The sequence below is a fragment of the Tunturiibacter lichenicola genome (assembly GCF_051013355.1).
Classification (GTDB): domain Bacteria; phylum Acidobacteriota; class Terriglobia; order Terriglobales; family Acidobacteriaceae; genus Edaphobacter; species Edaphobacter lichenicola_F.
The window spans coordinates 230687-288357 of the sequence record NZ_CP132945.1 but is presented as its reverse complement, the minus strand read 5'-3'; the positions used below and the strand labels follow the sequence as shown (position 1 = coordinate 288357).

37 protein-coding genes and 3 pseudogenes (1 of these 40 cut by a window edge) are annotated in these 57671 nt (G+C 55.2%); 27 read left to right on the top strand and 13 right to left on the bottom strand.

The window, feature by feature from the left end; translation table 11 throughout:
* A protein-coding gene (locus RBB82_RS24105) for a sodium:solute symporter family protein (protein WP_433975645.1) crosses the window boundary here: on the bottom strand, nt 1-9 show its 5' end (the start). The gene continues 1734 nt to the left of window position 1, outside the view; only the first 9 of its 1743 coding nucleotides appear in the window; it begins with the start codon at nt 7-9; the stop codon falls past the left edge of the window.
* 40 nt (nt 10-49) lie between these two features.
* The gene (gene xylB / locus RBB82_RS24100) at nt 50-1543 is read right to left on the bottom strand and encodes a xylulokinase (RefSeq protein ID WP_433975644.1); all 1494 of its coding nucleotides are present in this window, start codon (nt 1541-1543) and stop codon (nt 50-52) included.
* 651 nt (nt 1544-2194) lie between these two features.
* On the opposite strand from xylB, the gene RBB82_RS24095 reads away from it, so the two are divergent.
* The 5 genes from RBB82_RS24095 (at nt 2195) to RBB82_RS24075 (ending at nt 9973) form a co-directional block, all read left to right on the top strand.
* Nucleotides 2195-4432, top strand: coding sequence for a carboxypeptidase regulatory-like domain-containing protein (locus tag RBB82_RS24095; protein ID WP_433975643.1), 2238 nt, complete (start codon nt 2195-2197; stop codon nt 4430-4432).
* A 2-nt stretch (nt 4433-4434) separates the two neighbouring features.
* Nucleotides 4435-5889: a hypothetical protein gene (locus RBB82_RS24090; RefSeq protein ID WP_433975642.1), complete on the top strand. Its 1455-nt coding sequence runs from the start codon at nt 4435-4437 to the stop codon at nt 5887-5889.
* A 392-nt stretch (nt 5890-6281) separates the two neighbouring features.
* A complete protein-coding gene (locus tag RBB82_RS24085) occupies nt 6282-7778 on the top strand; it encodes a glucuronyl esterase domain-containing protein (RefSeq protein ID WP_433975641.1) in 1497 nt (498 codons plus the stop codon).
* A gap of 17 nt (nt 7779-7795) precedes the next feature.
* Nucleotides 7796-9019, top strand: a complete 1224-nt coding sequence (locus tag RBB82_RS24080; RefSeq protein WP_433975640.1) for an SGNH/GDSL hydrolase family protein — start codon at nt 7796-7798, stop codon at nt 9017-9019.
* 24 nt (nt 9020-9043) lie between these two features.
* Complete coding sequence (locus RBB82_RS24075) at nt 9044-9973, top strand: polysaccharide deacetylase family protein (protein ID WP_433975639.1); 930 nt, start codon at nt 9044-9046, stop codon at nt 9971-9973.
* A gap of 347 nt (nt 9974-10320) precedes the next feature.
* Here RBB82_RS24075 and RBB82_RS24070 read toward each other — a convergent pair whose 3' ends face one another.
* Together RBB82_RS24070 and RBB82_RS24065 are read right to left on the bottom strand one after the other, a co-directional pair.
* Nucleotides 10321-11778: an alpha,alpha-trehalose-phosphate synthase (UDP-forming) gene (locus RBB82_RS24070; RefSeq protein ID WP_433975638.1), complete on the bottom strand. Its 1458-nt coding sequence runs from the start codon at nt 11776-11778 to the stop codon at nt 10321-10323.
* A 137-nt stretch (nt 11779-11915) separates the two neighbouring features.
* Complete coding sequence (locus RBB82_RS24065) at nt 11916-13100, bottom strand: IS91 family transposase (protein ID WP_433976009.1); 1185 nt, start codon at nt 13098-13100, stop codon at nt 11916-11918.
* A gap of 594 nt (nt 13101-13694) precedes the next feature.
* Here RBB82_RS24065 and RBB82_RS24060 point away from each other — a divergent pair.
* The 4 genes from RBB82_RS24060 (at nt 13695) to RBB82_RS24045 (ending at nt 19753) form a co-directional block, all read left to right on the top strand.
* On the top strand, nt 13695-15281 hold the full coding sequence (locus RBB82_RS24060) for a ligand-binding sensor domain-containing protein (protein ID WP_433975637.1): 1587 nt from the start codon (nt 13695-13697) through the stop codon (nt 15279-15281).
* Nucleotides 15212-16600, top strand: coding sequence for a triple tyrosine motif-containing protein (locus tag RBB82_RS24055; protein WP_433975636.1), 1389 nt, complete (start codon nt 15212-15214; stop codon nt 16598-16600). The genes RBB82_RS24060 and RBB82_RS24055 overlap by 70 nt, the downstream gene beginning before the upstream one ends.
* Entirely contained in the window at nt 16581-17222 is a 642-nt protein-coding gene (locus tag RBB82_RS24050) for a response regulator (RefSeq protein WP_433975635.1), read from the top strand. The genes RBB82_RS24055 and RBB82_RS24050 overlap by 20 nt, the downstream gene beginning before the upstream one ends.
* A 470-nt stretch (nt 17223-17692) precedes the next feature.
* Nucleotides 17693-19753 (top strand): S53 family peptidase, encoded by a 2061-nt coding sequence (locus RBB82_RS24045; RefSeq protein WP_433975634.1) that lies wholly within the window; start codon nt 17693-17695, stop codon nt 19751-19753.
* Between the two features lie 197 nt (nt 19754-19950).
* Here the strand turns inward: RBB82_RS24045 and RBB82_RS24040 are convergent, their stop codons facing one another.
* Entirely contained in the window at nt 19951-20670 is a 720-nt protein-coding gene (locus RBB82_RS24040; RefSeq protein WP_433975633.1) for a transposase, read from the bottom strand.
* A 335-nt stretch (nt 20671-21005) separates the two neighbouring features.
* On the opposite strand from RBB82_RS24040, the gene RBB82_RS24035 reads away from it, so the two are divergent.
* From RBB82_RS24035 to RBB82_RS24005, 7 genes and pseudogenes are all read left to right on the top strand, one after another.
* Nucleotides 21006-23876 (top strand): sensor histidine kinase, encoded by a 2871-nt coding sequence (locus tag RBB82_RS24035; RefSeq protein WP_433975632.1) that lies wholly within the window; start codon nt 21006-21008, stop codon nt 23874-23876.
* Nucleotides 23873-24499: a response regulator gene (locus RBB82_RS24030; protein ID WP_433975631.1), complete on the top strand. Its 627-nt coding sequence runs from the start codon at nt 23873-23875 to the stop codon at nt 24497-24499. Before RBB82_RS24035 ends, RBB82_RS24030 begins: the two co-directional genes overlap by 4 nt.
* Before the next feature lie 137 nt (nt 24500-24636).
* Entirely contained in the window at nt 24637-27819 is a 3183-nt protein-coding gene (locus RBB82_RS24025; RefSeq protein ID WP_433975630.1) for an efflux RND transporter permease subunit, read from the top strand.
* Nucleotides 27809-29032 (top strand): efflux RND transporter periplasmic adaptor subunit, encoded by a 1224-nt coding sequence (locus RBB82_RS24020; RefSeq protein WP_433975629.1) that lies wholly within the window; start codon nt 27809-27811, stop codon nt 29030-29032. The genes RBB82_RS24025 and RBB82_RS24020 overlap by 11 nt, the downstream gene beginning before the upstream one ends.
* Before the next feature lie 31 nt (nt 29033-29063).
* The gene (locus tag RBB82_RS24015) at nt 29064-30470 is read left to right on the top strand and encodes an efflux transporter outer membrane subunit (RefSeq protein WP_433975628.1); all 1407 of its coding nucleotides are present in this window, start codon (nt 29064-29066) and stop codon (nt 30468-30470) included.
* Between the two features lie 481 nt (nt 30471-30951).
* Nucleotides 30952-32682, top strand: coding sequence for a coagulation factor 5/8 type domain-containing protein (locus RBB82_RS24010; protein WP_433975627.1), 1731 nt, complete (start codon nt 30952-30954; stop codon nt 32680-32682).
* Between the two features lie 679 nt (nt 32683-33361).
* Nucleotides 33362-33502 (top strand): annotated as a pseudogene (locus RBB82_RS24005) (IS6 family transposase); the annotation flags it as partial.
* Between the two features lie 102 nt (nt 33503-33604).
* Here RBB82_RS24005 and RBB82_RS24000 read toward each other — a convergent pair.
* Entirely contained in the window at nt 33605-34162 is a 558-nt protein-coding gene (locus RBB82_RS24000; protein WP_433975626.1) for an FtsX-like permease family protein, read from the bottom strand.
* Nucleotides 34163-34211: 49 nt separating this feature from the next.
* Between RBB82_RS24000 and RBB82_RS23995 the strand changes: the two are divergent.
* From RBB82_RS23995 to RBB82_RS23980, 4 genes and pseudogenes are all read left to right on the top strand, one after another.
* Nucleotides 34212-34463 (top strand): annotated as a pseudogene (locus RBB82_RS23995) (IS6 family transposase); the annotation flags it as partial.
* Nucleotides 34426-35151, top strand: a complete 726-nt coding sequence (locus tag RBB82_RS23990) for a hypothetical protein (protein WP_433976024.1) — start codon at nt 34426-34428, stop codon at nt 35149-35151. The pseudogene RBB82_RS23995 and the gene RBB82_RS23990, both read left to right, overlap by 38 nt.
* Nucleotides 35152-36159: 1008 nt before the next feature.
* Nucleotides 36160-36528 (top strand): hypothetical protein, encoded by a 369-nt coding sequence (locus RBB82_RS23985; protein ID WP_433975625.1) that lies wholly within the window; start codon nt 36160-36162, stop codon nt 36526-36528.
* A gap of 97 nt (nt 36529-36625) precedes the next feature.
* Nucleotides 36626-36916, top strand: a pseudogene (locus RBB82_RS23980) (IS110 family transposase); the annotation flags it as partial.
* A 174-nt stretch (nt 36917-37090) separates the two neighbouring features.
* Here RBB82_RS23980 and RBB82_RS23975 read toward each other — a convergent pair.
* On the bottom strand, nt 37091-40066 hold the full coding sequence (locus RBB82_RS23975) for a Tn3 family transposase (protein ID WP_433975624.1): 2976 nt from the start codon (nt 40064-40066) through the stop codon (nt 37091-37093).
* 143 nt (nt 40067-40209) lie between these two features.
* Between RBB82_RS23975 and RBB82_RS23970 the strand changes: the two genes are divergently transcribed.
* Complete coding sequence (locus RBB82_RS23970) at nt 40210-40767, top strand: recombinase family protein (protein ID WP_433975623.1); 558 nt, start codon at nt 40210-40212, stop codon at nt 40765-40767.
* A 166-nt stretch (nt 40768-40933) separates the two neighbouring features.
* Here the strand turns inward: RBB82_RS23970 and RBB82_RS23965 are convergent, their stop codons facing one another.
* Nucleotides 40934-41593 (bottom strand): hypothetical protein, encoded by a 660-nt coding sequence (locus tag RBB82_RS23965; RefSeq protein ID WP_433975622.1) that lies wholly within the window; start codon nt 41591-41593, stop codon nt 40934-40936.
* A 1275-nt stretch (nt 41594-42868) separates the two neighbouring features.
* On the bottom strand, nt 42869-43474 hold the full coding sequence (locus RBB82_RS23960; protein ID WP_433975621.1) for a class I SAM-dependent methyltransferase: 606 nt from the start codon (nt 43472-43474) through the stop codon (nt 42869-42871).
* An 83-nt stretch (nt 43475-43557) separates the two neighbouring features.
* On the opposite strand from RBB82_RS23960, the gene RBB82_RS23955 reads away from it, so the two are divergent.
* A complete protein-coding gene (locus RBB82_RS23955; RefSeq protein ID WP_433975620.1) occupies nt 43558-43836 on the top strand; it encodes a metal/formaldehyde-sensitive transcriptional repressor in 279 nt (92 codons plus the stop codon).
* A 45-nt stretch (nt 43837-43881) separates the two neighbouring features.
* Here the strand turns inward: RBB82_RS23955 and RBB82_RS23950 are convergent, their stop codons facing one another.
* Complete coding sequence (locus RBB82_RS23950; RefSeq protein WP_433975619.1) at nt 43882-44820, bottom strand: retropepsin-like aspartic protease; 939 nt, start codon at nt 44818-44820, stop codon at nt 43882-43884.
* Nucleotides 44821-45023: 203 nt separating this feature from the next.
* On the opposite strand from RBB82_RS23950, the gene RBB82_RS23945 reads away from it, so the two are divergent.
* The 5 genes from RBB82_RS23945 to RBB82_RS23925 all read left to right on the top strand — a co-directional run bounded on the left by RBB82_RS23945 (nt 45024) and on the right by RBB82_RS23925 (nt 50230).
* A complete protein-coding gene (locus RBB82_RS23945) occupies nt 45024-47150 on the top strand; it encodes a winged helix-turn-helix domain-containing protein (protein ID WP_433975618.1) in 2127 nt (708 codons plus the stop codon).
* 473 nt (nt 47151-47623) lie between these two features.
* Entirely contained in the window at nt 47624-48376 is a 753-nt protein-coding gene (locus tag RBB82_RS23940) for an IS6 family transposase (protein WP_433975605.1), read from the top strand.
* A 167-nt stretch (nt 48377-48543) separates the two neighbouring features.
* Nucleotides 48544-48720 carry a hypothetical protein gene (locus tag RBB82_RS23935; RefSeq protein ID WP_433975617.1) on the top strand — a complete coding sequence of 59 codons (177 nt, stop codon included), beginning with the start codon at nt 48544-48546 and terminating at the stop codon, nt 48718-48720.
* Nucleotides 48721-49008: 288 nt separating this feature from the next.
* Nucleotides 49009-49284, top strand: a complete 276-nt coding sequence (locus RBB82_RS23930; RefSeq protein WP_433975616.1) for a hypothetical protein — start codon at nt 49009-49011, stop codon at nt 49282-49284.
* 4 nt (nt 49285-49288) lie between these two features.
* Nucleotides 49289-50230: a Bug family tripartite tricarboxylate transporter substrate binding protein gene (locus RBB82_RS23925; RefSeq protein WP_433975615.1), complete on the top strand. Its 942-nt coding sequence runs from the start codon at nt 49289-49291 to the stop codon at nt 50228-50230.
* 1515 nt (nt 50231-51745) lie between these two features.
* Here RBB82_RS23925 and RBB82_RS23920 read toward each other — a convergent pair.
* The 3 genes from RBB82_RS23920 to RBB82_RS23910 all read right to left on the bottom strand — a co-directional run bounded on the left by RBB82_RS23920 (nt 51746) and on the right by RBB82_RS23910 (nt 57478).
* Nucleotides 51746-51946, bottom strand: coding sequence for a hypothetical protein (locus tag RBB82_RS23920; RefSeq protein WP_433975614.1), 201 nt, complete (start codon nt 51944-51946; stop codon nt 51746-51748).
* A gap of 356 nt (nt 51947-52302) precedes the next feature.
* Complete coding sequence (locus RBB82_RS23915; RefSeq protein WP_433975613.1) at nt 52303-53013, bottom strand: hypothetical protein; 711 nt, start codon at nt 53011-53013, stop codon at nt 52303-52305.
* 718 nt (nt 53014-53731) lie between these two features.
* Nucleotides 53732-57478, bottom strand: a complete 3747-nt coding sequence (locus RBB82_RS23910; RefSeq protein ID WP_433975612.1) for a carboxypeptidase regulatory-like domain-containing protein — start codon at nt 57476-57478, stop codon at nt 53732-53734.
* Nucleotides 57479-57671: the final 193 nt, after the last annotated feature.

Sequence of the window (57671 nt, the reverse complement as noted above, 5' to 3'; positions counted from 1 at the left end):
TGTTTCCATGAAGTGTCCTGTCAAAATTGCTCGGAATGAAGAAGGTTCTTCAGTCCGAATTCGTGGGGTAAATTGCGTCAAGCTTCTCGCGATAAGACTGCCGTGCCGCGTTATAGGCCTGCCGAAGCTCAGCGCGCGGGCTGCAGGTGGTGGCGCTGTCGAAGTGGACCATTGCATCGACGACTTCAGAAAAGGTTCGTGGCTGCCCTTGGTCGGCGCTCCACGCCACCATTGCTTGAATGGCGGCTCCTAGGCATCCTGACTCCACTTCGGAAGGAACCTGGATTGTCGCACCTGTGGCATCCGACAGTAGTTGGCGCCAAGCATCTGAGCGGGAGCCTCCTCCAATCACCTGAATGAGCTTTGCGGCTTTGCCTTGAAGCACCAGGTCGAGGCCGCTAAGAATACCGAAGCTCACGCCCTCCACAGCCGCTCGAATCAGATGGGCAGGTGTGAAGTTTGTGGCCGAGATGCCGTGCAGTGACCCCCGGGCATTAGGAAGATCGGGCGTGCGCTCCCCATTAAGAAACGGAAGAAATAGAAGACCATTGGAGCCTGGGGGCGTGGCCTTAAGCGCAGACTCAATATCCTGAACGGTTTTTCCTAACAGTTCCACCGTTGCAGTCACCACATTGGTCGCGTTCATTGTGCATACCAACGGCAGCCAACCGCCGGAGGATGAGCAGAATGCAGCGACATTTCCAGTTGGATCATTGGCCGGCTGGTTGCTGTAGGAATATACGGTGGAAGAGGTTCCCAGACTCAACGTGACGAAACCTTCGTGAATGTTTCCCGTGCCGATTGCACCCATCATGTTGTCGCCGCCGCCGGAAGAGACGACACAATCCGCCGGCAGACCGAGTTCTGCTGCCACCTCGGGTCGCAGCATGCCGACGATCTGCGTCGAGCCTATCAACGAGGGAAGCGCAGAAAAGAGTTGGCCGCTGCCATCGTCGATTGCGTCCAAAACTTCTCGTGCCCACTGGCGCGAACGCACATCGAAGAACGCAGTGCCGGAGGCGTCGCCGAACTCGGCTCTTATCTGCCCGGTCAACCAAAAGTTGAGGTATTCGTGGGGCAGCAGAATGTGGCGTATGCGGGCGAAGTTTGCCGGTTCCTTCTCCGCTAGCCAGAGAAGTTTGGAGAGGGTATAACCAGGTAGCGGAACGATACCGAAGCGCCGGAAAAATTCAGCGCGCCCGCCTAATCGCCGCACTATTTCAGAATTCTCTAGCGATGTTTCCGTATCATTCCAAAGCTTAGCTGCCCTGATCACTTCGAACTGCTCGTCCAGCACAACTAGGCCGTGCTGTTGCCCACTTACGCCCAGCGCCAAAACAGGCTTCGTCCCGGGTTCAGCTGTCATTGCCTCTTTGATAGCCGTGCGCATTGCGTTGACCCACCACTGTGGCTCTTGTTCACGAGCACCGGACGATCGCTCGATGAGTGCATGTCTTGCATATCCACGACCGAGCACTTTTCCTTCATCATCGACCAACAACGCCTTGGTTCCCTGAGTTCCACAATCGATCCCGAGATACATTTTCTCCTTCGCGTCTTGCTATCCGAGCAAGCGATCTAGCGGAATGCTTTTGGCGACTGACGGCCCTCGCTAGAATGAATGACTGGGTCAGCCGCCTTCTACCAGAAGGGATGCATATTTCAATCATTTTGTTTTGAGTCGACTTTTTTTCACATAACAAATTTATATCGTAATTAGGGTATGGCTGAACGAGCCTAGATACTATCCAAGGATTGCAATAACAGTCAATAGTGTTAGCTGCTTTGTTTCTTATTTTCTCGCTTTGCTCATGCATCATGACGTTTTTACTGCCAATCATCGAGGAACGCGCGAATTTGTTCCGGCGAGTAATCCTCCCACGGCAAGCCGCCAACGTATCGGGCAAATAAACAGAAGACTATATTTCGGGATACAAATAAACTATTGACACTTGACCAGACAACCATGTAAAAGTTGTCTCGTCTTGACGGCGTGCATTTATGGCAGTAGAGCCGCGCAAGTGTTCCGGCGTTCGCGGATGAGCAGCTGCGAAGCACAGGAAAGTGGGTTGCATCACAGCAGCATCGAGGGAGTTCAAGGACCATGCGAAACGGATGTAGTTCGAAATCAAACCTTATCTTTTTATGCGCGATGTCGGCATGTTTGATCGCCCCGTTGCTAACGGGGAAACTGGTGTTACCCGCCTCAGCACAGGTGATCAGCGGCACGATCTCTGGAACCGTGCAGGACTCCACCGGCGCTATCATCCCGAATGCCTCAGTCGTTCTGACGAACCAAGCCACTGGGGACCATCGCACCAGTACGAGCAATAGCGCAGGACTGTTCTCCTTCCATGGCTTGCCTTCTGGAGACTTCTCCATCAGCGTTACCGAGCCAGGATTTCAGGCTTTTACCGAGAAGGGCATTCACCTCGACCCGGGCGATAGCCGTGACCTGACGAATCTCAAGCTGCAAACTGGCGAGGCAAAAGCGGTCGTCACTGTCCAGGCACAGACATATATCCCGCTCGATACGGGTGAGAACTCTCATCTGATTACCGCGGAGCAGATCCAGCATCTCTCCGTCGAAGGACGCGATGTCACCGAGCTTCTCAAGACCCTACCGGGCTTTGCGATCGGCAGCCAAAACAGCACGAACGTCAATAATGCAGCTCCCGATGCATCGCAAGTCAGTAGCGGGGGGTTGATCGGCAGCTATTCAGCCAATGGCAATCTTGGAACCGGAAACAGTCTCAAACTGGACGGCGCGAACATCACGGATCCGGGCAGCAACAATCTTGCCTTGCAGACGGTGAACTACGACGAGGTGGCCGAGGTCAAGGTCGAAACTTCCAACTTCGGTCCAGATATTTCCCAGGGCCCCGTGGTAGTCAGCGCGGTTACCAAGTCCGGCACTAATCAGTTTCACGGATCGCTCTACACCTATGCTCGAACCTATCAACTGGACTCATCGGATGCACTCAACGGGCCAACAGGACAAATGAAGGATCCCGACCGGGAAGTATATCCTGGCGGCACTCTCGGCGGCCCTGTTCTGATTCCCGGGACCAACTTCAATCACAATCGCGCGCTCACCTTCTTTGTTGGTGGAGAAGATTATGCGCAGCGAAACGTATATGCCTACGGCAGCGCCGGCACCGCTCTGGTGCATGCCTTGGTGCCTACACCGGCTATGCAGGGCGGCGACTTCAGCGCAGCTGCACTCCAAAATTACCTGGGACCAAGCCTTTATAACAACTCGGCATATGCCAATGTTGCGACCGTTCCTACCTACGCCAAAGGAGACACCGCCGGCATGCCGACGCTAGTCAACGGCCAGCTTCCATCGTCGCTTCAGGATCCAGGTTTCAAGTACATTATGAGCACGTACCCCATTCCGAACAACCTGCCCACGGCGACGAATCCGTACAACTGGCAGAGCGTCGATTACATCAACAATGACCTATATCAGGCGATCGCCCGGGTCGATCTGGCTATTTCGCAACGCAATCACTTCTTCGCGCGGTACAGTGTCCAGCGCGGCAGCTCAGGTGAGCCAGCGGCAATATTCTACAACCCGAACGGGGTCAATACGCCGGGCGGCGGCAACTCTTCTTTAAATTCAGAAGCGGCAGCTGCGAGCCTGACTACGATCATCACCCCGACCCTGACCAATCAAATATTTGCAAACCTCGTTTACCTGAACGAACAGTTCTCCAGCAACGACCCCAGCGCCTTGACAGCCTTTCCCTATCAGGGAGCCTTCGCGAACGGCCGTCATCCGCTGCCTGAGTTGGCGGCATACAATTCGCCTGCAGGATCCGGCGGCCTACCTCTTTCGATCGTTCCTGACTACACGCTGGGCCCGATCTTTACGCGCAAGTTTGACCCTGAGGTTGGGGATAATGTGACAAAGGTCTGGGGAAGACACACGGCCAGCTTCGGCGTCTATGGCCAACGTACAACGAATAATCAGACGAACGATAACGTGCCTACTAACGGACAGATAACGAATTACTTCCTGCCAGGTGCCGGCCAACCACTCGCGGACCTGCCTTCGCCGGGCCAGAGCGCGGGCACCTCTTACACCATGTCGGGAAACTATGTAACCGACGAGCTCGAAGGTTTCGTCGGCGGATATAGCCAACAAAACATCCTTCCAGATGTCAACCTTTACTTTTGGAATATAGCGTTCTTCGCCAACGATTCGTGGAAGGTGACGCCGCGGGTAACCGTGAATGTGGATCCCGCTTCGAGCATCTGGGGCTCTGGAACGATGCTTATGGCAACGGCGTCGTCGTTTTCAACCCTGCCCTTATCGCCAGTGGGGCTTCCAATTCGCCTTACCCTGGCTTCCTCTGGCACTCCATTGATTCCTCTATCCCGAAGTCTGGCAATAGCTCTTATCCTCTCTTCGTCGAACCTCGTCTAGGGGTGGCATGGGACATTCGCGGAACTGGTCGAACCATCCTTCGAGGTGGATGGGGCGAATATCGCGGCCATGATTCTTGGAACGATACCTCTCCCGCGGTCGGACTTACTCAGCATGCAACCACGGTATCCTACGCAGCTTCTTCTCTGAGTGCTATCAGTCAGCAGAACATTAGCCCGGCGAGCGGTACACTGCCTAATGTCAATAGCTTTATGACCACAGGGACGGTTAACGGCACAACTAACGGTGATCGCGAGGAGCCGCTGACCGATACTTATAGCGTTAACTTCAGCCAGGTGTTGCCGTCGCACATGATCTTCGAACTCAGCTATGTTGGAAATAACAGCCGGTTTCTTATTAACGGGGGCAGTACACAGCCTGTCACCCTCGACAATGTAAACGCAATCCCAATCGCCGGCTTGTACAAGCCGGATCCAGATACAGCGAGTCCAAACTTTGGAAAGGTTCTAACTCCAACAGGAACCAACACGGGAGCTACCAATCAATCCACAACTGCAGGGTCTGCAAGCACGCAACAGGTCAATGAGTACCGGCCGCTGAACACACCCCGGGTCCAATATTCGGCCATTGATGTAACTAACCACAATCTATTCGCCAACTACAATGGTCTGCAGATGGGTATCGGTCGCCAGACGGGGCGTGTCCTTTTCAATATCAACTACACCTACTCAAAGGCTCTTGGCATTCGGGGCGCTGGCGCAAATGATGCGAACGGCTTCCCTGGGGACCCGTTCAACATCTACAACAACTATGGCTCGGAGAGCTTCGACCGTCGCCACATTTTCAATGCGAGCTATACCTTCTTAGTCGGCAATCCCGTTCATAATCGGTTTATCGGTGAGCTTGCCAACGGTTGGGAGTTATCCGGTGTTACCAATTTCCAATCAGGCGGTGATATCTCAGCGATTACCACGCCGAATCTCAGCCCGTCCGGCACCATCGGACCTATCAATCTTCCCAACGTTACGCCAACCATGGCCAATCCAAACGCCATTAGCGTAAGCAATACCGTGTATTTAGGAACACCCGATGTGAGCCTGCAACCCACAGTTACCTGCGATCCGCGATCCGGTCGATCAAAGGGCCAACTTATGAATCCGGGCTGTTTTGGTTTGCCCGATTTTCTGCATAATGGGCCGTATCAATTGCCCTTCCTAGCTGAACCAGCGTTCTTCAACAGCGATCTCAGCGCACAAAAGTCTTTCCAGATTGTTCGCGAGCAGACTATCCAGTTCCGCCTATCTGCATTCAACTTCTTAAATCATCCATTGAATACAATCTCTAACTCCTTCAACAACCAGTACCAGCTAAATTTCACAAATCCCAACAGCAACGCGTTTGTTCAAAGCGGAAGCAACAGCAGCCTCGGGTTTGGCACCGATCCCTACAAGACCGGGCGCCGCATCATTGAGCTCATGGCAAAATACAATTTCTAGCAATCTTTGGGGTCTATTAGAGACCGTCATGAACTTTGGTCCAGAGTGTTTACGAGGACAGAGAGCATGAGGTGACGAAGGCGGCAGATGAAGTGATGCGGGGGATGCCAGCCGTTCGTAGTTTCGGGCGAGCCTTCAGCAGAGAGCGGCCAAGCCAGGCTTCGTTTCGGCGACCCAGCGTCGTGTATATCGTACGAAACTTGGCTTGGCCTTGGTGGTAGTCCGAACTGCTGATGAACATTGACACGGAGAGTGTGTGACCGGTTTTTGCAACTTCGCGAGGGCTAAAGGAAGATGAGAGTGAATAAATTCACAAGCTTGGTCTTGTTTTTTTTTTGATTGCGAAGATATCGACTGCTCGCGATCAATTTAGCACTGAACCGCAGAAGCATTTGCCCGAGTTGGCGGTGAACCTGACCCAAGATCAGGATCATGCGAACATGATGAAGCAGCTCGGAATCGTCGCTTTGCGGCCGGGGCCGAGCGGTAATGAAAGTGATTCGAATCACGCCAACTACGACGAATCTAAAGCCAACCCCTGGCCGAACTACCCTGATCCGCTCGTCTTGAGCAATGGTCGGAAAGTGACGACCCAGGAGATGTGGTGGAAGTTACGCCGCCCCGAGATTGTAGAGGACTTCAATCGGGAGGCGTACGGGCGCGTTCCCAAAAACATGCCCAAAGTGACTTGGACCGTAAAGATAATCGACCACGAGGTTGTCGGTCGAACTCCCGTGATCGCCACTCATCTGTCTGGGCATGTCGATAACACCAGCTACCCACTCATCGAGGTCAACATCGACATGGTGCTGGTGACGCCAGCCAACGTGCCCGGTCCTGTACCGGTCCTAATGATGTTTGGGCGTCCTACTCTGCCCGCACCCTCACAGCCGAATCACGACGATTTATACAAACTCAATCAAGCTTTGCGTGCCTTATTGGTTAAAAGTGATCCTTCGCTTCAGGCAATTCTGGATAAATATCCGGCGTATCAACCAATAACGGCCGAAGAGCCACTTTGGCCTTTCGGACCATATCGTCCACCCGCTCCGACTGGGCCGCCGGGAATCAACGGAAGCTCCAATGATCCACCGTCCACCGAGCAGTTGGTCGCCGATGGATGGGGCTACGCCACCATCGATCCAGCCAGCATACAGGCTGATAATGGCGCTTTGCTCACGCGCGGAATAATTGGACTCTTGAACAAAGGACAGCCACGTCGTCCGGATGACTGGGGGGCGCTGCGGGCCTGGGCCTGGGGTGCTAGCCAAGGATTGAATTATCTGGAGACCAATTCGGCAATTGATGCGAAACACGTCGGCATCGAGGGCGTCTCTCGCTTTGGTAAAGCCGCTCTGGTGACCGAAGCCTACGATCAGCGCTTCTACATGGGCCTAATTGGCTCCTCGGGAAAAGGTGGTGCTACGCCGCTGCGGCGTAACTTTGGAGAAGCCGTCGAGAGTCTGACCGGTGGCGAGTATTACTGGCTGGCTGGCAACTTCCTGAAATATGGCGCAAGCGAAGCGACCTTCGGATCAAAAAATGCCGGTGACCTACCCGTAGATGCTCCTGAGCTCATTGCATTGTGCGCACCGCGGCTCGTATTTATAAGTTACGGAATTCCCGAACACGGCGATGCTAGGTGGCTGGATCACCGAGGTAGCTACATGGCCACCGTAGCCGCGCAGCCGGTCTTTCAACTGTTAGGAGTTAAGACCCTCGGCGTCTCCAGTGATTATCACAGAGAGAAGATGCCTCCGGTGAACGTAGGTCTGCTCGACGGCCAGCTGGCGTGGCGACAGCACGACGGTGGTCACACCGATGCGCCGAACATGAAGTACTTTATCGCCTGGGCAGACAGATTCATAGATCACCGGACAGCGCAGTAATAAGGAAGGATGTGCAAGTGTTGAAACAATTGTTTGCCGGACTTGCTTTGTTGTTTTCTACGCAAGTTGCATGTGCGTATTCTCAGATATGGGTAGGCACATGGGCGGCGTCGCAACAGATCCCAGAGCCCCAAAATGCATTGCCATCCGCCGACTTGATGGATGCAACGCTGCGACAAACTGTACACGTATCTGTAGGTGGCGCGACGATTCGTGTTCACCTGTCGAATGCGTTCGGCACCCGGTCACTCCATCTCAACTCCGTCCACATTGCGCGTCCGATAATATCCGGCTCCAGCGAAATCGATTCGGCCTCTGATCGTACGTTGCTCTTTAGTGCCAGCACCGATCTAATTATTCCACCAGGAGCGGAGTATGTATCAGATCCGATCGCTTATCCTCTTGCCGCACTGTCAGATCTAACCATATCGATGCACATTGAAGCAGAACCGGGTCAGCAGACCTGCCATCCTGGCTCGCGGCAGACAACGTTCTATGCGCATGGCGACCTGACATCAGCGGCGAGCTTAGTCTCAGCGAAGAAGATCGATCATTGGTACATATTGTCGGGAGTCGATGTACTGGCTTTGCCAGGAGCTTACTCAATTGTTGCGTTGGGAGATTCCATTACCGACGGACATGCGGCGACCGCAGATGGTAACGACCGTTGGACCGACGTGCTCGCGCAGCGGTTGCAGGGGAATGCCGCAACGCGCGCCGCGGGCGTCCTTAACCAGGGTATCGGAGGCAATCATCTGTTGACAGATGGTCTTGGCCCAAACGCGTTGGCGCGCTTTGACCGGGACGTGCTCGCACAAACAAGCGTGCGTTACCTGATCGTACTCGAAGGCATCAATGACCTCGGCGCCCTGGCGCGAAACGAAAAAGCAACGCAGCAGGATCATGATGAACTCGTGCTTCGCATCATTGGCGCTTACCAGCAGATTGTTGTTCGTGCACACACACACGGCATCAAAGTCTACGGGGCAACGATAATGCCAGACAGCGGCTCGGCCTACTACCATCCAAATACGGCGAGTGAACACGACCGGGAGCAGGTAAACACCTGGATACGCGAGCCAGGCAACTTCGACGCGGTCATCGATTTCGACAGAGTCATGGCCGATCCTGCCAGGCCGCTTCAACTTCTGCCTGCGTACGACTCAGGCGATCACCTCCACCCCGGGCCGCCGGGATACGAGGTAATGGGACAGGCAATTCCCTTCTCGTTGTTCAAATAGGTCCTGTGCAAGGAAAGAATGCTAATGAACAAATTCCGTTTGGTAGCGGCCGCCGTGAGCCTCGCATTGACCCTTCCTCTATCCGCGCAGCAGAGGATCGCTTTTACGTGGGACGACCTGCCAGCCCATAGCTCGCTGCCCCCAGGAGAAACTCGACAGCAAATCATAGAAGCGCTTATCAGCACAATCAAAGCAGAACACATGCCTTCGCCTTATGGGTTTGTGAATGCTAAGACGATCGAGAGCCACCCCGAACTCACGAAAGTGCTGGATGCTTGGCGCGCAGCGGGCTTTCCGCTAGGCAATCATACGTGGTCGCACCTGAATCTGAATGCCCCGTCGACAAGTCTAAACACCTGGGAAGAAGAGGTACTTAAGAACGAAGCCACTTTGAAAGAAGAAATGGGAACAGAGAACTTTCACTGGTTGCGCTTTCCGAATTTGTCCGAAGGGAACACGACCGAAAAGATGCTAGGTGCACGACACTTTCTCGCCGAACATGGATACAAAATCGCCGGAGTAACTATGAGCTTCGCCGATTACGCTTACAACGAGCCTTATGCGCGGTGCATGGCCAGCGGTGACAACGACTCAGTAAGAAAACTGGAGGACAGTTACTTGCAGGAGGCGTTGAGGGAACTAGGATATGCGCACAAGATGTCCATGGATCTCTATGGCCATGACATACCCTATGTCCTACTGATGCACGTCGGTGCGATCGATGCAAAACTGTTGCCTAGACTCGTGAAGTTGTACCGACATCATGGGGTGACGTTCATCAGCTTGCAAGAGGCGATGCAGGATCCGTTCTACAGAAACGATCTCGATCTAGCTCATAATCCCGTCCCCGACACGCTGGAAGAGGCAGTACTCCTTAAGGGGATTTCGCTGCCAAATCGCGAACCAGCCACAGTCAACCTACTGAAAGTTTGTCCGCCGCCTTCAAAGCGATAGTGCGAAGCACTCTGAGCTCGGATGGGCCTTCATCCCAAAACAAAATTGAATCATTCCTTCAACAAGTATGTCTTCACCCAATACGCAGCCTGACATAACGAATCGAAACCTGGAAGGTAAAGCCGATGCGACTGCAGATTCATTGCACTGAAATCCCGGAACGTTGCACTAAAAGTACGGACGAAGTTCAGATGAAAGGTTTGCTTCTGCTAATCGTCTCCCTTGCGCTACCCCTGATCGGGGGCGCCGACAGGAAGTTGAGTGTGCAAGAACAATTACTGGTAGCTTCAGGATGTCGTATGGTGATTCTCTATCTTGCGATTGTGAGCGTAGGGGCGTCCTTGTTTTCAGCTGCTGTGTCGGCACAAGAAGTTGCAGCCCTCGCCCTGCTGTGAGGTAGAGCTAATTGCCGTCGGTTCCCCATCCTGATCTTCCTTAAGCAGCGCCGCAGCTTCCATCAGCCTCGATTGCGCCGTAAGGCTGGCACCTCGAATATTGATGCCGGTAAAGGTAAATTTGCCCTGATACTTTGGATAGCGTTCGAGAAACGACTCAACAGCCTGGAATCGTTCGAGTATCCCTTTGGTATAGTCCACGCGGTCGACGCCTACGCCGAGATATGTCGCCTCGAGACCCAGCTCCTGAAGCAGTGCACTACGCTCCTCCTCAGCAGTCATTCCTGTCTCGTCCAGGGAACGATCGTCAACGAGTTCAACGCTGATCGGGAATGGGAGGACGGAGGATCGATGTTGGTTGCGCTCGATAGAGAAGTGTTCCCAGTCAACTTTCGCCTCAAGTACGTTGTGCACTGTATTCAGGAAATTGTTGCATTGGGCCTGGGTGTGAAAGCCAATTAGGTCGGCTCCCAGCAAACCGTCGAGCAGCTCGCGTTGCCACGGACAGATGCTGAATGACTCGGTATTCGGCCATGGAATGTGCCAGAAGATAGCGACTCTCGCGTGGGGCAGCCGGTCCTTGAGCAGGCGCGGTAATAGGGCGAAGTGGTAGTCCTGGATCAGCACCACAGGATGTTCCTCGCCCGCTATCTCTTCCACTACTGCATCGGCGAACTTCTGGTTGACCTTGTTGTAGTACTCCCAGTCTGACGTGCGAAAGGTCGGACGCGTGTGAGCGATGTGGCAGAGTGGCCACAGGCCTTCGTTCGAGAATCCGTTGTAGTAGCCATCTTCTTCCTCACCGTTGAGCCAGACCCGACGAAGCGTATAGCGTGGATCGTCTGGCGGAACCTGAAGGCGGTCATGTGTGTCGACGTTCTCTACATCCGCATTGCCGCTCCCATGAGCCACCCAGGTCCCGTTGCAGGCACGAAGGATCGGTTCAATTGCCGTAACCAGACCACTGGCCGGGACCGTGACTTTTACCTTCTTGTCCTGCCGCACGTGCCGGTAGGGTTCGCGATTTGAAACCACAAAGAGATTGCTGCCGTTCAGCCTGTTGCGCACATGATCGGCGAGCCGCTGGGCGGTCCACTGTGATTCGTTGATGTTGCGCAGTCTGGCTTCTGCCTCGGCCGCTGCACGTGCCTGCCGCATGCTCTCCGCCAGCGGCGCCAGCTCATTCGCGAAAGGCGAAAGAAGATTCAGATCTTCCTCAGTAGGTTGAACGGCGTGTCGTCCGGTACGAAGTGCCTTTATCCACTGGGCCATTCGCGCAATCGGGCCAGTCAGGCTCCAGTGGAGAACCAACAGAGTGATAATCGCGATCACCAGCATCTGGACCGCAATACGAAGGAAGAATCGACTCCAGGCACGAAAGATCTCGGGGGGCGTGAACTCCGGTTCCATGGCCAAATGCAGGCTTGTTCTGCATCTTCGGAGGCGAGTCCTGAGGGCTGGTATCGGAGTTCGAACGCACTTTTGCGGTGCGTGCTGGCGCACGACGTCGGGATGGGGGAATAGGGGCCGGAGGAGCGTTGAGGCGGTCAAGAGCTGTCATCGGCGCTCCTCCTTGGCTGGGACGGGGTCGGGCTTGCACGGAAATACACCTGGCCGCGGGTTAGCCGTTCGACGACCACCATGATGCCGGAGCAGGCTGGACAGCGCAAGCTGGGTGGCTCGGGCGGATCGACGCATGCTGCCGTGCCGAGCAGAGCGCGGCAACGTAGCAATGATGGGGTCCGTCTACGGTTGGCGAAGAGGCCGAAGTGGCGAATGCGAACCAGGCCTCCGGGCAGAATGTGGATGAGGAAGCGTCGCAGGAACTCATCCGAGGAAAGGGTCATGACCTTCTGCTTGCCGCCGTGGGCATAGTCTCGCCAGCGGAAAGAGACGCGATCGTTTTCGAAGGCCACGAGGCGATGGTTGGAGATGGCGACGCGGTGGGTATAGCGGGCGAGGTAGTTGAGAACATGTTCGGCGCCACCGAAGGGTGGCTTGGCGTAGACCACCCAGTCCTTTTGGCCGAGTTCGGAGAGCAAGTGGCTGAATGCGCCAGGCGAGGCAAGCTGCTCGAGCGAGCCATGGAACTGAAGCCTGTTCTGCTCGAAGAGTTCACCAAGCCCCATCCTGAACCTGCGGCGGAAGCGGCGGCTGAGTGCCTTGACGGGCAGGAAAAAGCGTCGCGAGGAATCGATCCATCTGGAGCCATCAGGAGCCAGGCCGCCGGCGGGAACGATGTAGTGGACATGGGGATGATGCTCGAGGTTCTGTCCCCAGGTATGGAGCACGCCGAGGAATCCGATGTCGGCTCCCAGGTGCTTCGGGTCGCGCGCCAGTTCGAGCATGGTCGCGGCGCTGGCGCGATAGAGCAGATCGTAGAGCAGCCGCTTGTTCTGCAATACAAGAGCGGAGAGTTCATGGGGTAGCGTGAACACGACGTGGAAGTACGGCACGGGCAACAGCTCAGCGGAACGCGCGGCCAGCCACTTGGCACGCGCGTTTCCCTGGCACTTCGGGCAGTGCCGGTTGCGGCACGAGTTGAATGAGATGGCCTGATGACCGCAGCGGACGCACTGATCGAGATGACCGCCCAGTGCCGCGGTGCGGCAACGGACGATGGCATCGAGCACCTTGCGATGTGGCCATGCAAGATGCGACTGCTGCCGTTCCCAGAATCTGTTGCCCGTTCGACGGACGATGTCGGCCACCTCGAGGGTGGGTCGGCTCATCGTGCTCTGAGAGTAGTTGCGACGCTGGAGTTCATCCAGCATCATCTGCCGAAGATAGGTCACGGGAACCTTCTGTGACCCGAGGCTTACACAGCCCACAACGCCCGGAGAAAGCCACCGCCGCAGCGTCCGCCGCGCCAACGGCTTAGTTCAAACGCCGTTCTCGTTACCTAACTCCCGGATCGTCGGCAACCCTTCCCTTACCCGCCGGAACGGCCAACGACGGGTACGGTGCGGTTAGCCCGTTAGCCGGGCGCCGGCAGGAACAGAGCATTCATCTGGTCCGCTACACTAAGTCCAGTTGTCGTAAGTCGCACAATTCAGGTTCCGCTGAGACACGCATACATGAACTGCGATTTACGCCCATCTACGCCAATCAGCGATATAAGATACGCTCGTCTGTACGATTGATTGAAGGGCACACACAAACCGGGTACGCCGGACCTAATACAGTGTACAAGTTGTAAAAAGGGACTTTCCTTTAGGGTGTAAGGCTTGCAGTTGAAGCGAAAAGTCGCACTTGCATGCATAGGCGTCCTGCTCTCTATAGGCTCGCGTGCGCAGGTCTTACAGACAGAGGATTCAAGCCTCTCTTTGCGCAGTGAGGTCCTCTCTACCTGGACAACCGAGCAGGGACTACCTCAGAATTTCGTGACCACCTTGGCGCAGACACCCGATGGTTTTCTTTGGGTCGGAACGCTGAACGGTCTGGTGCGATTTGACGGCCTAAACTTCAGGGGTTTTGAGAAGGACGGCCCCCCAGAACTGCAGGAAAAGATTCTAAAGCTGGAGCGGGACAACGAAGGCGGAATTTGGATCGCCACTCTTACCGGACTCTTTCACTACTCGCACAACCGATTTCGCACGATTGCCATTCCTGGCGGCTCCCACGCTCTCATCCAAATGCTTGCGCGCGCCACCGATGGAGGCGTTTGGCTCGTCTCTGAAAACAAGCTCATGCGGACCCGCGGCGATACAGTGCAGCCTGAGTTTCTGCCGGCCGACACCCGGACCCTACGCGATATCTTCGAAAGCAGGAACGGAACGCTTTGGATTACCGACACCGAACACATTCTGGCGGTGAAGCCTGATCATTCTGTAGTTCGATACAACCATCCTGGCATTCAGCTTCTGTCCGGAGACGACTCGGGGAATGTCTACGCCGGTGATGGCCATAAGTTGTTTCGTCTTGAACGGGACAACTTCAAGGTAGTGCCACACCCTGGACTCGGCAACTTCGTCGATATGATGGTCGATCATCGCGGTGCACTCTGGATGGCAAGTGGTGGATTACATGGATTGAGTCGCAAGTCCGGTAGTCAGACTGAAGTTTTGACGACTGCGGATGGACTAGCTAGTGATGACGTGCGTGTCATCTTGGAAGATAGAAATCATGATGTGTGGGTGGGAACTATCGCCGGTCTCCAGAGATTTCATCATGGAATCTTTACCAGTTATCGCGTTAGCCAACTGACAGGGGGAAGCAGTCAGACCGATGCAGTCTTCGAGCAAAAAAACGGTGCGGTCTGGGCTGGAACATTGGAAGGCGGAGTTGCCGAGTTTAAGGATGGGCACAGAACACTCTACGGACGTGCGCAGGGACTTCCCGCTGGTCAGGTACGAGGGTTCGCCGAGCATGGTGCCACACCTGCGATTGCCATCTCGGACTATGGCATCTTTGAGCGCCGAGGAGCTAAGTTCACCAAAATACCTTCCGTCCCGCATGGGTACGTTAATACTCCTGTGGCAACCTCCGATGGCAGCCTCTGGTTTAGCGTTCTCCATCACGGCCTATTCCGCCTGAAGGATGGAAAGCTGTCGAGCATCGACGTTGGGCAGCCTCAAACAGGCGATTCTATCCGTTATCTGGCGACCGATAAGCAGGGAGACCTGTGGGCTGGAACAGACACGCAACTCGATCGCTGGACAAAGGAGCGCTTTGAGCCAGTGGTCAATACTCCGCATCCCATTCTCAGCGTAGCGTGGCCTCAGCACGGCTTGGCGGTAGCCACGATGCGCGGCCTCATGCTATGGCCTGCCGACGATTCGGGCCGCAAGATCTCGGGCCAGGAAAAACTCTCACGCAGAGTGAGGGACTACCGGGGAGCTTCGTGTTTGACGTTGTCTCGGATGCGGAGGGAAACCTTTGGGTTGTCACTCCGCGGGGTATCGCGTTGCTGAGCCGCGAACAGTGGATGGCATTCGCCGCAGGGAAACTAGATCATGTCACCCCTGAGATCTTCGATGAGGCCGACGGCCTTACGAGCAATGACGTTCTTCCCCTCAACCAGGTGACGGCTACTAACTCCCGCGATGGACGCATCTGGTTTGCTACCGTTGGTGGAATCGCAGTTGCGAACCCGCACCCGCCGGACCCACTGGCGCAGGCGGTCCTCGATTACATACAAGTCGATGATCAGCGCTTTTCCGCGGAGGAGCACACGATCTCTCCGGGTCTTCACCGCATCACATTTGCCTACACGGCGCCCTCCAACACCGCGCCCGAACAGACACGCTTCCGTTATCGGCTTGCTGAATGGGATCAGCAGTGGATCGACGCCGGCACAGAACGCGTAGTCTCCTACACTGGTCTGCCGCCCGGGCGTTACACCTTTCAGGTCATCGCCACGAATCGCGAAGGTGTATCAAACGGAGTAGCTGCTACAGCCTCTCTCCAACTCAAACCCTTCTTCTGGCAGACACGGTGGTTTCTAACGTTCGTGATTCTTGGCGTTATCGGGATTGCAGTTGAACTAACACGGCGAAGAACGAGGTTCCGTGCAGAGCGTCTCAGCCTTCGCTTTCAGGAACGAGCAGCCGAACGAGAGCGCATCGCCTACCAAATCCACGACACCGTCATTCAGGACATGATTGGAGTCGCTTTTCAGCTTGAGCTACTCGGCTTTCAACTGTTGGACCAGCCCGAGACAGGAACTGATTCGCTCAGCACTCTCGCAGACCGTGTACGTGGCAGCATAGCGCGTAACCGCAACATGGTATCAAGTCTGCATTCGACCGCGGTGGTAGAGTACAGCATCATCGAAGTTTTACGGCATGCTGAGGCAGAGTTCCGACTTAGCGATTTGCCTGAATTCGAACTGACGAGTGAGGGAGATCCCCGCCCGATCGATCCTCTTGTGCGCGACGAGGTTTATCGAATCTGCCGAGAAGCCTTGTCCAATGCCTTCCGCCACGCTTATGCGAAACACGTCAGCGTGAAGATACATTTTTTTCCAGACTCCTTCGAGGTTATGGTTGTAGACGATGGTCAAGGCATCGATGAAATCACCCAGCGCCAGGGAAGAGAAGGACACTTCGGATTGCGGGGCATGCAGGCGCACGCGAAACGAATCGGTGCGAGTCTAACAATCGACAGTTGTCTGGACCGAGGAACAAAGGTCACGCTGCAGGTAAAAACAACTAAGCCAGTCTGGACACGATGGCGTCGAGAACGAAAGCCGGAAGAGGAGAGTTTCGCTCGTGACGAATCAGCTCGCTGAATCTGCAAGACCAATCGAAGTTCTGATCGTTGATGACCATCCCATGGTGCGCGAGGGATTGGCGGGTGTACTTGCACGACATCAGATGAAGATCGTCGGGCTCGCTGCCAATGGCCGTCAGGCGGTTGAAATGTATCTGGCGCTCCGGCCCGATGTTATGTTGCTTGATCTTCGCCTTCCCGATCAAAGCGGTTTCGACGTCGTACGTACTGTATTGAAGGCCCACCCGGAGGGTCGCATCATCATTCTGAGCTCGGCGCAGGGCGATGTATCCATCTATACCGCCATCAGCCTTGGTGTGCGTGGCTATTTACTCAAAGGCATAGACGGCGCCTCACTGGCCGACCAGGTCCGCCATGTTGTTGCCGGAGGTAAATCTCTCTCGCCTGAGACCGCCGAAAAGCTGACTCAGTACATCACTGCAGGCAAGCTGAGCGAGAGGGAGATCGAAGTGTTGGGTCTGATCTCCCAAGGAAAAAGCAATAAAGAGATCGCAGATCTGCTCTTTGTGACAGACAACACCGTCAAGATGCACGTTAAGAAGATTCTTCTCAAATTGCATGCGAACGATCGGACGCAGGCGGTGGTGATCGCTATACAGCGGGGACTGCTAGACGCATAGACTGTGTCCCAGAGCTACCCTTTTGGGTAGTTTCAAAATTATCCTTTGCATTTTTCCGCTCGTCCGAATCTAGGGCTAATCTTTCTTCAGATTTTTATCCAACAACCAGCCTGTCTTGTGCTGAATCCTGAGCACAGACCGAGCCGCACCGGAATCTTCGGTACGCTGACGCACACCTACGTCTTCGCCACGGAACTCCCGTCCCGGTCCTAACGGCACATTTAGGCCGACCTACCTGAGCCACGCGGTCTCCCCACTACCATCAACTCTTTCAACCAGGAGAAAGATGAATCTGCAAAGAAGAATAGCTAACGCATCTTCTTGCTTGCCCCTCTTGCCCCGCCTCAAATTCCTAGTCCCTGATTCTGTCATTGCTGAGAAGAGTGAGCACTCGAGGGTAAGAAGTTTTATCCCGAGTCGTCTCATTGCCCGTTGTCCCACCAATTCAGTCGATTTGTTATGGAGGAAGCATGAGATTTCAAAGTTTTGTTAAGGGCGCAGCGACCGGCGCTCTGGTTTCGCTCGCAGCAATTTCAACCGTCTACGCCCAAGTGGTAGAAAATAACGTATCAACCGGCATTCGTTATTCGGCTGACCTCGGCCCTGTGAATCCTTCTACGGAAATCAATCTCACGGTGCACCTTAAGCTCCCCAGGCAGACTGAGTTCGACAAGGCTGTCGAGGCGTTGTACGACCCCACCTCCCCGACGTTCCACAAATGGATGACCGACGCTGATCTGAAGACCTACGCCCCAACTGGTGCGCAGATCGAAATTGTTCGTAGGGAATTGGAAAAGCAGGGACTGACAATTCTGTCTACGGACACAAACGGCTTCACCATTCGTGTGCGCGGCGCTGCCTCAAGTGTTGCTCGAGCATTCAATACCCAGATTAACCAATTTCGGCATAACGGAAAGGTATTCCGTGCAAATATTCAGAATGCGCAATTGAGCGGCGAGGCTGGACAGTATGTCTCCACCGTTGCGGGTCTGGAGAGTCATCAGGCACATCCGCTTGTTTCGCGGGCTATCGATCCAAAAACGAAACAGTTCTATCCCTCAACCGAGGTAACCAGCTCCACGTCCGCAGCTCTCTCAAAGAACCTGAGAGGCCTGATGACCGATCAATGTCTATCCGCTCCGACAGCCTTTGACTTTCAGTCTGGCACACCTGCAACCAACGGTGTTTACTTCGGAAACGTCTATATGCAGGGAAATCAGCTTCTTCTAATTTCATGCGACTACAACGCCGCAAGCCTGCAGGCAGCGTATGGACTGACTGCCGCATATAAAAAGGGGCTGGACGGGACAGGTCAAACAATCGTTCTTGTAGAAGCCTATGGGGATTCCACGATCGAGAAAGATGCCAACGTCTTCAGCAATCTCATGGGCCTGCCCGCGCTTACCTCGTCGAACTTCCAAATCGTTTATCCGGAAGGTCAACCGGCTAATCCTAATGCGGGTGTCTTAACCGGCTGGAACACGGAGATTGCACTCGATGTCGATTGGGCTCATGCGATGGCTCCCGGCGCCAAAATTGTAGTTGTCGTCACAACGGGTCAGGACAGCGAAGACTTTCAGGATGCGATTCGGTACGTGGTCTCGCACAAACTCGGCAACTCTGTTTCAAATAGCTACGAGATTGACACGGACCTCATTGCCGGCTCCCTAGAACAAAAATCGTGGGACCAGACTCTCGAAGTTGCAACGGCCAAGGGTATCTCAGTCAACTTCTCGACAGGCGATAGTGGAGATGAAGGACTGGGCACACCGGTTGGTGCGGCGGGCGTACCCTCCGTTTCACCTCATGCAACCGCAGTCGGTGGAACCAGTATCCTTAACCAGGTTGGCAGCTCAACAGGAACAATCACGACTGGCTGGGGCTCCGTCGGCAACTACCTCATGCAGGGTGGTATTGTGCAGGATCCACCGGCCGGGAACAGCTTCTTTGTAGCTGGTTCCGGGGGCGGGGAAAGCATCTTTTTTCCCAAGCCCTCGTGGCAGAAAGCTCTTCCGGGGACGGGCCGGCAAACTCCTGATGTCTCTGCCCTCGCTGATCCGTACACCGGAGTCCCTATCGTTCTTTCAGACCAGTTCGGCGTAGCGTTTCTGCAGTATGGCTTCGGTGGCACGAGCCTAGCGAGCCCAATTTTCTCTGCCTTCTGGGCGATAGCGAATCAGAAAGCTGGCAAACCGCTCGGGCAGGCAGCACCAGCGATTGCAGCGCTGCCGAAGGGCGACATTCAGGATGTTCTACCAACAACACCAAGCACTGTGACTAACCCTGCTGGCGTCGTGTTTGATCAAAATGGTTCTAACTACTACTCAGCAGCAAATCTCTTTAGCGGAGCTCTGGATACCAGCACGGGATTCACCAGCGCGATTTGGCCTTTTGTGGGGGGCGACACCTGGGCTGTCATTGGCTTCGGTATCGATACCTCGCTTACGGTCACACCCGGATGGGACAATGTGACGGGATATGGCACTCCAAATGGACTTACCTTCATTAATGCAGTGGCCGCCGGGAAGTAACGCCACATGCAGGAGGGGATGAAAAGGGCGGACCGGAGTGCTTTTCCGGTCCGCCCTTGTTTGTAAGTTAGCTAAGGAGATAACGGGCTGTTTGCCATTGTGTGTATGACAACCACATTATCCTTCTGGTCTAACTTGAATCACTTTCAGGATGGGGGCCAGTACCTGGTATGGCACGTGGACGTATTGTTTGAATGTTAGTCATCGAGGAGCACGTGGTGTTGCATATCAACGGCAGTCTGAATGTTGTACGCCGGGAGAGCTTGCTGACGAACCAGCATAAAGCCGGCCTCTGGCTCGGGATTTTGCTTCAGCTTTTCAAGTGCGGCTTGCAAAGCGGATTGATCGATCTTCGTCTCTAGCTCTGTGTCTACCTTCTCCAAGCTGTCGAGATAACGCTGTAACGCGACCCTTTCTCGGACGGCGTCGATGCTGGCTACCGCGCGAAACTTGGAGCCGTCGATGATCCACTCGCCACGGATCAGACCGCAACTCTTCGCAAAACGGACGAGTTCCGCGCCCGCCGCTATCACTGCATCGTGGTGTATCCGTCGGAACTCAGCGATGCTCTTATGGTCTGGATACAACCGTCCCAGAAGCCACATCAATTCGACGTTTCGACGGCACTCAGCTTCCAAACGACGCGACGAGCGGATCTGGTTCAGATAGCCGTATAGAAAAAGCTTCAGCAAATCACGCGGATCGTAGCCAGGTCGACCTGTCTCAGCGGCCTGAGCGCGTTCGAAGCCAAGCTTCGACATCGTAAGCTTTTCGACAAATGCGTCAATCACGCGGCACACATGATCGGCTGGCACAAAGTCGTCGAGTACTACGGGGAACAGCGTTCCCTGATCTCGCCCTCGCCTTGGATATAACCCATAAGAAGAGATGCCTCCGTAGCAAGGCAATCTTCTCATCTATCTCTGTTTAAAAGGCAGCAGTAGCACAACCACGAAATTATTTTCTAACTGCGTAGGAGCTGAGCCGCTCTCATGCCGTTGAAATTACTGCACCCGTGGTGCGCTCATGGAGGTTAGTTGATTTTCAGTACTATTTTCCTTGGTCCCTTTTTCCCACTTTGTAAAGCTAGCCGCGTCATTGCTGCATCTTCGTTGCAGATACGTCGCCGCTATAGGAAACGTCGGTTCGCACGCCTAACGAGGCGTCATCTGAACAATGGACGAAAAGAAGTATTCGACACAGCATCAAACACTGTTGTTGCTCTTACTTTGCGCCCCATACAATCATCTTGATGAATCGCCTGCCTTCATGGACCGTCAACAAGGTTGCGCGAATGTGTATGGCGGGATTGTTTCTCCTGACAGAACAGATATCAGCTCAGCAGTTCTCTGTCACGAATTGGGGGCATAAGGATGGGCTGCCTTCTACGACGGCGTATGGTATTACCCAAACGACAGACGGATTCCTCTGGATCGGTACCGGGGATGGACTCATCCGATTCGATGGCTTCCAGTTCATTCAACCGGAGTTGCCAGGCGTGGGTATCGGGTCACTAGGGCAGGTCACCGCCGTGGAATCCACAAAATCGACCGATGTTCTCTTGATTGGGACAGCTAGCGGACTATTGATCAGTTGGAGAGGGGGTGTGAAGATAAGCGCTATGCTTGGATCTCCTATCGAACATATTGAGGAGCTAAGCGATCACACTCTTCAGGTAGAAACCCGCAATAAAGTCGTCCGGCTGATAGAGAAGGATTTTTCAACGATTTCATCCGCTCCTCGGAGCGAGTTTCCCATGACTGATGCAAGTCATCTCGCGGTTAGCAAAGACCGAACGGGCGAGCAGTCACCTGCTGGAAAAGCGCTGATCGCAATTTCAAAGGAAAGAGCACTGATCCGAAAAGTCCTACGTGACACCAGCGGAGCCACATGGATAGCAACTGAGAACGCCGGACTCTTCAGAATTCCGCAGAATGGAGAGGTGCAGCGCTATACCCACTCGACGGGACTTCCAAGTGATCACATCTGGGACATTTTCGAGGACCGAGAAGGTAACATCTGGGCGGGCACTCAGAATGGCCTTTCCCGCCTGAGGCAGGATAAGTTCATCACCTATACTCTTCGCGATGGATTATTGTCGGACATCGCCAGTTCGTTGACTCCTGCTCGGGAAGACGGAGTGTGGGTTGGCTCCCGGTCAGGACTTGAGCACTTCGCTGGCACAGCAGCCCCGCATAATGTGTTGCTCAAGGGGACGCCCATAACCGGTTTGCTTCCAATCAAAGATGGCGCTCTTCTGATCGCCACGCACACCGGAATCCGGAAGCTCTCCCGGGGTGACATCGGTCAGCTACAACCGTTCCCCAACACGGCGCATATTGAGCAAATGGCTGAATCGGAAGCCGGTGATCTATGGCTGTACGGACAGCAGGCTGGTTTGTGGCACTCGAAAGACAACTCAAGTCTAGAACACATTAACGAGCCCTCGCTGGCCGGGCAGACTATTACCAGCTTGCGAGGCGGCCAGCGAGATCAGGTTTGGCTTGGACTCGAGAATGGCGATGTAATCCTGCGCCCACCCGCAGGCTCCCACATCTTCACGTCCGCGAATGGATTGACCGGTGGAGCGATTCGGTTCTTGTCATCGCAGCCTGATGGGACTTTGTGGGTAGCCTCCGATAATGGGCTCGCCTACTTCGATGGGGAACGGTTTCGTCACTGGGATCACGAGTCCGGGCTTCCTGGGAACCGATTGATATGGACTCTCCCCGACCAGCGTGGAAACCTCTGGCTTGGATACAGCACGGGTATCGCTCGACTCAGCGTCAGCGATTTATTACACACTTCTCCAGAGACCCGACAACTGCAATATGACTTCTACGATGACGGCGATGGATTGAAGAGCAATCCGGAGGCATACGGCAGCGGGCCGGTCGCTCTCTCGTCTGATGGTCGTCTCTGGGTGTCCATGTCTGAGGGCATCGGTATGATCGACCTCGCTCGTATGCGCCGTAACTCGGTTGCCCCGCCGGTTCACATCTTGGGTCTCACTGCTGACGGACGAAGCCTGACTCCGGCAAACGGTCTGAAGATTGCTCCGCATACACGGAACCTGCAGATCTCCTACACTGGTATTAGTCTCTCTGAGCCTCGCAAAGTGCGGTTCCGATGCCGTCTGGAAGGGTTTGAGCCTGGTTGGCAGGATGCGGGAACAAGGCGCAATGCGTTCTACACAAACCTGCGTCCCGGCCATTATCGATTTCGAGTGCTCGCAGCGAACAACGACGGAATATGGAATGAAACGGGAGACAGCATCTCGTTCGAGCTCCTGCCTGCCTTCTATGAGACTCTATGGTTCCTTGTACTATGCGTACTCTTGATCTCGTCGTTCGCGTTCGTGCTGCATCGCCTGCGTGTACGATCGGCCGCGAGGGAACTCCAGTCCCGCTTTGAAGAGAGGATGTCAGAACGCACTCGGATTGCCCAGGACCTCCACGACAATCTCGTCCAGGAGATGATGGGCATCAGCCTGCAGTTGGAGATCGCAGATGAGGTGACGCCTCCCGGATCTACCGCGAAGGGTCCACTTCGGCGCGCTCTGGATTTGTCGCGCACGGCGCTGGCGAACGGCAGGAGTGCCCTGCACATCCTCAGGCAGAGGCCTTTTAGCAACGCGGATATCGAAAGTACGCTGAGAGATACGGTTCAGAGCATGACGGGATCGCAAGAGATCATACAAATTACCAGCTCCGGAAAAGAACGCCCGATCCAACCCCTTTCAGGAGAGGAGATGGTACAGATCGTACGTGAAGCGCTTAGAAATGCCATCCGGCATGCCGGCCAGAACAACGTTGTCGTGAGATCTGAGTATGGAGATCACTACTATCAATTTACAGTCCACGACAATGGCCCGGGAGTCAGCGAAGGCATTTTGCAAGGAGGCAAGCCTAGCCATTTCGGTATTCCCGGCATGCGAGAGCGGGCCGCGCGCATCGGCGCAGCACTCACTGTGAGTTCATCGCCTTCTACCGGCACGCAATGGACTCTGCGTGTCCCAGCGCAGATTGCATATGAATCGCAGGACAGAGTGCCCCATTATCCGTTACTCCAAAGACTCCGAGGATCACTTAGCAGACTTTCGGGAAGAAAGGATCGGCGATGAATCAGAAGCGCATTCGCGTATTTTGCGTGGACGACCATCCGATCGTCCGTGATGGGCTGGCCGGCATATTGCTTCTTCAGGCTGACATGGAACTTGTGGGGGAAGTTGGTTCAGGGCAGGATGCGATCGAGCTCTATTCCGCGTTGCAGCCCGATGTATTACTTCTCGACCTACGCCTGCGCGACATGTCGGGATACGAAGTCATGGAGAAGATCTTTACAACATTCCCCAAAGCGAGAGTTCTCATTCTTACCTCGCTCGAAGGCGATGCAGATATCGAACGTGCCCTTGCCCTTGGCGCCAGTGGTTATGTCGTCAAAGGCACTGGCCGCGATGAACTGGTCCGTGCGATACGGTCGGTCCATGCAGGCAAGAAACACATTCCGGCTGAAGTCGCACAGCGACTGGCAGAACATCTTGCCTCGGAAAAGTTGAGCCCCCGTGAACTTGAAGTGCTCACCCTTATGGCTCGTGGCAAGCGGAATAAAGAAATCGGTGCGGAGCTATCCATCGCCGAAGACACTGTCAAAATGCACGTCAAGAATATCCTCGCGAAGCTCGAAGTAAACGACCGCACAGAAGCAGTCACGATTGCTATGCGCCGCGGCATACTTCATCTCTAGCCTTCCCGATACACCCATTCGGGTGTATTGACTTACACCTACATTCGCGTGTCAAAGAGGGTTCGACTCCCTCTAACGTTAGTCCTGAAGATAACGCATGGATTCCTTCACCACCTCCATGCACTACGAGGACTGCGATGTGGATTGTTAAAATAGCGCTCTCACGCCCTTACACCTTCGTCGTTCTGGCGTTGCTCCTGTTTCTAGTGTCGCCGGTGATGATTTTGCGCACTCCTGTGGACATCTTTCCGTCCATCAATGTGCCGGTTGTCAGCATCATCTGGACCTATACCGGGCTTGTGCCGGCGGAGATGGAAAACCGCATCACCTCCATCTACGAACGCGCTCTAACGACGACGGTCGACAACATCGAGCATATCGAGTCGCAATCCCTGAATAGTGTTGCCGTTGTAAAGGTGTATCTCCAGCCGAATGCGAATGTCGATGGGGCAATCGCAGAGGTCATCGCAGAAGCTCAGGCTACGCTGAAACAGTTGCCGCCCGGCATCACTCCTCCCCTGGTTATCCGCTATGACGCATCCACGGTGCCGATCCTGCAATTGGGATTGAGCGGACAGGGCCTCTCCGAGCAGCAACTGAACGATCTTGGCGCGAACTTCATCCGCCCACAGCTCGCAACGATTCCGGGAGCCGCCGTGCCCATCCCCTATGGAGGTAAGGTTCGACAGATCATGGTCGATATCGATTCGCAGCAACTGACCGCGAAGGGGTTGTCGGCTACCGATATCGTGAATGCCGTGAATGCTCAGAACGTCATCCTTCCATCTGGCACCGCGAAGATTAACTCGACGGAATATAACGTCGGCCTCAATGGCACACCCGTCACAGTAAAAGAACTCAACGACCTCCCGGTGAAGTCCGTGAACGGGGCAGTCGTCTACTTGCACGACGTTGCCCATGTACGGGATGGATATGCCGTGCAGACGAACATCGTGCGGCAGGATGGGCAGCGCGGCGTTCTCCTCAGCATTCAGAAGGCAGGTAATGCATCAACTCTGGCTATCGTCTCTGGCGTGCGTGCTTTGCTTCCTCGGATCGCGGCCTCAATGCCTTCCACACTGGTCATGCGGCCCCTGCTGGATCAATCCATCTTTGTACGCGCTTCATTGCAAGGCGTACTGCGCGAGGGTCTGATCGCCGCGGGATTGACCTCCATCCTCATTCTCATCTTCCTCGGGAGCTGGCGTAGCACGCTCATCATCTGCATTTCGATTCCTCTATCGATCCTTATGTCGGTGCTGATCCTCAGCGCGCTCGGAGAGACGATCAACATCATGACCCTCGGGGGACTTGCGCTTGCGGTGGGCATTCTGGTCGACGACGCTACGGTGGAGATCGAAAATATCGAGCGTCAACTCGGGCTAGGCAAAGATCTTCGTCAAGCTATTCTCGATGGCGCTCAGGAGATCGCAGTACCTGCGTTTGTATCGACCCTGTGCATCAGCATCGTCTTCGTCCCGATGTTCTTCCTGAGCGGCGTGCCAAAGTATCTCTTCGTTCCATTGGCCGAGGCTGTTGTGTTCGCTCTCCTTGCGTCTTATTTCTTCTCACGCACCATCATTCCAACGCTCGTGATGTTCCTCATACGGAAGGTAGTTGAGCGGAAACGCAGCGGCGCCTCCGAGTTCGAGTCGAGCTGGTTCGCCCGCCTGCACCATCGTTTTGAGGCAGCCTTCGCCAGGCTTCAGCGGGGCTACTCTTCTCTGCTCCAACTCTGTCTGGATCATCGTGCCATCTTCGCTGCCTGTTTCGTCCTCTTCTGTCTGGCGAGCGTTTCCCTTGTCCGTGTGTTGGGAAATGACTTCTTTCCCACCGTTGATACTGGGCAATTCCGCCTTCATGTACGCGCCAAGACCGGCACTCGCATCGAAGAGACCGCCCGTCTCACGGACCAGATCGAGCGTTCCATTCGAAGTAAGATTCCGGCCTCGGAACTGAGCGGGATACTGGACAATATCGGCCTTCCCACCAGCGGAATTAACTTGTCCTACAGCAACGGTGGGACCATCGGCAATGCAGACGCAGAGATTCTGGGTTCGCTCGACACGAAGCACCAGCCAACGGCAGATTATGTCGCTCGCCTGAGAGATGAGCTTCCGAAGGAATTTCCTGGAACCGAGTTCTTCTTTCAACCAGCAGACATCGTGAGTCAAACGCTGAACTTCGGGCTCCCTGCCCCTATCGACATCCAAATTGTGGGCAAAGACCGAATTGGGAACTTCGCACTCGCTTCGCAGATCGCACAGGGGATGAGGGCGATTCCTGGAGCGGTGGATGTGCATGTCCAGCAGCTTATGGACCAGCCCCGTCTTCAGTTTGATTTGGATAGGGTGCGTGCCCAGCAACTTGGATTGACTGCCAGAGACGTATCGAGTGGTTTGTTGATCTCGTTGAGTTCAAGCTATCAGACCAGCCCAAACCTATGGCTCAACCCACAAAACGGCGTCTCCTACAACATCGCAGTCCAGACACCTCAATACAAGGTGAGCTCGCTCGACAACCTCCGCACGATCCCGATCACCGGGACCGATAGCGGATCGACGCCCCAGCTCTTCGAGAACCTGACCAGCATGCGCCGGATGGAGGAGCCTGCCGTCGCAAGCCACTACAACGTGCAGCCGGTCGTCGACGTCTATGCGAGTGTGCAAGGTCGCGATCTTGGTTCGGTCGCTTCGGAAGTAAAGAAGATTACAGATAGGGCAACGGCTCAGCTTCCCAAAGGCAGCTTTCTCGTGACCCGCGGTCAGGTTTCGACGATGCATTCCTCGTTCGTAGGCCTGTTCGGGGGGCTGGCTTTCGCGATCGCTCTGGTCTATCTGCTTCTCGTCGTCAATTTTCAATCCTGGAGCGAGGCCTTCATCATCATCACCGCTCTGCCAGGAGCGCTTGCCGGAATCTGCTGGATGCTGTTTCTTACCCATACCTCACTGAGCGTCCCCGCCCTGATGGGAGCGATCATGAGCATCGGCGTGGCGACCTCGAACAGCGTGCTTGTAATCACCTTCGCGAACGAACATTTTGCGGAGAACAAGAATGCTCGGAAGGCGGCACTCGCGGCAGGAGCAACTCGATTGCGGCCGGTCATGATGACGGCTCTCGCAATGATCATCGGCATGGTTCCGATGGCGCTCGGGCTCGGCGAAGGCGGGGAACAGAACGCTCCGCTGGGACGCGCTGTCATCGGCGGTCTACTCTTTGCAACGGTAGCAACTCTGTTCTTTGTGCCCACGGTTTTCGCGATCGTTCGCAATCGATCTGGAGCAGGTCTCACCTCGGAGGAGGCATCCCATGGAAAATAGAAACTCTGTACCACCGGCCGGAGCTGGAGCGCCGTCAACGAACCTTCACAATAGTGAACGCAGGACACCAGGTACCAGATTGCTGTGGTTTCTGGTGATCCCTGGCCTACTCTGCGTTCTTGGCCTGATCACCCTGCGAGGGCGATCTCACAGTGACAAAGTGCTCGCCGCGAATACTCAGGCATCGATGGCTACGACCGTCGATGTGATTCAGGCAAATCAAGGAGAGGCCTCCGATGAAATCGCGCTGCCCGCAACGCTTCAGGCATACGATGAATCTCCTGTGTACGCTCGCACCAGCGGCTATATCCGCAAGTGGTACGTGGATATTGGACAGCATGTGAAGAGCGGCCAACTGCTCGCGGTGATCGATGCACCGGAGGTCGACCAGCAGCTCCTGCACGCCAGGGCGATGCTCAGCCAGTCACAGGCCAATCTGACCCTGGCAGCCATCACCGCAAAACGCTATCAGGAGTTGATCAAAGACAATTCCGTGGCCCAGCAACAGGTGGACCAGAACAATCAGAACCTTGCTGCCCAGCAGGCAACCGTCGCGGCTGCGTCCGCAGATTTGTCTAACCTCGAACAGCAGCAGATCTACGAGAAGGTGGTTGCCCCCTTTGATGGCGTCATCACTGAGCGGCATACGGATACTGGCGACCTAATAAACGCAGGTAATAGCGGAACCGGTGCCGAACTGTTTCGCGTCTCGAAGACGAGCACGATGCGAATCTTCATCCCGGTGCCAGAAGGATACAGTCAACAGATTCATGACGGCATGCACGTCAATGTAGAGCTTACAGAATTGCCTGGTCAGCGCTTTGATGGCCAGGTGACACGAAGCACTCGGGCAATCAATGTACCGTCGCGTACGCTTTTGGTTGAGGTCGATATTCCCAATCCCACAGGGAAGCTCATGCCTGGCGCCTATGGGCAGGTTCACATTAAATTGGCAGTTCCCAGCCGTCCATTGCTCGTTCCTGCAGGAGCCATCTTATTCCAGGCCGCGGGACCGCAGATAGCAGTCGTCAATGCGCAACATAAGGTTGAACTTCGCAAGGTGACGATTGGCAACGACCTCGGCAATACCGTCGAGATTACCGGCGGCATCACGGCTCAGGACACCCTTATTGCCAATCCTCCGGACTATCTCGTGAATGGGATGCCGGTCACAGTTCAAAAGAGCGGCGGCAGCACAAAAGGACAGGCCTGACATGCGTGAACAAACAGCAAACTCATGCTTCTTGGCAATCACGACCCTGTGTGCCTCGGGATTGCTGCTCTCGGGTTGCACGGTGGGTCCGAACTACCGGCGCCCGGCCGTACCTGCTCCTCCGGCCTATCAGGAGCCTGCGCCGTCTTCCGACAAGGCAGCGGTCCCGTCCCCAGCCGCGTGGTGGGAGGTCTTTCATGATCCTAAGCTGAACGAGCTCGAGACTCAGGCGGAGAAGGCAAACCGGGACATCGGCATCGCCGTTGCTCATGTGGACCAATCGGATGCAACCAGGCGCTCTGTACGTTCCAACCTATATCCCACCGTAGCGGCTCAACCTTCAGTTTCACGCACTCGTGAGGCGCAACAGCGCCCCAACAACGGCAATACAAATGGGCTGGCAGCGACCTATAACGACATACAACTGCCGTTGACCATGAGCTATGAGATCGACGCCTGGGGACGCGTCCGGCGCATGGTGCAATCGGCCACAGCCGCGCAACAGGCAACACAGGATGACCTTCTCTTCGTCAAGCTGACGGTCGCGGCCTCCGTCGCAACCGACTATTACCAACTTCGCGAAACGGACGCGGAAGTTGCCATCATCGAGAAGACAGAAAAGGATTTGCAACGCGGATACGACATCACTGACGATCAGTTTCGACACGGACTAATCAGTGAGCTGGCAGTCAAGCAGGCACAGACTTTGCTTGACCAGACCCGTGCTCAACTCGAAGGGCTGCATATCCAACGCGACCAACTGGAGCACGCCATCGCTGTACTGGCCGGCCAGACGGCCGAAGGTTTTCATATCAGTCCGGACGTGGTGCCCATCGACCTGCCACATATCCCTCCCGGACTGCCGTCCGATCTTCTCGAACGCCGGCCAGACGTCGCCTCCGCTGAGCGTTCGGCGGCTTCGGCGAGTGCGCAGATTGGAGTCGCGAAGGCCGCCTATTATCCGCAGTTTTCGCTGACGGGTTTCGCTGGATATGAAAGTAGCAACCCAGCTTCGCTCCTCAACTGGCAGAATTCGATTGCATCGCTCATCGGATCGGCTGTCGCGCCGATTTTTACAGGCGGCAGACTGCGCGCCAATGTAGACCAGGCGCAGGCTATCTACCGCCAGTCAGTCCTGCAATACGAGAAATCCGTCCTCGTTGCCTATGGTGACGTGGAGGACCAACTGGCAGCCATCCACTATCTTGCCCGTCAGTCGCAGGCCGAAGCAAACGCTGTAGCGGATGCAAAACGCGCTGCTGACATTGCGCTGAACCAATATCAGGCCGGCTTGGTGAGCTATCTGGACGTGGTTGTTGCCCAACAGACCCTGCTTACAAACGAACAGACCGCCACGCAGGTAAAGGGCGCTGAGGCTGTGTCTACGGTTGCGCTCATCCGCGCGATGGGAGGTGGCTGGAAAACGTCGACTCCATAAGCGTCAGTGCTGCGACGGAATGCGTTCCATTGTCGTCAACCTAACAATAAGAGTCGACTTCATTGCTCTATTTTTCATGTATCGGTCTTGCGGGGCGATTGATCTCTTCCGACACGCTCAAGTTGGTTCTTCGCACCGCAAGATTACTGTCTATGTCAGGTCCCGCTCACGCCCGAAGCACATCGAAAGGATGGCCTCCTATCTTGCACCGTATGGGAACAGCGATGCTATCAAGGTAGCGCGGGAACATGACGCAAAGGTCGAAAGGGTCCTGACTGCAGGGGCAAAATAAGCTGTGATCGGCGCCTTCCAGAAGAAAGACGGGAAGTAGGGCCAGCTACGAGCCGGGGCCACGCGTCGAGTTTCGTAACAGTCTCGAAAAGGGCGGCGTCGAGTAGCTCCTATAAGCTCAGGAAACTGTTAAGACAAGTGTTTGTGTAATGATGGCACCGGCGGTTTTATGTTCGGTTTGAGGTGCTTGATGAAGGGTTGGCGGTTGAGAGCTAAGGGCTGGCTGGCGGTTTGGGTGGTCGCGGGTTCGGTGGGAACATTGCGAGCCACTGGGTCCAAGGCTCCTGAGTTTGGGCCGGATGTAATGGTTTTTTCGCCGACGATACCGATGGCGGAGATTCAGGCGCAGATTGATAAGGTGTATGCCGTGCAGCAGCACAACGAGTTCGGCAAGGAACGGAACGCGTTTCTGTTTCTGCCCGGTGAGTACAAGCTGAATGTGCCGATTGGGTTCTATACGCAGGCGCTGGGGCTGGGAAATTCGCCGGACAGCGTGCACATCGCGGGCAATGTGCATGTCGATGCGGCATCAAGGAACGACAATGCGACGACGACGTTCTGGAGGAGCGCTGAGGGTTTCTCGGTGAGTCCTGTGGGCGGCACGATGCAGTGGGCGGTGTCGCAGGCGGTGGCGTTTCGCCGGATGCATGTGAAGGGCGACATGCTGCTGAACCAGAAGCACGGCTGGGCGAGCGGCGGGTGGATGTCGGATACTGTGGTCGATGGAAATGTAGGGTCAGGGACGCAGCAGCAGTGGATCTCGCGCAATTCAGAGTGGGGGAGCTGGACAGGGTCAAACTGGAACATGGTGTTCTTGGGGGTGACGAAGCCTCCGGCGGGCGAGTGGCCGCAGCCTCCGTATACGAAGGTGGCGGAGACTCCAGTGGTGCGGGAGAAGCCGTTTCTGGTGGTGGATGCGAAGGGGCGATATGGGATTCGCGTGCCTGCGCTGCGGACGAATAGTTCAGGCGTGACATGGCACGGTGGAAAGACGCCGGGTGCGACAATTCCGTTGGCGAAGTTCTACATTGCGAAGCCGAGTGATACCGCCACGGCGATGAATGCAGAGCTGGCGAAGGGAAAGAATCTGCTGCTGACTCCGGGGATCTACGAACTGGAGAACGCAATTCATGTGACGCGTGCGAACACGGTGGTGTATGGGTTGGGGTTCGCTACGCTGAAGCCGGTGAACGGGACGGCTGCGCTGACGACTGCGGATGTGGATGGAGTGATTGTCGCCGGGTTGTTGATTGATGCGGGCGAGACGAAGTCTCCCGTGCTGATGGAGGTTGGGCCGGAAGAGAGCAAAGCGAGCCATGCGAAGAATCCGATCTGCCTTGAAGATGTGTTCTTTCGCGTGGGTGGTGCGAAAGTTGGACGCGCAGGGGTGAACCTGCGGATCAACAGTAACGACACGATTGTGGACCACACGTGGATATGGCGCGCGGATCACGGGCGGGGCTCAGGGTGGGAGAGCAATGTGAGCGCGAATGGGCTGGTGGTGAATGGCAACAAAGTGACCGTATATGGGCTGTTCGTGGAGCACCACCAGGAGTTTCAGGTGCTGTGGAATGGGAATGGCGGACGAACGTATTTCTATCAGTCGGAGATTCCATACGATCCCCCGGACCAGAAGAGCTATACGAGCGCTCCGGGGACAAGTGGATGGGCGTCGTACAAGGTAGCGGATAGCGTGACGAGCCACGAGGCGTGGGGGTTGGGGATTTACAGCGTCTTTAGCAAATCGGACGTATTGTTGACGCGAGCGATCGAGGTTCCAAAGACGTCGCAGGTGCGCTTCCATGACATGATCACGGTGGCGTTGGGCAATCTTGGTTCGATCGACAACGTGATTAATGATGTGGGCCGGCCGACGTCTGTAAAGCCGAGGGTGACTCCGAAGGTGACGAACTATCCGTAGAGCAGAGGATTCAACCACGAGCGGCCGCACGAAGGATTGAACAACGAGACGCCTGGCACTCTGTATCAGCCCAGCTCTACGGTGTTTCCGTGCACCCCTGATCGGGTAGGTCTTTCCGAAAGGCTTACTAACGTGGAGAGTCAACAATAGTGGCGATATCAGTCGGCACAAGGACAGGGTCTTCATCAGCGGGTCTTTCGTTTCGAGGATCTCGGTTTTGAACTGGTAGCGGAAGAGTTATTTATTTGAGCATCAGGCTAGACAGTTACGCACCAAGTCGGGCAGTATGGTGTACGTCATTTCGACCTCCCCATATGACCCAGATGCCGACATGCAACTTGCCTGCGCGAAGACGCATGGGGAGTCGATTGAGATCAAGATCCGCGGCGACCAAGCCGATCGATTTACCTCAGGAGAGTGCCAGGCCCCATGCTAGACCCAAATATTCCAAACTTCATTGCAGAACAACCAATGCAGAGCACTACTAACCGTCGACTGCTTTGAGAGGACATGGCGCAGGCTCGCTGCGCAGATGTTTGTGCTGGGCCTCGTGGCCGGGATTTGTTTCGTGGGTGGCCGTCGAGCGATGGCCCAGAAGACGCCCAACTTTGGCCCCAACGTCTTTATCTTCGACCCGAGCATCTCGAACTCGGCGATACAGAGCAAGCTGACTTCGCATGCCTTGCGTAAAGGACAAGCAAAACTCTGGATGCTATCGGCAGGAATACGAGGAGAGGTTCGCCTGGTCGAGCGCGCCTTTGGACTCGGGCCCTCCATCATGACTGAGGCCATGCTGCAGTTGCAAGCCGCATTCGCTTAAATTCCGCCATCTCTATGCCAGACTCTCTCACTCTCATTTTTCCTTCAATTTTTTGCAACAGCGCCCAATTTCTACATCGTGGAAGGATGAACCAAGGCAGGACTACTCGTAGCGTAGGGCTTCCATAGGGTTAACCTTGGAGGCTCGGCGGGCTGGGAGGTAACCGGGGGTGAGAGCAACGACAAGGAGTACGGCGATGGCGAGGGCGAGGTTATTGGGTTCGGTGGGTTTGAGACCATACAGCATGGTGGCGACAAGCCGTCCCGCGGCGAGGGAGATGACGGTGCCGATACCGATGCCGAGGACGACAAGCCGAACGATCTCGCGCATGACCATCCAGCGCACACTCGACCGTGCGGCGCCGAGAGCCATGCGGATGCCGATCTCGTTGGTGCGACGGCTAACAATGTAGCTCATCAGGCCATAGATACCGATGGCGGAGATACAGACGGCGAGCAGGCCGAAGAACGCAGAAAGCTCGGCGACGAGGCGCTGATTGGTGATAGCGCGATCGACGACGGCGTCGAGCGTGGTGATGTGGCTGATGGGAAGTGTGCGGTTGATGGAGTGGATGGCCTGCCGCACGGCTGTGGAGACGGCATTGAAGTCGCCCGTATAGCGCACTCCGAGGCCATCGTAGATCGAGGGGCTCTGGTGCAAATAGCGAGATGCCGTCGGATAGAGTGGTCTTTGTGATTGAGGGCTGACAATGGGCAGGCTGAGAAACATCGAAGAGTTGTTTGCAGGACGGCACTTTGACCGCGAGGTGATCCTCCTGTGCGTGCGTTGGTATTTGCGCTACAAGCTCAGCTTCCGTGACTTGGTGGAGATGATGGCCGAACGAGGACTCCAGCTTGCCCATACGAAGATTCTGCGCTGGGTTCGACGGTATACGCCGGAGTTCATCAAGCGATGGAATCGCTTTGACCGCTGCACTGGCCGCTCGTGGCGAGTCGATGATTGCCGCGGGAGTGCCCATAGATATGGATGTGGCCCTTCAACAGGATGGCTCGCTCGTGGCTACGAGAGTTTCGGCAATCAGCACGGAAACGACAAACCTGACTGTAGCCACCGGACCGTTGATATTAGTCTCCAACTCCACACCGGTCGCGAATCTCATTGGGGAGGCACAGCAAGGCTATCTGCCCTCAGGACTCGGCGGATTTGGCTATGTCAATTTCGGCAACTCACAGTTCGAGCCTTCGGACCAATTCAAAAATCTGGCGTCCCTTCCCTTCAAAGCGACTTTTAACTCCGCGACTGTAGTGCCCGGGCAGAGCGTGACTATAACAACACAAGCGACGGCCAACATGCCCGACCCTCTATATTTTCCACTGACTACCATGATTCTGCGGCCGCAAACGATCAACGGTACGATTAGCGCGATCTCCAGCGAGGGCGGGTTCACCGAATACACTGTGACGTTGGCCCCATACGATCTGTTCCCACAATTCGCCGTGCAGCCGGGGCAGACGACGCTGCTGACAGCTCCGAACACGGTTGTGGTTTACGCCGACAGCAACACGCAGATGCTCAACAAGAGTTCGGCCGCCGCGGGCAGTATCCTCCGCTTTTACGGGTTGGTATTCAACGACAACGGGACCCTGCGTATGGACTGCGGACAGATTAACGACGGAGTTACCGAATAGGTTCCATATCGAGGTAACGTGCATCGAGTCTGACTAACTGAGCCGTTGGGGAACGTGAACAGACTAAGCCACTCATCGAACTCAGCCTGAGCCGATCTTTGACTATTAGTCCTGTGAAACGTGCTTTCCGTTTGCCAATCCAGCCTGACGTCTCAGCACTGGACCCGAGTTCCCGGAAAGTCGAGCGGCAACTTTAGCGACTCCCGGGAAACATGCAGCCTCCACACAGCTTGGCGAGTGGGGTTCGTAAAGGTTTACCGCACCGCTCACGTGGGGGACCATAAAGCGATAGCCGGTGGTGCATCACTGCCGCCTCATGACAATCCTTCATTCCGGTCAATTGCTCGTAGCGATTCCGTACCGGCGCGAATAGCTCGTGTAGAGGGGTCATCGCCAGCGGCAGCGAATGATCTTCTCGTATTCTCTTGGCGCCCTTGATCGACTCACTGTAGAGTTGGGCCACCTGACCCTATACAAAGAGAGCGCGTTTGGAAGTTCATCAACGACTATTCTCACAACACCACATTGAATCGTTCTCTTCTCATTCCAGATACCAGCGAATGCAAGGTTGTTGTTGCGGCATGCCTAAAAGCAGTTGAGAACTGGAACCCAACCTACTACAGCGATTTGCTCGAAGCCGTGCGATAGAGGCAAAACAGGAACAGGTGTTGCTTCGTCGGCATCATCTGGGATACTCTTTGTATATGGCTGGACGTGCTGACCTGCGCAAGGACACCGACTATGAAACGCGCTTTCGGTGCGCCGGGGGGATCGGCATTCTCCGGGAAGAGGTATGGGTCAACGTTGAGGGCGAAGTCGTCCGATACAACCTCGCCTTTCTCCTACCCCACATAACCAGAGTGGACAAAGGTCGAATACTTGGCTTTGATAACGCTCACGGCGTTCATGAGCGTCACAGCAACGGGGATGTTCGACCAGTGCAGTTTAGAGGGTATTTGGCGACAGCGAAGCGTTTCTACCGAGAAGTTGAGGCTATCAGGAGAAGCTATGAAGACTAAGGTGTTTACCGACGGAATTGATGGACACGTTCAGCGCTCACTTGACCGTGCCTCTAAACGAGAGAACGGTGAACGGCTAGAGGCGGAGAAAATCATCACCTTCGCTGATCCTCTAGACATGATGGAGTGCCTGACAGCCCAGCGTGTGCGGATTTGCCAGGTCGTCCGGACGAAGCGGCTTAGCATTTCGGCACTGGCACAAGAGTTGGGCCGCAACAGGGGTTCAGTGACCAGAGATGTGAACAAGCTGAAGGGATTTGGTTTGCTACGACTTCGTGAGCAGGTAAACCCTGGGCATGGCGTAGTGCAGATCGTTGAACCAGTTGCGCAAAAGTTCCAAATGCGCGTAGCGGTATAAACGCTCGGAACAGTGTCTCTTCCGGGCGTTTGAGGCGAGCAAGGTAGTGTTCGTGATTGCGACAGGACGACGTATTCGTAAATTGCGAGGTTATGCGATGACGTTGGTTCGGCAGAACGACGAACTGCGACAGCGATATGCGCTTCTGACAAGCATCCCAGGCATTGCTCAAATAAGCGCTATTCAATTGCTCGGAGAACTCTGTGCACTCTCATCGGATATGACCGTGCGCGAGTGGGTCGCCCACAGCGGGCTCGATCCCGTGCACGAAGTTTCCGGCACCTCGGTTCGGAAGCTATCGCGCATGAGCCGCGCTGGTAACCGTCACCTGCGCCGTGCCCTCTATATGCCTGCTTTGGTTACTTCGCGTTGCGATCCACGAATGAAAGCTTTCTATGAACTGCTGCATAAAGCGCGGCTTCAGGCGTTGGTTGCGGTAGCGCGTAAGTTGCTTCATGCCATCTACGGTGTTCTCCGCAGCAAGACTCCATATGATTGGCGCAAACTCTTCCCATCACTTCTCCAAAACGGGGGCACCTCAAGAAAGGGAAATTTATGTACGCTAAGGGCCGCCGGAGCCGTTTCGGGGGCCTCGGAGAGGTCTGAAGCCGCCTTTGGCTACCCGTTTATTCGTGTGCCAAGTGTAATCGCCGGTGAGATTGATGTGCTCCCAGCCGAGCGGGGAGACGTGCTGGAGCAAGGCTTGCTCAACCTGCCATGATTTTGTCATCTGTCCTGTTGCGCGTCCGAGGTAAACGGTATTCCAGAGCGTGATCGCAGCCACAACTAGGTTCAGCCCGCTTGCGCGATGGCGTTGATTTTCGAAGGAGCGGTCACGGATTTCGCCGAGCCGGTTGAAGAATACCGCTCGTGCCAGCGCATTGCGGGCTTCGCCCTTATTTAGACCGGCGGTGACACGCCGCCGCAGTGCCGGATCTTCGAGCCACGCCAGCATGAAGAGAGTTCGTTCAATTCTTCCAATCTCGCGTAGAGCGAGGGCAAGGCTGTTCTGGCGAGGATAGGAGCCGAGCTTGCGCAGGATCAAGGACGCGGTGACGGTACCGTGCTGAATGGATGCGGCCAACCGAAGGACCTCGCTGAGTTGCTGTCCGATGATCTTCGTATTGATGGATCCGCCGATCATGGAGTCGAGCGCTGACCATTGTGCAGGCTTGTCCGGCACATAAAGACGTTTGTCAGCCAGGTCGCGTATGCGAGGTGCAAAGCGGAAGCCGAGCAGGTGACACAGAGCGAAGACGTGATCGGTGAAGCCGGCGGTGTCGGTGTAGTGCTCCTCGATCCGTAGTTCGGACTCGTGATAGAGCAGGCCATCGAGCACATGCGTCGCATCCCGTACAGTCGCGTTGATGACCTTGGTGTGGAAGGGCGCGTACTGGTCGGAAACGTGAGTGTAGAAGGTAACGCCGGGATCATTTCCGTATTTTGCGTTCACTTGACCGGCCGCTTCACCGCGGCCGCCCGCGCGGTAGCGCTGGCCATCAGAAGATGACGTGGTTCCTTCGCCCCAGTTCGCGGCAAACGGAATGCGATGCTGATGATTGACGACTTCGGCCAAGGCCTTCGAGTAGGTTTCATCGCGAATGTGCCATGCGACTAACCACGATAGCTTGGCAGGGCTTGTGCCAGGGCACGATTCGGCCATTTTACCGAGGCCGAGATTCGTTGCGTCAGCCAGAATAGCCGTTAACAGGAGCGATGGATCTTTCACCAGCTCGTTCGATTTGAGATGAGTGAAATGCCGCGTGAAGCCGGTCCAGCGGTCCACTTCCATCAGCAAGTCCGTGATCTTGACGTGTGGAAGCATACTACTGAGGGCATCCCGAAGGGCTTCGGCCTCCTTTGGAACGCTGTTCTCAAGCGGGCTGATCTTGAGTCCCGCACTGTTCAACTCTGCATCTGGCAGTTGATCTTCGCGAGCGAGAGCATTCGTTTGATCGAGAGCACTGCGCAGCAGCGACATCCGCTCTTCGATGTACGCAGCGGCGTTCGTAGGAATAGTGACGTGGATCTGGCCTTGTGCGAGCCTGCGATCAAACTCGGAGTGCGGCATGAGGTAGTCCTCGAAGTCGCGGAACTGGCGGGAGCCAGCTACCGATACATCGCCCGAGCGCAGCGAATTCTTCAACTCAGCCATGACACAGAGTTCGTAAAAGCGACGGTCGATGCCTTCAGGACCGAGCACATACGACTCCCAACGTCTGCGAATGAAGCCTAAGGGTGCGCGCTCGGGCACTTTCCGCAGACCGTCTCGGTTCATCTCCCGCAGCATTTCAACCGCCTCGACCAACTCGCGTGCAACCGGAGTGGGACGAAGTTGAAGAGTCTCGATCAACGCGGGGGCATAGCGCCGAAGCTGAGGATAGTGCTCTCCAATGAGTGAGAGCGCATCGAAGTCCTGATCCCGCGCGAGTTCCGCCGCCTCTTTCACGCTGGCAGAGAAAGAGTCCCAGGGTACGATCGCTTCAATTGCCGCAAACGGGTCGCGCCCTTGCTCCCGGGCATCGACCAGAGCCGCGCCAACTCTTGCGTAGAGCCGAACCTTATCGTTGATGGCTTTGCCCTGTTCGGCAAAGGCTCGTTCGTATTTGTTCTTCGACTTGGTAAAGAAACTGCCGATCAGTCGGTCATTGAGGTCGATGATTTCGTCGATCAGCGTCGCCGCCGTTTCTATCATCAGCGCGACCAGCGTGCCGTGACGCCGAGCCTGCTCGTACTCCTTGAGTTGATACACCGCAGTTTGGCCGGCTTCACGGGCGAGCTGCAGGAGACGGTTCTGATGCAGTTTATGACCTACCTCCAAAGAAAACCCAAGATCCCGGATTGCATTGAGCCGCTCGATATGGCCGAGTACGGCTCTCGGGGTGGGCGCTCCCGGCGGCATCCGTAACCAAGAGAGCGTACTGTACGGGCTTCCCTCGCGTTGTTCCAGTAGTTGATCCAGCTTGGTGCGCTGTTCAAGGTTGAGGTCCTCGGTGAGAAGAGCGAAAACCTTCCTCTGTGCACGTGTCATCGTTTCGGCACACAGACGTTCGATCACCGCAACCGGAGGAAGAACGATCAGCCGTCTCCGAAGCTCATTTACAACGGTTTGCGCGAGAACGCTCCCCCGCGTCGTCTGCAAGGCTGTCGGATCAAGCCAGGCCGAGATGGATCGGTAGTGCCTGGTCCCGAACTGCTCCATTCCCAACCGAGGCAGCAGCTCAAGCAGATGGCTTCGCCGCGTCGCATCGCGCTCCGCATAGACATCCCACACATCGACCGGAATTCCGAGCTGTCCGGCGACAATATCGAGAACAGGACCGTGCGGCCTTTCGTCACCCGCCAGCACTCTTCCCGGGTAGCGGAGATAGCTCATCAGCACCGCAATGCCGAGGCGGTTGTGGTCCCCGCGATGCTGTCTGACAAAGGCCAGATCAGTCTTCGTCAACGTGTACAGGCGAATCAGCTCTCCCTCATCCGTTGGGAAGGCGAGCAGTTCAAGGCGCTCTGAAGAGGTCAGCAGCTCGCGACGGGGCATGATCGAGGAGTGTAGCGAATACGGAGGTTTTCAGGACAATGGCGCTCCGCCCCAGATCCCAGCCATTTCGCTGCTCAGAAGTGTCTCACAACTTATCTTGAAATCTGTGTCCGAAATATCCTTGCCTTGCTAAGATTTGGGACATGCGAATCGGCTACGCACGAGTCTCGACCGAGGACCAGACACTTGACCTGCAAAATGACGCCCTGAAGCGCGCCAAATGCAGGGAGGTTTACGAAGAACAAGCCAGCGGAAAGAACACCGGAAGACCACAACTTGAAGCTTGCCTCAAGAGTCTACGAGAAGGCGACACCCTCGTCGTGTGGCGCCTTGACCGGCTCGGACGAAATCTAGCCGACCTGGTGAAGCTCATCGCAGAGCTCGAACTGCGGAACATCAACTTTGAATCGCTGACAGAAAAGATTGAGACAAGCTCTCCGACAGGTCGGCTGGTCTTCCATGTCTTCGCCGCCCTGGCCGAATTCGAACGCAACCTAATACGTGAAAGAACCATCGCGGGTCTCACGGCTGCTCGCGCTCGTGGGCGCAAGGGAGGCCGCCCCGTAAAGCTGTCGCCCAAGGAGATAAGGACCATCCGGGCATTGCTAAAAACCGCCGACATGCCTGTCGCCGAGATCGCTGCCCGCTTCGGCATAGCCCGTTCCACGCTCTATCGCGCCATACTCAGGCCCGCAGTTTGACCCAAGAAACACTCAGAAATGCGCGCCCCCACGCTCTTAGCGTACATAAATTTCCAATTCTTGAGCTGTCCCCAATGAGCTCAATCCCGACGTCGGGGTATCTGTGATATCGGCGCTCCAAGTTCAAAAGTATAGAAAGTAATAGTCTCTCTAAGAGTTGGTCAAGTTAGTTTTCAAAGGAACAACCAAGCGATTGGGGATCAGGATCGTCGATCTCAGTGCCCTGCAGGCTATCTTTCCATTGCAGTAAGGGGAACAAGGCGGCTTTCACTTCAACTTGTTTGTCTGCAGACTCCTTACCGTCGACTGAGTCATTTTTGTCTTGATCTTTCCATATGGCATAACGGATTTTCTGCACCGTCTTACCACGGAATATCTCCGCCTTGACGGCTTCAATGGAACTGCTAGCTAAAGGCGGTGCTGGAAATTGATAATCGGGAAGATTGACAACTATCTTATCTTCAAGGAGAGCCTTCATTTTGCTTAACTGTTCGGTGGTCTCCACTCCTTCCAAGATTTTGAGTGTTGCGGTCCGTTCGGGCAATACTTGAGACCTCTTTTCCATATGAAAAGAGCCATCTGAGAGAACCAATAAACATCCGGACAGCGTGACCCGTGAGGGCTGGGAAAGCTCAATGTTGGTCCATCCGATTTTCAACAATACTGTTTGATCATCGGAACGTTGGGGCCGTGCCGTAACCGTGGAGAAAAGTAGAAAGCCGATAAGGCTTGCTATCCTGGGCGTAGTTCTCTGTTGGACAGACTCAGTAATCGCGACCCGTGAAACTGCCCTGGTTGAAGTCTGTATAAATCCGTCTCCCTGCATAAGAGTCCTCCATACAATTATGGGCCTATTGTAACTATTGAAAATGGGAAGCCATTGTCGACGAATTTGGTGCAAGCTGTATTTGCATATCTTGGTCCTGAAGCGCAGGTTTGCGAATAATGAGTTGCGTCTATGGGAACTTGGTAACATTGATTGGAACCGCAACTTCCGCCTGCAGACGTTGGAAATCTTTTGTAGTCGCTTAGTACACATCCGCCAAAGAATCCCCAACTGGCTTCAAGTGTAAAAAGACTCCCGCTGACCGTGCAGGTCGGTGCCAGCAATGGAAGTGGGGTGCCACTCACTGTAGCGGTCGTATCACCCACTGTGATGACTTTGTTGCGAATTTGCACATCTGGCCCTGGACCTTCCCAGGCGTAGGAATCCGGGTATGTCACTGTTCCGCCCTGTTCGAAGAGCTATAGTTGTAATAATCCTCATAGAGGGTGGGTTTGCCTGGACCTGAAGGAAGGTCGGTAATGTTGGAGATTGCAATATGTTGTGAAGTAGCTGTATAGGTTGTCCCAGCTTGGCTTGTATGGTAAGAACAACCTGTGCGTAGCCTTGTCCGGAATGGTCGATATATCCTTGTGCGGCAAGCCTATTCCCAGAACTGTCGTAAATTGAACATTGCACGTCTGCTTCGTAGTCGCCATCATCCTCTACTGTCTCGCAAGTTGCGGTAATGATATTAGTAGATGGATCGATGTCGATGGTCGTGCTACCGCCTAGCGTCTGCGCGTTAAGACCACGAGTAAGAGTAGTGGCAATTAGAAAGAAGAAAATCTTTAAACGTTTCATCGCCTTCTCCGAATTCTCTGCTTCACAATGGTTTATCGCGGAGTTTGTCTAAACGTTATCCGCATTTCTCCAGCCATTTTGGTAAAGTCGTTTGGGCGCATGGAGTCGTGTCCTATCGTGTTTAAGAATCGCAGCCGTCGGGTGCATTCACAGCTGACAAGGGGCATCTCCTGGCAAGGAGAGCCCTATTTCTTATCGCACGATTTTTGGCGTTTAGTGTAGTGACTCCATCAAGGCACCCCTTAGCGTACATAAATTTCCCTTTCTTGAGGTGCCCCCAAAACTAACCATCGCCCCGGGCAAAAGCGCTAGGAGCGTAAAGACGTGTTGCGCTGCTGGTTGATAAATGCGTAACGTATTTGCAACCAGTCGCGCCCCGTCTGATGTGCGGCGACTCTTGGGTATTGGTCCAAGGAGGCAGGGGCCTCTTCAAACATAAAGAACCTCCAACGAGTGCTCTTATCGTCGCATAGTCTACGATTTGCCAAGTTCAGTTGTGGCTCCTGGTCTTCTTCCAACAAACTCTACAACACCACGCTCAAGCACGGGACGCTCTTGGTGGTACATCACGCTTAAATCTGGAGCGAGCGACAAAATTTCCTTTCTGCGTAGGGGATCAGAGCTGGCCGGGATCCACCTCTCAGGGGAATCCCACCGCAGGCTAGCCTTACAGATGAGGACACCACCGGGTTTCAGAGCGGACACGATCTTTTTGGAGAGAGCACGATCGAGGTGGTAGAACACCACGATCAGGTCGAACTGCGCCGGTTCAAATTGGTATTCCGTGGCAGCCATCGCAAAAAGATCCAGTTCCAAATCGAGTTGAAGCGCCGTCTGACGGAGCCTGTTGATCGCCACCTCGGAGATGTCTACGACATTCACCCGCCATCCCCGGCTTGCCAGCCATAAGGCATGTCTGCCGAGCCCCCCGGCCAGGTCCAGAACAACCCCGGCGTTCGGGAATGAATCCTCTACAAATTCCTTGTAAGCCGACAGAAAGAATGGATCGGGCTTGGTCAACGAGGCCATCTCTTCCTGATACTTCTGGTCCCAATGCAACCGCTGTTCTTCGTTCTTCATGATTGACCGTAGCCCCTATCCAGATCTGAATCTGTTTCTCCACTATAGTATAGTGGAGTATATTATTTGACTAGGAGGTGCCCTTGGCACACACCACGAAAGATAAGAAGAAACTGCTGTCGCGCATCCGCCGCATCAAGGGACAAACCGAAGCCATCGAGCGCGCTCTGGAGGGTGAGGAAGAGTGCGAAGAAATCTTGCAGCTCGTAGCGTCCTGCCGGGGTGCTCTGAACGGCTTGATGGCCGAACTGATTGAGGGACATCTGCGGTTTCATGTGCTCGACCCAAACCAGAAGACCCTTCCCTCGCAACTTGAGGCCGCCGACGAATTGATGTCGGTGGTGAAGCGCTATCTCAACTAGAAGTACGGAGGCGGTATCCGTTCCTGCCAGACGAGCGAAGTCGCCTCACTTCGGGTTGAAGACCATGTAGTGATCTCGACCGCTGATAAAGACTCGCTGGAAGAGCACGGTCGGCAACAAGCCGTCTTCATGACGGCTTGGGAGGCTCTCCAGGATGTTCACTGGCGTCACGAATGAGATGTTGCTAAGGATTTGGTTGCCGATCTGCATAGTCTGTGGCGGCACGACAGCAAAAGCCCGTTGCGCATTGGTTGTCTTGCCTCCCTGCAGCGCTGCAGAGTGCACCAGTACCTGGACTTCCGGATTCTTGCTGCCTGCATAAAGGATCGGACCGTCACTGCCGGAGTCGAGTTGCAGCAGAATCGCCCGAGCTCCGATCCCGGAGAGATGAACCGAAATAACCAGCCGTTCCATGAAGGGCAATTCGTCCGCAGGATGTTGCGGAGGCACAAAGAGAACGTGCTCACCGCGCACACTATCCCGCATCGCACTGGTCTCGTCGAGGCAGAGCAATTTGTGCTCATAGTCGATGAGCAGATCGAAGTGAGCGAGGAAGCTCTCGCCGAGAACTCCCCGAATCCGGGGATCGGCTGTCTGAATCTGCCGAAGGTCCTGGACGATAGCAGGTGATTTTTCGACTACGTGGGAGTCGGCTTCCAATCTGTCCAGAAGAGTCACAGACGCCTGCGCAACGCTTGCAACGGAAACAAGGCCGACCCTACCTTGAGGCCTGAGGTTGAGCTCCGCGGCCAGCGATGGATCGATAACCGTAACCTGGCTACCGGTATCCACCATGAAATCAAACGGGCCTGCCTGGTTGATTCTGACGGGAATCACAATTAGGGCGCGTTGGACGAAGCGCGGGGTTACACTGGCGATGCCTGCCGGGCAGTGCGACTCGGCTTGCAGAGTGGAAAGCGTAACTGTCGCCATGGTTACAGAGACCAGCAACGGAATACAGCGATTGGAGAACAGGTGTTTCATATCGACCTCCGCCTCGCTGGTGCGAGGTGAGGCGACACTGAGGCTTTGGCGGGGCTACCTCAATCGATTGCGGGTAAAATGGGGTCAATGAAAGGTCGAAAGAATCTCCCATTGCCTAACTGACTGCTGCTTAGGCGTTTACGGTGTTCTCTGGTAGTCCAGAGATGTGATCGGTACCGCCACAGATCGCGAGGACATCAGCGATGGCAGACGTAGAGCACCAGCTTCGACTCCTGCGATTTGAGAATTTCGAGGTTGATCTTCGCACCGGCGAATTGCGCAAGGCCGGAGTGAAGCAGAAGTTCGGCGGCCAGCCGTTTCAGGTGCTCAGCATTCTGCTGGAGCGTCCGGGCGACGTGGTGACGCGGGAGGAATTGCAGAAGCGGCTCTGGCCGGACACGTTTGTCGACGTCGATCACAACCTGAATACAGCCATCAACAAGATTCGCGAGGTGCTGGGTGATTCTACCGAGAGCCCGCGCTTTGTCGAGACGCTGCCGCGGCGGGGGTATCGGTTCATCGGTGAGTTGGAGCCGCCAGTACTGCAAGTAGTTCCAATAGTGACGGTCGAACCGGAGCGGGGCTCTCGCTCTCGTCAAACGTGGCTGAAGATCGCCGCAGGCGTTCTCGCCATCTTAGTCTTTGCCCTCGCAGGCGTCCTTGCCTATCGATGGCATCGGCCGCAGCGTCCGCAAGAGCAGGAGGCACTGACTGTCATACCGTTCACGGCGTTTTCCGGAGTCGCGACTTCCCCGGCTTTCTCTCCCGATGGGTCCAGAATCTCTTTCGCCTGGAATGGTGATCCAAAGGGTGGGGCCAAGGGTTTCGACCTGTACGTAAAGGCCATAGGGAGCGAAACTCTTCTCCGCCTAACACAGCTTCCATCGGAATGGATCAGTGCTGCATGGTCGCCGGACGGCACACAGATCGCCTTTCACCGCCTGGCCGGCGCTGATTCGGGCATTTACGTTGTGCCTGCGCTGGGCGGCCCTGAGAGAAAATTACGCCCCACCCGGATTGCCGGTGAAACCGGCTCGATCATTAGTTGGTCGCCGGACGGCAAGTGGATCGCGTTGGCCGATGCTTTGCAAGAAGGGGAACACATAAGGATCTATCTCCTCTCCACGGAAACATTGGAGACCAAGCCGATTCCAATCAGTCCACAGTGCGTTAGTGAAGGTCTGCCAGCGTTCTCCCACAACGGCGAGTATCTTGCCTACTGGTGTTTTCGAAGCGTGGCTGAGACCGTTCTGTATTCCTTACCGATTGCGGGCGGTCAGCCGAAGATGATCTCACTATTTCAGGCTTCTCCAGGCGGATTGGCGTGGTCGGCTGACGACAAGAGACTCATTTATGCTCTTTCGCATGGGAGCTCAGGCGAACTCGATGAAGTCACCGTCGCGGATGGTTCGACGAAACAGCTTGCCATCGCAGGAAGCGCATCGCAGCCCACAGTTTCGTCCAGGGGCGACAAGCTTGCCTACAGCTCTCTTTTCACTAACTCAGACATCCGGCGTCGAGACCTGCTTCAGCCGGAATCTCCGGCCGTAGAACTCATCCCTTCCTCGCGGGCACAGTGGAACGCTCAATACTCTCCGGACGGAAAGCGCATTACTTTTGCGTCTCTACGATCTGGCTTGCAGGGAGTCTGGATCAGCAGTAACGATGGCACCAACCTGGTCCAGATCTCAAACCCCAATTATGAGAGTGGCAGTCCGCAATGGTCGCCGGACGGAAACAGGATAGCGTTTGACTCGCACCCCGGAGAGCACTGGGAAATATTTGTCGCCGACGTGGCCGAACGGAAGCCCAGAAAACTGATCACAAACATCTCCGACGTAATTCGACCCCACTGGTCCCGCGATGGAAAGTGGATCTATTTCAGTTCCAACGGATCTGGCAGGATGGGAATCTATCGCTGCCCTGCGTCCGGAGGAGACGCCCTTTTACTCTCCAAAGATACCGATGCGATGAGTCCGCAGGAGTCTTTCGAGGGGAAGACGGTATATTTTGCAAGTCACGAGAAGAAATCGACGCTGAAGAAAGTAGCTCTGCCGGGGCAGCCCGGCACGGAATCAGAAGTGGAGGGATTGCCTCGCCTGAGCAACTCCCGCCTTTGGGCCCTCTCTCAAGGAGGTATTTATTTTGTTCCTGCCGATGCCCCCAGATCTCTTCGCTACTTTGATTTCGCTACCAAGCAAGTACGCCCAATCTTTGAAGCGGACAGGGATTTCGGTGGTGGCCTGTCAGTCTCGCCCGATGGCCGCTGGATCCTCTATTCACTGGTCGGCAAAAACAGCGACATCATGCTGGTCGATCACTTTCGATAGCACTCCCGCATTCTCTGCAAATGAATGTGCGTTCTTTCCCTCTCTCGGTTATCCGCGTCATCAACGTCCCAAATTTGAAGGTTGTTCGTTCACGCCGCCATAGTGCCCGGAAAACGGGGTGGTCTCAATGGGTCGACGCAACACTCAGTTCAGACCCAAATTCATTGAAAACAAAATCTAAAAGCGCTGGCTAGGGGTTAGATCAGCCGGAACCTTACCCAGGCTAGGTTTGGCCACATCAGCCAAACTGATCAATTCTTCAGGGTAAGCATTTTGTGGATCAGCTGATTAGATAGTGTTGCATCGACCGGCTGAGCTGACACGACGACTCTGCGGGAACTAAGGTCGATGTTGAGAAGTTAGGCTTGGGTTAGTAAACAGAAGCGCCTTTTATGGTGCTGTTGCAAAAAACGATACATGAAATGCGATGATGGAGTCGGTGGGCAGGGATTTCCGGGTGAGAGGCAAACGGGATGAGCGGTGATTTCAAATGGCGGCATTTTGTGGGCGAGATTATCCTGTGGGCGGTGCGGTGGTATTGCAAATACGGGGTCAGCTATCGCGATCTGGAAGAGATGATGGAAGAGCGTGGCGTTGATCTGGATCACACCACGCTGTATCGCTGGGTTCAACGCTACGCTCCTGAAATCGAGAAACGCCTGCGCTGGGCTTGGCGCCCAACAGGTCGTTGGCATGTCGACGAGACCTATATCAAAGTGCGTGGCCGATGGGTTTATCTCTATCGGGCTGTGGATGAGCACGGGCAAACAATCGATTTCTATCTTTCCCAGACACGGAATACAAAAGCAGCAAGCCGGTTTCTCAGCAAGGCGTTGAAGGGCTTTCCGGCATGGGAGAGACCTTCTGTGATCCACACCGACAGAGCCCCCGCTTACGGAAAGGCCATCGCTTCCCTCAAACGCGAAGGCAAACTTCCCGGCGAAACAGAGCATCGTCAGATCAAATACCACAACAATGTGATTGAGGCCGATCACGGCAAACTAAAACGCCGGATCAAGCCCACGCTTGGGTTTAAGTCGATGAAGACGGCTTACGCAACCATCAAAGGATTTGAGCTGATGCATGCCTTGCGTAAAGGACAAGCAAAACTCTGGATGCTATCGGCAGGAATACGAGGAGAGGTTCGCCTGGTCGAGCGCGCCTTTGGACTCGGGCCATCCATCATGACTGAGGCCATGCTGCAGTTGCAAACCGCATTCGCTTAGATTCCGCCATCTCTATGCCAGACTCTCTCACTCTTATTTTCCCTTCAAATTTTTGCAACTGCGCCCGGCTGCGTGCAATTCCGAAATCGGAAACGGCACATTACTGTTGGCGAGTTGGTTGGGACGACACTGACACGGAGCTGCTTGAGGCGGAGCGACACCAGAAAGTGCTTGCGGAGGGTGGCGAGGACGACTTCACAGCGACTTGGGGAGTTCTCTTCGACGCTGGGGGAGATGCGCGAGTGAACGGGATTCCGTTCGATAGAGCTCGCACTCAACCGTGGAAAGAAGGTTGGATCGACGCCGATATCAACCTCGGCATGATCCAGGAAGGAAAGGTTTGAAGAAGTCAGTCCAAAGCGCGATGCATTGTCGCTGTGGTCGGTCTCCGATCCTCGCGTTGGGCTTGTGTGCGACCTGTTACACCATGAAGCGCCAGGACGACGAATATTTCGGCGGGCTGCGTGAAGCAGTTTTAGAACGGGACGGTTACCGGTGCCGGGTGTGTTGCTGCTTGAATTGTGGCGTCAACAGCATCCAAAAGGGCATGAGCAAACGATGCTGGACTACACGGTGAAGACGCTAGAAGCGAAGTCGGCCCCCTTGTTTTCATCAGATCCAAGAGGGAAGTGATGAATCGTGTGCTCGTAAACGTAATGTCGGGAGACTGGTCGGTGCACTTCATTGGCCCGGATGGGCAAACGCGCATTGGGCCTTGGCTGCTGCATGACTCTCATGATGAGGTCAAAAAGCTGTTACGCTGGGGCAATCCTGCTGCGGATGAGTGGAAAGAGCACGATCTAGCGCGGAAAATATCCGCGCGACGCGAGGACGAGATCTATGCGACCGAGGCTTCGATTCATCACGTTGCTATTGGTACTTCTCGCCGGGTGTGCCGGAACTCCTGATGTCATGACAAGAACTTCAACGAACCTCGGCCCGTCCGCACAAGGTTATCCAGCCAAGCCAGTGCGCATCATTGAGCCGTTCGGGGCGGGTGGCGGCCCCGATCTGTTGGCCCGTGCCCTCGCCCCGAAGCTTTCCGAGCTGTGGGGCCAACCTGTGACCGTGGAGAACCGCCCCGGCGCGGGCGCCACGCTGGGCCCCGCACTCGTCGCGAAGTCGCCGGCCGATGGTTACACATTGCTGATCAACACCAGCGCTCAGGCTTACAGTGCGACACTCTCGAAGAAGCTTTCCTATGACCCGCTCAAGGATTTCATTCCGGTCGCTTCGCTCACCAACCAGCCGTACGTTCTCGTCGCAGGTAAAGCGGCTGGCATCACCACGGTTCGCGAGCTCATTGCCATGGCGAAGATGAAGCCGGGTGAACTCAAGTTTGGCTCCACTGGTGCGGGCACCGGCACACACTTGGGCATCGTGAAATTCAATCTCGAGGCCGGCATAAAGGTTGTGGATGTGCCTCCCCAGCCGACCGATGCAATCGCCGATGTTCTTGCCGCGTCGATCGAAGGGCGTATTACATATATGATGGCGCCCATCTCCATCGCCCTAACCTCAATCCACGATGGCAACCTGTTGCCGTTAGGTGTCACCACGACGCGGCGCTCGACTTTGCTTCCAGAGGTGCCGACGATCGCCGAAGCGGGCGTCGCAGGATTCGATTTCCCTATTTGGTATGGCATATGGGTGCCGGCGGGCACTCCGACCGGTGTCGTCGACAAGCTTTCGAAGGATATCGCACGCGCGCTGGCCACACCGGATCTGCGCGACTGGATCGCTGGCCATGGGGGCGAGCCGATGAAAATGACGCAACCCGCGTTCGCGCGCTTTGTACAGACCGAGAGTGAAGGCGCAGCGCGACTCAGCAAAGCTGCTGGTATCAAGCCCTAAAGGATGATGCTCAATATTGCGACACCGCAGCAGGGCCTGGATCCAAGAATGACCTCCGCGATCCTCCTGCTGCCTCAAGCTGTCATCGTCTTCCTCGTCGTGCTTCCGTTGCGGAATCGCACAAAATCATTGGGTCATGCACCACCTGCCGGGCCATTAGTGACACGATCTTCGGAGTGAAGGGACTTTATGAGACAGATTTGGCTCGCCCCAACGGTTCCCAGAGATGGAGGCATCTTCTTGATGATTCATAGGGATAGTTTTGTATATAACGAATGCCCACCAAACCAGAATGGTGACTTAGATTGGGCACTTTGGCATATGGCCAATGAGGACAATTCCTAACAGCACAATGACAAATAGACGGACTGGAGGATGCATTCCGCGCAATTAGTCCTACTATAGTTTCGTCGAGGTGCTCTATGAGCGAGCCATGGACCGACGGATTCTGTCGCTAGCCACTCATCAACCTCAAACTATCTGGCCACATTGCTCAGCGTCTGTCGGTGCGAAAGTTCCGACTTGAACTGGCTGTTACTGTCAACGGCTGTTCCTCAGACACTTATTCTGCGCAGCCAGAGCGTCCTGAAGGCAGGTGTCAGGAGCCGAAGGCTGTCCAGGGGATGAAGGCGGCAGCCGACGAGCCTGGCATGCCTGCTGTTGCTGGTTGTATGTCGTCATGCAGGTGGATGAGTCTGGCTTACCGGTCTGGCTCGTCGTGCTGGTCGACCTGTTGTGATCATCGTTTCCATTCTTCGAGCCTTTGTAACATGCATTGAAGATGGACTTGGCTTTGCTTTTACAGGTCTTGCCTTCGTCCGATGAGGGACAGACTTTTAGCAGGTTTAGTGCCGGTCGGGGAGACACTCTCATCGAAATCGGACCGATTCACAACTGCAGAATCAACACATCTGAACTGGCTCTGGCTGGAATCCCATATTGGGCTGATTTCAGGCTTCTTACACTGCGCCGACGCCCCAGTGCCTATTGCAGTTAGCGCCAATACGGCAACCAATATCCGGATTTTCATGAGGCCTTCATTTAGGAAGCGCTGGTCTACACAAGGGCCCGACGAAGGGTGCGGCTCAGTCGCGACACACTATATGATTCGGCTGAGCCTGATCGCGCTGTCATGACGACCGTCCTTATTCCGTTAGAATTTCAGGAAATTGGTAACGAATTTGGTCGTTGCTGAGGGATTCTCCTCCATAATCCAATGGCCTGAATCTGGAACAATTGCCTCTTGTACGTCGGTCGCGACGTAGCGCATCACCGTAGTCATCATGGCTCCGAACGCCGCGTCGCACCGCATCCTAACTGATGACTCTCTATGCTACTGGCGCTCGTCGAGCAGAGGTGGCTCACCTTAATAAAGGTTAACTGGCACTGCTGAAGTCCCACATGCTTGTCTTGGCGTTCCAGAAGAGCGGGTACTTCTTGCCGCCTTCGATAGCAGATCGACGGTGATAATGGCCTTGTCGTCGCGAGTTGTTGCAACTCGAATGCGATCTCCCGTTAGCTGGGTATCTTCTGTGCGTCGATCGGAATCTGTTTCCATTCGTCACCGTTGTGAAATTCGACGGTCACTGTTGAGATTGCGTCGTTGCGGATGATGGAAATAGTCTTGGGCGCCATTTGCGGCGTGCATACGGTGTTTATGCTTATTGCCGCGAGCAGAATTCCGAGCACGAATCGAGCACGTCTGTTGCGCGCCATTGGCTTCCTTTCCTTCCAAGCAGGTAACTGGCGACCGTGCCGAAGAGGCCCATCGCGGGCGCGATTTGATCATTGCTGTATCCAGCGCAGATCAGCACGACGTTCCGATGATGATGAGTACCAGTGCATAGGCGCGAATGGCATCGTCGGCCGACGTCCCTTTCTTCCAGAGGACGAGCGAGAGGGCCAGAATGACCAGCCTAAGCCTACTTCACCTAGTCTCCCCCTAACGAACCGCCCCCGCGACTATTAAAAGGGAGAATCATCCACCGGCTCGATAGATATGTCACCGACAAATAGGACACCTATTACGAACAAGATCTTCAAGAGGCGGGTTGAGTTTGTAAAATTAGGACCTAGTTGCCGGTGCTCGATGTCGCGGGTGTGGCTAGCACTCGCGGAAGTCTGAGGACGCGATAGATCGGAACGCAGATCAGGAGCGAAACCACGATCGCGAATCCGACTCGCACAGTGTGCACTTTGAAACGCTGCCCGATGGATACTAGGAGGAGCAGGGTGGCGAGCGTTACTGTGACGCGCACGTACTCGTCTGAGTGCTGGCGGGCAACGTTCCCCTGCTCGAAGGTTGATGCCGCCTGCTCGTTCAATTTGGCAGCCTCATCTATTTTGGAGGAGTGAAAAACGGCCATGAGTTGAGGGCCTGCGGGCGCGTTGGGATTAGTGAGCGGGTCGGTCTGTTTCCATGATTCAAAGGCTGGACGGAACTCGGGAAGAAGACGCCGTTCGAAGAGGTCCGCAAGCTTTTGTTGCCCTTGCGCTTCGGCCTTGAGCCACTCCACCACGGTGCCGGAGTTGTAGAGGCGCTCCTGGTTGGCGGTGATTGTTGCTCCCTCGGCCTGCACTCGCAGTTTTCCGGCGATGCTGTACAGTTCGGCCTGATGTCCATTCCAAAGTGCACCCTGATAGCCGCTCCAGGCCGTAAGGATGGCAACGATGGCCAGTACAACCGCCTCAACTGTCTCCAATATCCTGTGTCCCGTAGACGAAAAGTGGTGCGCGCTAAGATGATGTGCAATTTCAATGTTTGAGTTACCACCTTCGGGCATGCAGAAGCCTCCCTCGACTTAATGATCTGAGTTTCAGTTCCCCAATCGCAACTTCATCTGCACCGCGCCTCCGCCCGTATGCCTCATCCTCTTCCGCCCGAACCAACGCCCGCCTCAATTTGCCACGTTTCTTCAGTTCCGGCAAGACCATACCCGCTAACTTGCCACTCGCACCTACCATCAATGCCTTCATGTCGGTCCTTCTCACCGCTTAGATAAGAAAGATCGCGTTCGCGTCCTTCTCTTTACCTATTCGCCCGAACACAACAAACTCCGTCTCAACTCCACAACCCGCCTAGACAGCGAGACGTATCGGAGTGCTCGACGACCCCATTTGAACATCAGGTTGAAGTCTGGCGCGTGGCGGCGCTATTTCTCTCGTTGATCTTGTCGACTGCCAATCCGCAGCTCACTAGGAAGTCCTTGGCAAGGTCCAGACCCATGTCGCAGAGGGGCACGTCTTCCAAATCCCACAGTTTGAGCAGCTCGAATCGTTGATTCTTTCCATTGAGACATTCTAGCGACCCCAAACGCAAAAAAGACCCCCACCACCTGGGGTGAGGGCCGTGGGTTCAAATTTTATTCTGCCTTTTATAGTTTCGGACCTAGGAGTCGTCGATCCAGACCACCTAAGTTAAGGCAGTTCAATTGTGGCGAACCAGGCTCGTCGCTAGCCAGTGGGGCGATACATTTCTCACCCCATTGGCTGTCGGACGGACTAGAAGCTGAAGATGCCGTAGAACTGCACCTGCCGTGGGCTGCCGATAGGGTTGGTGACAGAACCGACCTTTTGACCTCCAAAAGCGTCAGCGTTATTTGGGCCGATAGGTGTAATCACCGGTGGATTTGCAAACGTAGCACCAGAGAAGGAGTTGTTAGGAGCGTCGAAGCTAGGCGTGTTGGTTACGTTGAAGACCTCCATCGCTAGACGAAGACGATACTTCTCCATAACTTTGGTCTCCTTATATATGGCGATGTCTGCCCGCTTCTGAAAGCTGCTGCGGAAGATATTGCGACTGCCGCTGCCGAAGTTGGACTCGTAGATATCGCACGCTGTGGTTCCTGCGGCAGTAGGGCCGCAGGGTGGTACTCCGGACTGCCCAGGCAAAAGACTCGGGTAAGCGAAGGCCTGGGAGGTAAAGGCCTGATTAGCGAAGTTGCTGCTGGTCCCGTTCGGATGACTGGGGTTGACGAAAGTGCCGGAGTGCCCGGTGAGAGCCTTCTTCGCAGATATGCCAGGAGCCAGTGGAAGGACGGGGTTGATCAGGAAATTGTTCGACGCATAAAAGATACTGCCAACGGATCCGCTGAAGTCGTACACGTTGTATGGCTGGCCGCTTTCGAGCAATGTGACGCCGCTCATGCCAAAGCCTGACGTCGCCTCCTGAAGAAAGTGACTGCCCGTCTTATACGCCGGAATCTGGTAGTTGAAGCTGAACTCGGTAACGTGGGTGCGATCAAAGTCCGAGGAGGCATAACCGGACGCCAGATTATTGGGATTATTTCCGTTGTAGAAGAGGCCAAATCCACTCGAAGCATCCAGTGAATGAGACCATGTGTAGGAGAGCTGGTAGTCGAGTCCATGCCAGTTCTGCTGATGCAGCGAGACGAGCAGAGCATTGTAATGCGACCAGCCGATAGTGGACCAGGCTACCGAATTGGGGCTGTAGCCGATGTACGGTACGCGGAGGTCGGTGTTTCCTCCGGTATTGGTGTTGTACTTCTCGGTCAGCAGCGTCGACGGCTTTTTCTGTCCGTCGTTCGCCTGGAAGCCGTAGCTGTATATCTGGCCGTTGACCGGGCTTTGCGGAGTTGCGACCTGGGGCTGGTTGAAGGGCAGCGGGACGGTTTGATGCAGCCCGTGGTTTCCGGTGTAGCCTACGTCGGCGACGATCTTCGTGGTTAGCTGGTACTGCAGGTCCAGGCTGTAGTTCTCTGAGTAAGGCAGTTTGTTGTTGGCTCCGTATGCTCCGAAGAGATAAGGCGCAGTTCCTTTGATGAGAGATGTCTGGTTAGGTAGGTTTTTGATGAAGTCGGCAGGATTGGTGTCGATTGGCGGAGCAGTGGCACCGAAAGGATTCTGCGAGGTGCCAGTAGCTGCGGCCTGGACGGGCTGCACGAAGGGCGGCTGCAGGGTGACGCCGAAGGGACCGTTGAAGCCGCCGCCGGCCGAGGGAGAGAAGTTCGTGAAGAACTCGCCGCGGTCGTAGTAGAGTCCGAAGCCGGAGCGGACGATAAACTTCGGCGCCAGGCTGTAGGCAAGGCCGATGCGGGGACCAAAGCCATACTGCTTGTTGGTAAGAGTGGAATTGGACGCGCCGGGTGTCGCGAACTGTTTATTGTTGCCGGCAACGACAAGACCGCTGTTGAGGATGGTGTCGCTAGCCTGACTGTAGGAATACAGGGCGGGATTGAAGTTGACCAGGTTGCCGTACTTTTCGTAGAGGCCTCCATCGTTGTCGTAGCGGATGCCCGCGGTGACGGTCAGCTTCGATGTCGCCTTCCATTGGTCCTGTGCGAAGCCACCAATCTGGGGGGAACGGTAGTAGCGATTGCTGGAGCCCTGGAAATACTCCGACGAGGTGCCGGTCTTGAGTAGGGATGTGCCTGTAAGTGTGCCGTTCCCTGCCATAAAACCTTGGATGTTGTTGTACTGATACGCAGCTACCTGGTTGGCACGGTTGAGGATATTGAGCTGAGTGAAGTCATAGTTCCCGCCGAATGCCAAGGAATGACGGCCAACCACGTAGTTCAGGGCCGAGGTGATTTCCAGAGTATTCTGCGCGAAACCGGTATTAGAGAAGTTCGAGGTAGGTCCAATGGTCAGCTTGTCATTGCGTGCGCCGGTCGGTTTGGGAAAGGGCTGGTCGACGCTGTTGATGGTAATGCCTGGAAATATATCGCTGCCAAAGAGATTGATGCCCGCCTCCTGCGGAGTCAAAGGCTGGCCGGTAAAGGAGGTAGCGAGCTGACGAATCAGGCCGACCTTCTGCTCCCATGTGAACCTGGGGGTGAAGATGTACGTGTTTTCGAGAGAGTAGGTCTGGCTGGCCGCGTTCAACTCTTGAGGAAATCCTTCGAGTTGTGTGCTTCCGAACGGATTCTGGGTTGGATCATGCTGGAAGTAATACTTGAAGGCCAGCGTGTCTTTCTTGTTAACAACATAGTCCGCATTTCCGTTGATCTGCAATGCGTCGAACTTCGAACCTTCACCCAGAAACTGAACCTCACTCCCAGGCGTGGAAGGATTGCGTATAAGGAACTGGCCGCTGGGCAGCTTGGCCTGCAATAGGGCCATCGCTACAGGATCGATCGGAGTCGAAGCAGGAAGTCCGACTGCGGTGAGGACAGACTGCAATCCTGTCGCGGAGCGGTCGCCGGTCAGGCCGAGCGGAGCGAAATAGGCGGCCTGCGAGTTGAGCTGGTCGCGGTCGCGCGTGTACTGGTAGCTGGTGTAAAAGAAGAGCCGATCACGGACGATGGGGCCGCCGAGTTCCGCGCCAAGGACGTATCGATGGAGGTCCGGCTTCGGAACGTTGGTCTGATTATTGAAGAAGGGCGTGGCGTTCAACTCGGAACTCTCCCAGTTGCCGTAGGCGGAGCCATGCAGGAGGTTGGTGCCGGACTTAGTGGTGACATCGATGTGGGCTCCAGCGGTGGCACCTTGCGATGCGTCGTACATGGAAGTGTTCACCCGCTCCTCTGCAATGGTCTGCTGTGGAGGCGAAGGGAGTGACTCGCCGATGGCGTCATAGATCGAAGTATTGGTTTGGATGGTCCCGCTGGTGAGGAAGGACTCTCCAGTGTTAAGAGTGGCGCGGCCTTCGGTCACCTGGGAAGAAGAGTTGCCGTTGAAGAGATTGTTCGCCATCACGCCGTTGAAGGTGAACGTATTCGAGGAGCTACGCTGGCCATTGGCGTAGATGTTCTGGTTGCCCAGTCCGGTGTTCGACCCCGTGCCCGCCAGAGGATCCGCATGAACACCAGGGCTCATCGTGGCTAACTGCGTGAACGATCCGGTGCCGAGAGGGGTTCTCTCAATCGTCGTGGCATCCAGGACATACCCATTGGTGGGATCGGTCGTATTGAGCTGCGCTGTAGTCGAAACGTCGACGCTGGTGGAGACCGCACCGGTCTTCATTTGGACCAGCAGAGTCGCCGTACGGTCGGCTTGCACCAACAAGCCCAAGAGCTTCTGCGTAGTGAAGCCTGGTGCAGTAATGGTGACTGTATAGGTCCCGATACTGAGATCCTGAACCAAATAGCCGCCAGCGTCGTTGCTGGTAGTCATACGCGTGGCCGCCGTCTGTTCGTTGACAAGCAGAATGCTGGCTGCAGGGATAGCTGCGCCTGTGGCGTCGGTCACGGTTCCACTGACCTTGCCTTGTGTTTGTTGAGCGCGGGTTGGCGAAACAAGGAGGCATCCCAAGAGAAAAAGGACGAGAAACAGGAATCTACGTTGCATCAAGGCTCTACCTTTCGAAGGTGCTGCAAGTTTGAAAAAGGGGAGAATGGAAACGCGCCTGAGAGTGGCGATTTTCCTCCTCTACGCTAGCGACCGAATGCTAAACGCAAATGACGGATGTCTCGCCCTTGTCAACGCAGAAACAATGGACGATTATTTTCTCTGGTCTCAACGGCGCACCCGTGGAGATGCT

What these genes read in the sequence shown, in the direction of transcription:
- xylB (WP_433975644.1), bottom strand. Translation starts at nt 1,543, where the DNA reads ATGTATCTCGGGATCGATTGTGGAACTCAGGGAACCAAGGCGTTGTTG.
- RBB82_RS24075 (WP_433975639.1), top strand. Translation starts at nt 9,044, where the DNA reads ATGAACAAATTCCGTTTGGTAGCGGCCGCCGTGAGCCTCGCATTGACC.
- RBB82_RS24070 (WP_433975638.1), bottom strand. Translation starts at nt 11,778, where the DNA reads ATGGAACCGGAGTTCACGCCCCCCGAGATCTTTCGTGCCTGGAGTCGA.
- RBB82_RS24065 (WP_433976009.1), bottom strand. Translation starts at nt 13,100, where the DNA reads ATGAGCCGACCCACCCTCGAGGTGGCCGACATCGTCCGTCGAACGGGC.
- RBB82_RS24045 (WP_433975634.1), top strand. Translation starts at nt 17,693, where the DNA reads ATGAGATTTCAAAGTTTTGTTAAGGGCGCAGCGACCGGCGCTCTGGTT.
- RBB82_RS24040 (WP_433975633.1), bottom strand. Translation starts at nt 20,670, where the DNA reads ATGAGAAGATTGCCTTGCTACGGAGGCATCTCTTCTTATGGGTTATAT.
- RBB82_RS24035 (WP_433975632.1), top strand. Translation starts at nt 21,006, where the DNA reads ATGAATCGCCTGCCTTCATGGACCGTCAACAAGGTTGCGCGAATGTGT.
- RBB82_RS24030 (WP_433975631.1), top strand. Translation starts at nt 23,873, where the DNA reads ATGAATCAGAAGCGCATTCGCGTATTTTGCGTGGACGACCATCCGATC.
- RBB82_RS24025 (WP_433975630.1), top strand. Translation starts at nt 24,637, where the DNA reads ATGTGGATTGTTAAAATAGCGCTCTCACGCCCTTACACCTTCGTCGTT.
- RBB82_RS24020 (WP_433975629.1), top strand. Translation starts at nt 27,809, where the DNA reads ATGGAAAATAGAAACTCTGTACCACCGGCCGGAGCTGGAGCGCCGTCA.
- RBB82_RS24010 (WP_433975627.1), top strand. Translation starts at nt 30,952, where the DNA reads ATGAAGGGTTGGCGGTTGAGAGCTAAGGGCTGGCTGGCGGTTTGGGTG.
- RBB82_RS23985 (WP_433975625.1), top strand. Translation starts at nt 36,160, where the DNA reads ATGAAGACTAAGGTGTTTACCGACGGAATTGATGGACACGTTCAGCGC.
- RBB82_RS23975 (WP_433975624.1), bottom strand. Translation starts at nt 40,066, where the DNA reads ATGCCCCGTCGCGAGCTGCTGACCTCTTCAGAGCGCCTTGAACTGCTC.
- RBB82_RS23970 (WP_433975623.1), top strand. Translation starts at nt 40,210, where the DNA reads ATGCGAATCGGCTACGCACGAGTCTCGACCGAGGACCAGACACTTGAC.
- RBB82_RS23965 (WP_433975622.1), bottom strand. Translation starts at nt 41,593, where the DNA reads ATGCAGGGAGACGGATTTATACAGACTTCAACCAGGGCAGTTTCACGG.
- RBB82_RS23960 (WP_433975621.1), bottom strand. Translation starts at nt 43,474, where the DNA reads ATGAAGAACGAAGAACAGCGGTTGCATTGGGACCAGAAGTATCAGGAA.
- RBB82_RS23950 (WP_433975619.1), bottom strand. Translation starts at nt 44,820, where the DNA reads ATGAAACACCTGTTCTCCAATCGCTGTATTCCGTTGCTGGTCTCTGTA.
- RBB82_RS23945 (WP_433975618.1), top strand. Translation starts at nt 45,024, where the DNA reads ATGGCAGACGTAGAGCACCAGCTTCGACTCCTGCGATTTGAGAATTTC.
- RBB82_RS23940 (WP_433975605.1), top strand. Translation starts at nt 47,624, where the DNA reads ATGAGCGGTGATTTCAAATGGCGGCATTTTGTGGGCGAGATTATCCTG.
- RBB82_RS23930 (WP_433975616.1), top strand. Translation starts at nt 49,009, where the DNA reads ATGAATCGTGTGCTCGTAAACGTAATGTCGGGAGACTGGTCGGTGCAC.
- RBB82_RS23925 (WP_433975615.1), top strand. Translation starts at nt 49,289, where the DNA reads ATGACAAGAACTTCAACGAACCTCGGCCCGTCCGCACAAGGTTATCCA.
- RBB82_RS23920 (WP_433975614.1), bottom strand. Translation starts at nt 51,946, where the DNA reads ATGGCGCGCAACAGACGTGCTCGATTCGTGCTCGGAATTCTGCTCGCG.
- RBB82_RS23915 (WP_433975613.1), bottom strand. Translation starts at nt 53,013, where the DNA reads ATGCCCGAAGGTGGTAACTCAAACATTGAAATTGCACATCATCTTAGC.
- RBB82_RS23910 (WP_433975612.1), bottom strand. Translation starts at nt 57,478, where the DNA reads ATGCAACGTAGATTCCTGTTTCTCGTCCTTTTTCTCTTGGGATGCCTC.